At 64.8% G+C, this 57,074-nt stretch carries 55 protein-coding genes and 1 pseudogene (2 of these 56 running past the window's edge); 33 read left to right on the forward strand and 23 right to left on the reverse strand.

Translation table 11 applies throughout. The features are described from left to right. The 3 genes from ADIAG_RS17265 to ADIAG_RS22280 all read right to left on the reverse strand — a co-directional run. Positions 1 to 1,046, reverse strand: the 5' portion of a protein-coding gene (locus ADIAG_RS17265) for a class I SAM-dependent methyltransferase (RefSeq protein ID WP_007272716.1). It extends 94 nt beyond the left edge of the window; only the first 1,046 of its 1,140 coding nucleotides appear in the window; it begins with the start codon at positions 1,044 to 1,046; the stop codon falls past the left edge of the window. Next, positions 1,043 to 1,717 (reverse strand): YigZ family protein, encoded by a 675-nt coding sequence (locus ADIAG_RS17270; RefSeq protein ID WP_007272717.1) that lies wholly within the window; start codon positions 1,715 to 1,717, stop codon positions 1,043 to 1,045. Before ADIAG_RS17270 ends, ADIAG_RS17265 begins: the two co-directional genes overlap by 4 nt. A 195-nt stretch (positions 1,718 to 1,912) precedes the next feature. Next, a complete protein-coding gene (locus tag ADIAG_RS22280; RefSeq protein WP_007272718.1) occupies positions 1,913 to 2,080 on the reverse strand; it encodes a hypothetical protein in 168 nt (55 codons plus the stop codon). A gap of 34 nt (positions 2,081 to 2,114) precedes the next feature. On the opposite strand from ADIAG_RS22280, the pseudogene ADIAG_RS22705 reads away from it, so the two are divergent. The 10 genes and pseudogenes from ADIAG_RS22705 to ADIAG_RS17320 all read left to right on the forward strand — a co-directional run. Beyond that, positions 2,115 to 2,516: pseudogene (locus ADIAG_RS22705) on the forward strand (bacterial transcriptional activator domain-containing protein); the annotation flags it as partial. Between the two features lie 70 nt (positions 2,517 to 2,586). Further along, positions 2,587 to 3,255, forward strand: a complete 669-nt coding sequence (locus ADIAG_RS17280; RefSeq protein WP_007272720.1) for a BBE domain-containing protein — start codon at positions 2,587 to 2,589, stop codon at positions 3,253 to 3,255. A 4-nt stretch (positions 3,256 to 3,259) separates the two neighbouring features. Next, entirely contained in the window at positions 3,260 to 3,868 is a 609-nt protein-coding gene (gene coaE, locus ADIAG_RS17285; protein ID WP_007272721.1) for a dephospho-CoA kinase, read from the forward strand. Continuing rightward, entirely contained in the window at positions 3,858 to 4,184 is a 327-nt protein-coding gene (locus ADIAG_RS17290; RefSeq protein ID WP_007272722.1) for a hypothetical protein, read from the forward strand. Before coaE ends, ADIAG_RS17290 begins: the two co-directional genes overlap by 11 nt. Continuing rightward, complete coding sequence (locus ADIAG_RS17295; protein ID WP_007272723.1) at positions 4,181 to 4,654, forward strand: hypothetical protein; 474 nt, start codon at positions 4,181 to 4,183, stop codon at positions 4,652 to 4,654. The genes ADIAG_RS17290 and ADIAG_RS17295 overlap by 4 nt, the downstream gene beginning before the upstream one ends. A 47-nt stretch (positions 4,655 to 4,701) precedes the next feature. Further along, positions 4,702 to 6,804, forward strand: coding sequence for an excinuclease ABC subunit UvrB (gene uvrB, locus ADIAG_RS17300; RefSeq protein ID WP_007272724.1), 2,103 nt, complete (start codon positions 4,702 to 4,704; stop codon positions 6,802 to 6,804). Positions 6,805 to 7,017: 213 nt separating this feature from the next. Continuing rightward, the gene (locus ADIAG_RS17305) at positions 7,018 to 8,079 is read left to right on the forward strand and encodes a TerC family protein (RefSeq protein WP_235045953.1); all 1,062 of its coding nucleotides are present in this window, start codon (positions 7,018 to 7,020) and stop codon (positions 8,077 to 8,079) included. 98 nt (positions 8,080 to 8,177) lie between these two features. Continuing rightward, positions 8,178 to 9,488 (forward strand): MFS transporter, encoded by a 1,311-nt coding sequence (locus ADIAG_RS17310; RefSeq protein ID WP_007272726.1) that lies wholly within the window; start codon positions 8,178 to 8,180, stop codon positions 9,486 to 9,488. Beyond that, on the forward strand, positions 9,485 to 9,847 hold the full coding sequence (locus tag ADIAG_RS17315) for a DMT family transporter (protein ID WP_007272727.1): 363 nt from the start codon (positions 9,485 to 9,487) through the stop codon (positions 9,845 to 9,847). The genes ADIAG_RS17310 and ADIAG_RS17315 overlap by 4 nt, the downstream gene beginning before the upstream one ends. Beyond that, entirely contained in the window at positions 9,844 to 10,164 is a 321-nt protein-coding gene (locus ADIAG_RS17320) for a DMT family transporter (RefSeq protein WP_007272728.1), read from the forward strand. The genes ADIAG_RS17315 and ADIAG_RS17320 overlap by 4 nt, the downstream gene beginning before the upstream one ends. Here ADIAG_RS17320 and ADIAG_RS17325 read toward each other — a convergent pair. Beyond that, complete coding sequence (locus tag ADIAG_RS17325; RefSeq protein ID WP_007272729.1) at positions 10,161 to 11,444, reverse strand: alpha/beta fold hydrolase; 1,284 nt, start codon at positions 11,442 to 11,444, stop codon at positions 10,161 to 10,163. The genes ADIAG_RS17320 and ADIAG_RS17325 overlap by 4 nt on opposite strands. Next, on the reverse strand, positions 11,441 to 11,920 hold the full coding sequence (locus ADIAG_RS17330) for a GNAT family N-acetyltransferase (RefSeq protein WP_007272730.1): 480 nt from the start codon (positions 11,918 to 11,920) through the stop codon (positions 11,441 to 11,443). The genes ADIAG_RS17325 and ADIAG_RS17330 overlap by 4 nt, the downstream gene beginning before the upstream one ends. Positions 11,921 to 12,034: 114 nt before the next feature. On the opposite strand from ADIAG_RS17330, the gene ADIAG_RS17335 reads away from it, so the two are divergent. Continuing rightward, complete coding sequence (locus tag ADIAG_RS17335; RefSeq protein ID WP_007272731.1) at positions 12,035 to 12,889, forward strand: metal-dependent hydrolase; 855 nt, start codon at positions 12,035 to 12,037, stop codon at positions 12,887 to 12,889. A 92-nt stretch (positions 12,890 to 12,981) separates the two neighbouring features. On the opposite strand, the gene ADIAG_RS17340 is transcribed toward ADIAG_RS17335, so the two are convergent. Next, the gene (locus ADIAG_RS17340) at positions 12,982 to 15,513 is read right to left on the reverse strand and encodes a DEAD/DEAH box helicase (RefSeq protein WP_007272732.1); all 2,532 of its coding nucleotides are present in this window, start codon (positions 15,511 to 15,513) and stop codon (positions 12,982 to 12,984) included. A gap of 51 nt (positions 15,514 to 15,564) precedes the next feature. Here ADIAG_RS17340 and ADIAG_RS17345 point away from each other — a divergent pair, with 51 nt between their 5' ends. Both ADIAG_RS17345 and ADIAG_RS17350 read left to right on the forward strand, forming a co-directional pair. Then, a complete protein-coding gene (locus tag ADIAG_RS17345) occupies positions 15,565 to 16,353 on the forward strand; it encodes a trans-aconitate 2-methyltransferase (protein WP_007272733.1) in 789 nt (262 codons plus the stop codon). 467 nt (positions 16,354 to 16,820) lie between these two features. Then, the gene (locus ADIAG_RS17350; protein WP_161623976.1) at positions 16,821 to 18,179 is read left to right on the forward strand and encodes an HNH endonuclease; all 1,359 of its coding nucleotides are present in this window, start codon (positions 16,821 to 16,823) and stop codon (positions 18,177 to 18,179) included. Here the strand turns inward: ADIAG_RS17350 and ADIAG_RS17355 are convergent. After that, positions 18,166 to 18,828: an MBL fold metallo-hydrolase gene (locus ADIAG_RS17355; protein WP_007272735.1), complete on the reverse strand. Its 663-nt coding sequence runs from the start codon at positions 18,826 to 18,828 to the stop codon at positions 18,166 to 18,168. The two genes, ADIAG_RS17350 and ADIAG_RS17355, sit on opposite strands and share 14 nt — an antisense overlap. A gap of 86 nt (positions 18,829 to 18,914) precedes the next feature. On the opposite strand from ADIAG_RS17355, the gene ADIAG_RS17360 reads away from it, so the two are divergent. The 13 genes from ADIAG_RS17360 to secG all read left to right on the forward strand — a co-directional run bounded on the left by ADIAG_RS17360 (position 18,915) and on the right by secG (position 32,973). Further along, positions 18,915 to 19,298 (forward strand): GntR family transcriptional regulator, encoded by a 384-nt coding sequence (locus ADIAG_RS17360; protein ID WP_007272736.1) that lies wholly within the window; start codon positions 18,915 to 18,917, stop codon positions 19,296 to 19,298. Positions 19,299 to 19,360: 62 nt separating this feature from the next. Next, complete coding sequence (gene uvrA / locus ADIAG_RS17365) at positions 19,361 to 22,243, forward strand: excinuclease ABC subunit UvrA (protein WP_007272737.1); 2,883 nt, start codon at positions 19,361 to 19,363, stop codon at positions 22,241 to 22,243. 81 nt (positions 22,244 to 22,324) lie between these two features. Then, complete coding sequence (locus ADIAG_RS17370; RefSeq protein ID WP_007272738.1) at positions 22,325 to 23,032, forward strand: HAD hydrolase-like protein; 708 nt, start codon at positions 22,325 to 22,327, stop codon at positions 23,030 to 23,032. After that, positions 23,033 to 23,704 (forward strand): lysophospholipid acyltransferase family protein, encoded by a 672-nt coding sequence (locus tag ADIAG_RS17375; protein ID WP_043475742.1) that lies wholly within the window; start codon positions 23,033 to 23,035, stop codon positions 23,702 to 23,704. A 12-nt stretch (positions 23,705 to 23,716) separates the two neighbouring features. Then, positions 23,717 to 25,678: an excinuclease ABC subunit UvrC gene (gene uvrC, locus ADIAG_RS17380; RefSeq protein ID WP_007272740.1), complete on the forward strand. Its 1,962-nt coding sequence runs from the start codon at positions 23,717 to 23,719 to the stop codon at positions 25,676 to 25,678. 36 nt (positions 25,679 to 25,714) lie between these two features. Continuing rightward, positions 25,715 to 26,608: an RNase adapter RapZ gene (rapZ, locus tag ADIAG_RS17385; RefSeq protein ID WP_007272741.1), complete on the forward strand. Its 894-nt coding sequence runs from the start codon at positions 25,715 to 25,717 to the stop codon at positions 26,606 to 26,608. A gap of 6 nt (positions 26,609 to 26,614) precedes the next feature. Continuing rightward, positions 26,615 to 27,655 (forward strand): gluconeogenesis factor YvcK family protein, encoded by a 1,041-nt coding sequence (locus tag ADIAG_RS17390; RefSeq protein WP_007272742.1) that lies wholly within the window; start codon positions 26,615 to 26,617, stop codon positions 27,653 to 27,655. 10 nt (positions 27,656 to 27,665) lie between these two features. Continuing rightward, positions 27,666 to 28,646, forward strand: coding sequence for a DNA-binding protein WhiA (gene whiA / locus ADIAG_RS17395; protein ID WP_007272743.1), 981 nt, complete (start codon positions 27,666 to 27,668; stop codon positions 28,644 to 28,646). A gap of 92 nt (positions 28,647 to 28,738) precedes the next feature. Beyond that, entirely contained in the window at positions 28,739 to 29,368 is a 630-nt protein-coding gene (locus ADIAG_RS17400) for a superoxide dismutase (protein WP_007272744.1), read from the forward strand. A 239-nt stretch (positions 29,369 to 29,607) separates the two neighbouring features. Then, positions 29,608 to 30,621: a type I glyceraldehyde-3-phosphate dehydrogenase gene (gap, locus tag ADIAG_RS17405; RefSeq protein ID WP_007272745.1), complete on the forward strand. Its 1,014-nt coding sequence runs from the start codon at positions 29,608 to 29,610 to the stop codon at positions 30,619 to 30,621. Positions 30,622 to 30,648: 27 nt separating this feature from the next. Continuing rightward, positions 30,649 to 31,881, forward strand: coding sequence for a phosphoglycerate kinase (locus tag ADIAG_RS17410; protein WP_007272746.1), 1,233 nt, complete (start codon positions 30,649 to 30,651; stop codon positions 31,879 to 31,881). Continuing rightward, on the forward strand, positions 31,878 to 32,693 hold the full coding sequence (tpiA, locus tag ADIAG_RS17415; protein WP_007272747.1) for a triose-phosphate isomerase: 816 nt from the start codon (positions 31,878 to 31,880) through the stop codon (positions 32,691 to 32,693). Before ADIAG_RS17410 ends, tpiA begins: the two co-directional genes overlap by 4 nt. A gap of 28 nt (positions 32,694 to 32,721) precedes the next feature. Next, positions 32,722 to 32,973 carry a preprotein translocase subunit SecG gene (secG, locus tag ADIAG_RS17420; protein WP_007272748.1) on the forward strand — a complete coding sequence of 84 codons (252 nt, stop codon included), beginning with the start codon at positions 32,722 to 32,724 and terminating at the stop codon, positions 32,971 to 32,973. Positions 32,974 to 33,052: 79 nt separating this feature from the next. On the opposite strand, the gene pgl is transcribed toward secG, so the two are convergent. From pgl to tkt, 6 genes are all read right to left on the reverse strand, one after another. Next, positions 33,053 to 33,823 (reverse strand): 6-phosphogluconolactonase, encoded by a 771-nt coding sequence (pgl, locus tag ADIAG_RS17425; protein ID WP_007272749.1) that lies wholly within the window; start codon positions 33,821 to 33,823, stop codon positions 33,053 to 33,055. After that, a complete protein-coding gene (locus tag ADIAG_RS17430) occupies positions 33,807 to 34,748 on the reverse strand; it encodes a glucose-6-phosphate dehydrogenase assembly protein OpcA (protein ID WP_043475827.1) in 942 nt (313 codons plus the stop codon). Before ADIAG_RS17430 ends, pgl begins: the two co-directional genes overlap by 17 nt. After that, complete coding sequence (gene zwf / locus ADIAG_RS17435) at positions 34,745 to 36,307, reverse strand: glucose-6-phosphate dehydrogenase (protein WP_007272751.1); 1,563 nt, start codon at positions 36,305 to 36,307, stop codon at positions 34,745 to 34,747. Before zwf ends, ADIAG_RS17430 begins: the two co-directional genes overlap by 4 nt. A gap of 100 nt (positions 36,308 to 36,407) precedes the next feature. Then, a complete protein-coding gene (locus ADIAG_RS17440) occupies positions 36,408 to 38,036 on the reverse strand; it encodes a glucose-6-phosphate isomerase (protein WP_007272752.1) in 1,629 nt (542 codons plus the stop codon). Position 38,037: 1 nt separating this feature from the next. Then, the gene (gene tal / locus ADIAG_RS17445; RefSeq protein ID WP_007272753.1) at positions 38,038 to 39,150 is read right to left on the reverse strand and encodes a transaldolase; all 1,113 of its coding nucleotides are present in this window, start codon (positions 39,148 to 39,150) and stop codon (positions 38,038 to 38,040) included. Positions 39,151 to 39,181: 31 nt separating this feature from the next. Next, entirely contained in the window at positions 39,182 to 41,293 is a 2,112-nt protein-coding gene (gene tkt / locus ADIAG_RS17450) for a transketolase (protein WP_007272754.1), read from the reverse strand. Positions 41,294 to 41,611: 318 nt separating this feature from the next. Here tkt and ADIAG_RS17455 point away from each other — a divergent pair, with 318 nt between their 5' ends. Further along, positions 41,612 to 42,595: a heme o synthase gene (locus ADIAG_RS17455; RefSeq protein WP_007272755.1), complete on the forward strand. Its 984-nt coding sequence runs from the start codon at positions 41,612 to 41,614 to the stop codon at positions 42,593 to 42,595. Between the two features lie 102 nt (positions 42,596 to 42,697). Here ADIAG_RS17455 and ADIAG_RS17460 read toward each other — a convergent pair whose 3' ends face one another. After that, on the reverse strand, positions 42,698 to 43,186 hold the full coding sequence (locus tag ADIAG_RS17460; protein ID WP_007272756.1) for a GNAT family N-acetyltransferase: 489 nt from the start codon (positions 43,184 to 43,186) through the stop codon (positions 42,698 to 42,700). Between the two features lie 54 nt (positions 43,187 to 43,240). On the opposite strand from ADIAG_RS17460, the gene ADIAG_RS17465 reads away from it, so the two are divergent. Next, on the forward strand, positions 43,241 to 44,068 hold the full coding sequence (locus ADIAG_RS17465; protein WP_235045954.1) for a phosphotransferase: 828 nt from the start codon (positions 43,241 to 43,243) through the stop codon (positions 44,066 to 44,068). A 65-nt stretch (positions 44,069 to 44,133) separates the two neighbouring features. Here the strand turns inward: ADIAG_RS17465 and ADIAG_RS17470 are convergent, their stop codons facing one another. Genes ADIAG_RS17470 through ADIAG_RS17480 form a run of 3 tightly spaced genes read right to left on the reverse strand, consistent with a single transcriptional unit; the run spans position 44,134 to position 46,796 of the window. Continuing rightward, complete coding sequence (locus tag ADIAG_RS17470) at positions 44,134 to 45,066, reverse strand: COX15/CtaA family protein (RefSeq protein WP_007272758.1); 933 nt, start codon at positions 45,064 to 45,066, stop codon at positions 44,134 to 44,136. Positions 45,067 to 45,085: 19 nt separating this feature from the next. After that, positions 45,086 to 45,859, reverse strand: coding sequence for an ABC transporter permease (locus tag ADIAG_RS17475; protein WP_007272759.1), 774 nt, complete (start codon positions 45,857 to 45,859; stop codon positions 45,086 to 45,088). Further along, positions 45,849 to 46,796, reverse strand: coding sequence for an ABC transporter ATP-binding protein (locus ADIAG_RS17480; protein WP_007272760.1), 948 nt, complete (start codon positions 46,794 to 46,796; stop codon positions 45,849 to 45,851). Before ADIAG_RS17480 ends, ADIAG_RS17475 begins: the two co-directional genes overlap by 11 nt. 160 nt (positions 46,797 to 46,956) lie before the next feature. On the opposite strand from ADIAG_RS17480, the gene ADIAG_RS17485 reads away from it, so the two are divergent. From ADIAG_RS17485 to ADIAG_RS17505, 5 genes are all read left to right on the forward strand, one after another. Beyond that, complete coding sequence (locus tag ADIAG_RS17485; RefSeq protein WP_397387428.1) at positions 46,957 to 47,745, forward strand: helix-turn-helix transcriptional regulator; 789 nt, start codon at positions 46,957 to 46,959, stop codon at positions 47,743 to 47,745. Next, complete coding sequence (gene sufB, locus ADIAG_RS17490) at positions 47,742 to 49,202, forward strand: Fe-S cluster assembly protein SufB (RefSeq protein WP_007272762.1); 1,461 nt, start codon at positions 47,742 to 47,744, stop codon at positions 49,200 to 49,202. The genes ADIAG_RS17485 and sufB overlap by 4 nt, the downstream gene beginning before the upstream one ends. Positions 49,203 to 49,204: 2 nt before the next feature. Continuing rightward, positions 49,205 to 50,482 (forward strand): Fe-S cluster assembly protein SufD, encoded by a 1,278-nt coding sequence (gene sufD / locus ADIAG_RS17495; protein ID WP_007272763.1) that lies wholly within the window; start codon positions 49,205 to 49,207, stop codon positions 50,480 to 50,482. 70 nt (positions 50,483 to 50,552) lie between these two features. Then, positions 50,553 to 51,311 carry a Fe-S cluster assembly ATPase SufC gene (sufC, locus tag ADIAG_RS17500; RefSeq protein WP_007272764.1) on the forward strand — a complete coding sequence of 253 codons (759 nt, stop codon included), beginning with the start codon at positions 50,553 to 50,555 and terminating at the stop codon, positions 51,309 to 51,311. Positions 51,312 to 51,313: 2 nt separating this feature from the next. Next, entirely contained in the window at positions 51,314 to 51,658 is a 345-nt protein-coding gene (locus tag ADIAG_RS17505; protein WP_007272765.1) for a metal-sulfur cluster assembly factor, read from the forward strand. Between the two features lie 79 nt (positions 51,659 to 51,737). On the opposite strand, the gene ypfJ is transcribed toward ADIAG_RS17505, so the two are convergent. The 6 genes from ypfJ to ADIAG_RS17535 form a co-directional block, all read right to left on the reverse strand. Then, complete coding sequence (ypfJ, locus tag ADIAG_RS17510) at positions 51,738 to 52,652, reverse strand: KPN_02809 family neutral zinc metallopeptidase (protein ID WP_007272766.1); 915 nt, start codon at positions 52,650 to 52,652, stop codon at positions 51,738 to 51,740. A gap of 63 nt (positions 52,653 to 52,715) precedes the next feature. Continuing rightward, positions 52,716 to 53,342, reverse strand: a complete 627-nt coding sequence (locus tag ADIAG_RS17515) for an energy-coupling factor transporter transmembrane component T family protein (protein WP_007272767.1) — start codon at positions 53,340 to 53,342, stop codon at positions 52,716 to 52,718. After that, entirely contained in the window at positions 53,339 to 54,052 is a 714-nt protein-coding gene (locus ADIAG_RS17520) for an energy-coupling factor ABC transporter ATP-binding protein (RefSeq protein ID WP_007272768.1), read from the reverse strand. Before ADIAG_RS17520 ends, ADIAG_RS17515 begins: the two co-directional genes overlap by 4 nt. 59 nt (positions 54,053 to 54,111) lie before the next feature. Continuing rightward, positions 54,112 to 54,726, reverse strand: a complete 615-nt coding sequence (locus tag ADIAG_RS17525) for a biotin transporter BioY (RefSeq protein WP_007272769.1) — start codon at positions 54,724 to 54,726, stop codon at positions 54,112 to 54,114. A gap of 164 nt (positions 54,727 to 54,890) precedes the next feature. After that, a complete protein-coding gene (locus ADIAG_RS17530; RefSeq protein WP_007272770.1) occupies positions 54,891 to 56,345 on the reverse strand; it encodes a phospholipase D-like domain-containing protein in 1,455 nt (484 codons plus the stop codon). Between the two features lie 19 nt (positions 56,346 to 56,364). Continuing rightward, positions 56,365 to 57,074: the 3' portion of an AI-2E family transporter gene (locus tag ADIAG_RS17535; protein ID WP_043475834.1), read on the reverse strand. It continues 325 nt past the right edge of the window; 710 of the gene's 1,035 nt are visible here — the last part of the coding sequence; its start codon lies off the right edge, out of view; the stop codon is at positions 56,365 to 56,367.

A 57,074-nucleotide genomic window follows, 5' to 3' on the forward strand; every position in this document is an offset into this window, starting at 1 on the left:
AAATGCGAATTCCAGACGCACCAGAGTTCCCCACCGGGAGCCAACACGCGTGCGGCATCGGCGAAAAGCTTCAACGCGATCCCCGCATGCACCGTGTTGCCCATGTGGAACGGCGGGTTCAGCACCACCAGGGATTCGGAGCCACCGGGCAGCGAACCTAAGGCGTCGTCTTGGACGGCCGTGAGACGTTGTGCCACGGAGTTGGCCGCGGCGGTGGCCCGGGTGGAAGCCACAGCGGAGGCCGACTGATCGCAGGCATAGACCGAGAGTTGCGGGTATTTCACGGCCAGGAACGTGGCGATGGTCCCGTTGCCGCAGCCCAAATCCACGGCGCGCTCGACGCCTGCGGGAAGCTGCAGATACTCGAGCAGGAACCGGGTGCCGGGATCCAGTTTGGCCCCGCCAAAGGTCTGCGCGTAGGCGCGCAAGTGCAGCGGGGCCTGCAGCCCCAGCTCGTGGGAGGCATGCAATGGGAATCGGGAGACCGGCCGATCGGCGGGCTGGCGCAGCCGCCTCGCGGTGAGCACCCGGGACTTCTGCCGGCCCAGCGAAGCGGTGACGGTGCCGAAGTAGCGTCCCAGCACCTCATTCATGGTGTGGTTCATGTGCTTGATGCGCCCGGCGGCCAGCACCACCACCTGCTCGTCGGCATGCTCCGCCACGAATCCGAGCAGCTCCTCCAGGGCATCGAGCGACCTGGGGAGCGCCAGCAGCACCAGCTGCGCACCGGTGAGCAGTTCGGCGCCCAGCGGCAGCTGGCGGTAGTCCCCGGTGCGTTCGGGCAGCAGAGCCGCGGCGTTGGCATCGGTGGCACGGGCCCCGGAGAGTGCATCCTGGTGCACGCGCAGCCCGCGCAGGCCGGCATCGAGGGCACCGAGAGTCAGCGCGCCGTAGTGGTCGCCCAGGATGACCCCGCGTCCGGGTTCGGTGGGCCAGCCTGCCTCCGCCGCCAGCTCGAGCAGTAGCCGGTCCGCGGCATCGACGGCGTGCAGGTTCTCTGCTTCGACGTCGGGCCAACGGCGCAAATCATCAAAATTAAGGCTCATCGCACATCCACCCATTCGGTTCCCAAGTCTTCGGCATGCGAGGCCCCGGCCGTGAGCGTGGCCAACCGATCGTTAAAGCCCGTCAGGATCGTGGCATCATCGTTCAACGCCACTCGCAGCGTTGCTGCCGAGTCCCCGTAATCGGTGCCCAGCACCTGCACTCCGGCGGAGCGCAGATCATTTTCTAGCCGCCCTGCCGCGGCGTAGTCTGCCTCGACACCCAGGATTCGCAGGCGTTCGCGGCGCAGCAGCGGGGCCGCCTCCAGGGTGCTGGATACCGACTCGGAGTAGGCGCGCACCAGCCCTCCTGCACCCAGCAGGATCCCACCGAAATAGCGCACGACCACCGCGGCGATGTCGGAGAGATCGGCGGAGCCGGAGGCGGTCTCGCGTTTGGCCAGCGCGTCGAGCATCGGGATGCCGGCGGTGCCCGAGGGCTCACCGTCGTCGTTGCTGCGCATCGCGGTGCGGTCGGCTCCCAGGATGAAGGCGCTGCAGTGGTGCCGGGCGTCGAAGTGCTTCTTGCGCAGTTCGGCCACCAGGGCGCGGGCCTGCCCCTCGGACTCGACCCGTCGTAGGTAGGTGATGAAGCGCGAGCGCTTGATCTCCAGCTCGTGGACGTATTGGCCGTCCACCGTCGTATAGGCCGTCGCCACGGAATCGTTGTTCATTACCGATCCAGTCTAGTCAATGGGCGCCGGAGCATTGTCGGTGCCGGTGCGCGGTGGAAGAATCGGGGGCGGGGACACCTACGTGAAACGGGGCGGGGCAAGGGTGCTGCGACTGAGTTTGCTGGGGGAGCAACGACTGAGTCGCCGGGGCGCGGACCTGGCGGCGGGTGGGTCGCGCGTCGTGGAGCTGCTGGCCTACCTGGTGTTGCACCCGGGGATCAGGGTGCCGCGGGCCGTGCTGGCCGGGACCTTCTGGCCCGAGACCTCCCAGCCCCAGGCCATGACCAACCTGCGCCGCGAGCTGTACAACCTGCGCCGGCTGCTGGGCGATGTTGCGGTCTTGGAGGTGTCCGACGGTGCCATCGGGGCTATCCCGCGCGCCGGGTTAGGCGTGGACGTGCAACTTTTTAGCGCCGAGCGCACCGCGGCGCTGGAGGCCACCGCGGCAGATGACCCGGACGGTTTCCTGGTCCACGCACGGGCGGCACTGCATCAATACCGGGGGGAGCTGATGCCGGGGAACTACTCCGACTGGGTGCCGGGGCACCGCCAGCGGCTGCTGCGCGAATGCACGGACCTCTGCGACCAGCTCGCCTCCGTTTTGACCGCGCAGGGCCAGGGACAAGCAGCCTTGGAGGTGGCCGGACGCCGGGTAGCCATCGCGCCGCTGGAAGAACCGGGACACCGCTCCCTGATCCGCGCCCACCTGGCCCTGGGAGATCGGCCCGGCGCACTGCAGGCCTTCCATCGCTGCACCGAGCTGCTCGAACGCGAGCTGGGTGTGGCGTCCGCGGCCGAGACCGGACGGCTCGTGGGTTCGGGACCCGCGCCGCCGGCGGTGCGGTTTCCCACCGGGAACACCGGTCCCGATGGCGGACGCACGCCGATCGGACGGCGAAGAGAGATGGGGGTGCTGCGCCACTGCTGGCAGGAGGCACGCGCCGGCGGAAGCGGGCTACTGGTACTCACCGGAGGTCCGGGCGTGGGCAAAACGCACCTGGCCGCGGCGCTGGGGAGACCTGGTCGGATCCACCGGTGCGGTGGTCGCCCGGGCGGGGTGCGTGGATTTGGTCGGCAGCATCCCGCTGGCGCCGGTGGCCGCATGGTTACGCAGCCGGGAGATCGCCACCGAGATCTCCGATGCGGCCATCGAGGTGCACGCCAGGTTCGGGGCCACCCTGCCCACCGGGCACTCCTCCTTGCACCTGTATCCGATCGACGGGGCAGCGGCCCGGGTGCCCCCAGATGCCACGGCCTTCGCCTACCGGGACGGTGGCTGGGCGGGGGTGATTGTGGGTGTCGACCCGGATCCGGCCAATGCGGAACTGATCACCGATTGGACCAAGTCGTACCATGATCAGCTGCACCCCACCACGGCCGGCGGGGCGTACGTGAACTTCATGATGGATGAGGGAAACGATCGGATCCGCGCCTCCTACCTGCACAACTATGAGCGGCTGGCCCGCATCAAGGCGCAGTACGACCCGGCGAATCTGTTCAGTCACAACCAGAACATCGTGCCCGCGGCTGTAAGCTAGGCGCATGCTTAATGTTGGTCTGACAGGCGGAATTGCCGCAGGGAAATCCGCGGTTGCACGTTTATTGGTCGAACGCGGTGCGGTGCTCATTGACGCCGACGCGATCGCACGCGAGGTGGTGGAACCTTCAACCCCAGGGTTGGAGGCCATCACCGCCGCTTTCGGCCCCTCGGTGCTGGACGCCGACGGCGCCCTTGACCGTCCCGCGCTGGGCGCGCTGGTGTTCGCCGATGCGTCCTTGCGCGAGGAACTGAACTCCATCGTGCACCCGCTGGTGCGTGCCGAGGCTAACCGACGCCGTGCCGCGGCACCGGCAGACGCGGTGGTCGTCCAAGACATCCCGCTGCTGGTGGAGACCGGGCAGGTCAAGGACTTTGATCTGGTGCTGGTGGTCGCCGCACCCCTGGAGGAACGGTTGCGGCGCCTGGTGACGGACCGGTCGATGACCCTGGCCGATGCCCGGGCTCGGATTGCCGCGCAGGCCAGCGACAAGGAACGCGCGGCGGTCGCCGACGTGGTGATCAAGAATTTCGGCACGCTCGAAGAGCTGCGCCAGAGTGTCAACGAGATCTGGGAGGCGCACATTGCCCCAGCCATTAACCATGCCCACTGATCGCGAAGCGGCGAAGGCCGAACTTACCGCGCAGCTTCAAACCGAAACGGCCAAGGCCCGCCAAGAGATGCTCATCATCCGGCTGATCTGGGTGCTGGCGGGGGTAACGCTGCTGATCTCCGTGGTGCTCTGGGTCGGCTACGGCGGACGGGAGCAGTACATCTCGCGTTCCACCGGCTACGATTCCACGGTGCTGCTGCCGGCCTGGCTGGCACTGGCCGGACTCTTGTCCGCCACTGCCGCGACGGTGCTGTTCATGATCCGGTTGATGCGCGACGCGCTGGGCAATATCGTGCAGAAACAGGTCAGGAAGTGAATACCGCGCTGGTCGCCGAATCTTTCATCGCCCTGGACCCCGCAGATGGCACCGCGGCCCAGCTGGTCAGCATCCAACGCGATGCCCAACGTACCGCGACGCTGCCGGGCACCCGCGGCGCGGTCCAGCTGCGCTATCACTCCCTGCACCTGCTGCCCGTTGAGCTGGTCGATGACCTGCCCGGCATCTGGCACGCACTGCTCGAGGCCGTCGAAGGTTTCCTGGCCATGGGTAGTGCCACGGTTGCCTTCCCCACCCTCGAGACGGAAATCGTGCTTGAGAGCACCGGGAAGCTCACCAGGTTCACCGCCGGGAAGATCAAGCACCTGGTGGATCCAGCTGAGCTTATCGGAGGCATCCTGGACGGGGCGCAGGCGTACTTCGGCTTCGCGCCGGAGGTTGACGGTGCCGCGGCGACACGCATCGGGCGGTTGCGTGCCAGCGCACAGGCGGCAGGTCTTTTCGCCTGAGGCGAGCAGGACCCCAAAGCATCGGTGGCAGGGCGTAGCCTTGGTACATGAGTCTTGCGCAGCAAATCAACCGCGTCGTCGCCCCCTTCGAGGTCATCAGCGAGTTCAGTCCTGCCGGTGACCAACCCGCGGCCATCAAGGATCTGACCAGCCGTGTTAACGCGGGGGAAAAGGACGTGGTGCTGCTCGGCGCCACCGGCACCGGTAAGTCAGCGACCACCGCCTGGCTCATCGAGCAGGTGCAGCGCCCCACCCTGGTGATGGTGCAGAACAAGACCCTGGCCGCGCAGCTGGCCAACGAATTCCGCGAGCTGCTGCCCAACAACGCTGTCGAGTACTTCGTCTCCTACTACGACTACTACCAGCCCGAGGCCTACGTCCCGCAGACCGATACCTTCATCGAGAAGGACTCCTCCATCAACGAGGAGGTCGAGCGGCTGCGCCACTCCGCCACCAACGCGCTGCTGACCCGACGCGATGTCATCGTGGTCGCCACCGTCTCCTGCATCTACGGACTGGGCACCCCCGAGGAATACGTCGCGGGCATGGTCACCCTGGAAAAGGGCATGGAGCTGAACCGTGACGACCTGTTGCGCAAGTTCGTCTCCATGCAATACGCCCGCAACGACATGGACTTCCACCGCGGCACCTTCCGCGTGCGTGGGGACACCGTGGAGATCATCCCGATGTACGAAGAGCAGGCGCTGCGCATCGAGTTTTTCGGCGACGAGATCGAATCGCTGCACACCCTGCACCCGGTCACCGGCGAGGTCATCCGCGAGGAAAATGAGATGTATGTCTTCCCCGCCAGCCACTATGTGGCGAGTCCCGACCGGATGAACCGGGCCATCACCGACATCGAGGATGAGCTGCGCGATCGGCTGGCCGTGCTGGAGTCGCAGAACAAACTGGTGGAGGCCCAGCGGTTGCGCATGCGCACCACCTACGACCTGGAGATGATGGAGCAGATGGGGTTCTGCAACGGCATCGAGAACTACTCGCGGCATATGGACGGCCGCGAGTCGGGGACATCCCCGCACTGTCTGATCGACTACTTCCCCGACGATTTTCTGCTGGTCATCGACGAATCCCACGTCACGGTCCCGCAGATCGGCGCCATGTACGAGGGCGACATGTCCCGCAAGCGGACCCTGGTGGAGCATGGTTTCCGGCTGCCCAGTGCGATGGACAACCGGCCGCTGAAGTGGGACGAGTTCCTCGAGCGCATCGGCCAGACGGTGTACCTCTCGGCGACCCCGGGCAAGTACGAGCTGGGCAAGGCCGACGGGGTGGTGCAGCAGATCATCCGCCCCACGGGCCTGATCGACCCGGAAATCATCGTCAAGCCCACCAAGGGGCAGATCGATGACCTGCTCGACGAGATCCGGGTGCGGGTCGAGCGCAACGAGCGCATCTTGGTCACCACGCTGACCAAGCGCATGGCCGAGGACCTCACCGACTACTTCACCGAGCACGGGGTCAGGGTCCAATACCTGCACTCCGATGTTGACACGCTGCGTCGCGTCGAGCTGTTGCGAGAGTTGCGCATGGGCCTGTTCGATGTGCTGGTGGGCATCAACCTGCTCCGTGAGGGCCTGGACCTTCCCGAGGTCTCGCTGGTGGCGATCCTGGATGCGGACAAGCAAGGCTTCCTGCGTTCGGCGACCTCGCTGATTCAGACCATCGGCCGTGCCGCCCGCAACGTGGACGGGCAGGTGCACATGTACGGGGACAAGATCACCGATGCGATGGCCCAGGCCATCGACGAGACCAACCGGCGCCGCGAGGTGCAGCAGAAATATAACTCGGACCACGGGGTGGATCCGCAGCCGCTGCGCAAAAAGATCGCCGACATCACCGACTCGCTGGCCCGCGAGGACGCCGACACCCAGGAACTGCTGAACAACCAGCGGCTGGCTAAGGACGCCAAGCGTTCGAGCGCCGGCACTCGGAAGGCGCACGAATCGGTGCGGTCCGATGGTCTGGCCGCGGCCCCGGCCGAGAACCTGGTGGACATGATCAGCCAGATGACCGAGCAGATGCACGCGGCCGCCGCGGAGCTGCACTTCGAAGTGGCTGCACGATTGCGTGATGAGGTCTCGGAGCTGAAGAAGGAACTGCGGCAGATGAAGAACGCCGGCCACGCGTAGGCACCAGGCCAACTTTTTGCGGCGCGCACGAGGCCCGAGCTGTGTGCGGCGCCGGGCCGTGGGGTAGAATGAAGTCAGCGTAGGGGAGTATCCCGAAGTGCTGTGATCGTCAACACGCCAGGCATCGTTGCCTGGCCGGGCGCAGCGGCCGACCTTGATTCAAGGCGGCGGAGAGACTTGCGGAAATTCGCATACCCCTTGAAAGGTCCATCCTTGTCATCGTTGATCCTGCCTCTGCAGACAGGCGCACCGACACTGTCGCTGCAATTTGAAATCATTTCCTTCGCGGTCCTCGGAGCCATCCTGCTCTTCGACCTGCTCTACGTGGTCAAGCGCCCGCACGAACCCTCGATGAAGGAAGCCGGCCTCTGGGTCGGGTTCTACGTCACCCTGGCCATCGCCTTCGGCGGACTCCTCTTCTGGCAGGCCGGCCCCGAATATGGCCAGCAGTTCATGGCCGGTTGGATCACCGAATACTCGCTGAGCGTGGACAACTTGTTCGTGTTCATCATCATCATGGCCCGCTTTGCGGTTCCGCGTAAGTACCAGCAAGAAGTGCTGATGTTCGGCATCATTATCGCGTTGATCCTGCGCGGCATCTTCATCATGCTCGGCGCCGCGGTCATCGAGAACTACTCGTGGGTCTTTTACATCTTCGGCGCCTTCCTGCTCTACACCGCCTGGAAGCAGGCCTTCGAGAAGAACGACGAGGACGAAGGCCCGGACGCCAACAGCGGCTTCGTTTACAAGCTGACCAAGAACCTGCCGATCTCCAAGGAGTACGACGGGAACAAGCTTCGCACCACAGTTGATGGCAAGCGCCTGTTCACCCCGATGGTGCTGGTTTTCATCACCATCGGCATGACCGACCTGCTCTTCGCCGTTGACTCGATCCCGGCGATCTTCGGCCTGACGCAAAGCGCGTTCATCGTCTTCACCGCAAACATCTTTGCGCTGATGGGCCTGCGCCAGCTCTACTTCCTGCTCGGCGGGCTGATGAACCGTCTGGTGTTCTTGCAGCACGGTCTCTCGATCATCCTCGCATTCATCGGCGTCAAGCTGGTCTTCCACGCCATGCACGTGAACGAACTGCCGTTCCTCAACGGCGGCAAGCCGATCGAATGGGCCCCGGAAATCTCCACCAACCTCTCACTGTTCGTCATCCTGGGCACCATCGTGCTCACCACGGTGCTGAGCCTCTGGTCCCCGTGGGGCAAGAAGGCCGCGGCCGCTTCCGAGGCAGCGAAACAAGACAACACCACCGACACCGAGTAAAACTTCGTGTCCCCCGCATCGGGGTCCGACTTTTTCGCAGTTGCGGGAGGTCGGACCCCGACGCTCGTTAAGCGCCGAGGCATTGCTAGGCTGGAGCGGTGAATATCTCCCCGGCCGCCGGCTCTCTGTCCGTGCTGCCCGAACGTGCCCGGGCCCAACGCCGCACCGTGGCAACACTCTCGGCCGCCCAGCTGCTGAGCGGTGTGGGCAACGGTGCCGGGTTGGCCATCGGATCGCTGATGGCCGTGGAGCTCACCGGCTCCAACGCCTTCGCCGGGGCGGCGACCACAGCAATCTCCGTGGCCGGGGCACTGGCCGCGCTGCCGCTGGCCGCCCTGGCTGTCAAACGCGGGCGCCGCGCAGCGCTGTCCTTCGGCTACCTGCTAGCGGCATTCGGTGCCATCGGCATGATGCTGGCACCGGTATTTGAATCCTTTGCCGTGCTGCTGCTCGGTGCAGCACTGCTGGGCGTGGGAGCAGCTGCCAACCTGCAGGCCCGCTTCGCCGCCACCGACCTGGCCGCCGACGCCACACGCGGGCGCGACCTCGGCCTGGTGGTCTGGGCCATCACCATCGGGGCGGTCGCCGGACCAAACCTGATCGGCCCGGGCTCCGCGCTCGGGGAACAATTCGGCCTGCCACCGATGAGTGGCCCCTTCCTCTTCTCCCTGGCCGGCATGCTGCTGGCCATCCTGGTGCTGAACATCGGCCTGCGCCCGGACCCGATCACCCTGGCCCGCGCCTGGGATGCGGCCGACGGCGTGGCCCCGCACCCCGTCGCGACCGGCCGGCGCCGCGGCTCACTGGCCACCGGGCTATCGGCGGTGCGGGCCTCGAAAGGCGCAACCCTGGGCATCTCCACGATCGTCGTCGCCCACCTGGTGATGGTCGGGGTGATGTCGATGACCCCGGTGCACCTCAAGGATCTGGCCGCGACCCCCGGACATTCGATGCATGGTGGCAGCACCGACATCCTGATCATCGTCGGCTTCGTGATCTCGCTGCACATCGCCGGGATGTATGCGCTGTCCCCGTTCATCGGCTCGCTGGCGGACAAGATCGGGCAGCCACGGATGATGCTGGCCGGGATGCTGGTGCTGGTGGCAGCGGTGCTGGTGGCGGGCGTCGGAGCGCAGTCGCGCAGCGCCGTCACCGTGGGGCTGGTGCTGTTGGGCGCGGGCTGGTCGATGTCGACGGTTGCCGGCTCCGCGTTCCTGGCCGAACGCGTCGAACGTCGCCGCCGGGTGCTGGTCCAGGGGGTCTCGGACACCCTCATGGGTGCCGCCGGTGCGCTGGGCGCTGCCGGCTCCGGGGTGCTGCTGGCCTGGCTGGGTTTCGCCGGGCTGGGCTATCTGTGCCTGGTCTTCATCCTCATCGTCGCCTTCTTCTGCGCGCGTGAACTCAAGTGAAGAAGTGGTTCCTGCTCTCGATGGCCATCGTCACCGAGGTCGCCGCGACGCTCTCGCTGAAGGCGGCGCTTGAAGAACCCTGGTGGTACGTGGTGGTGGTGCTGGGCTATGCCGGCGCGTTCACCGGCCTGTCGCTGGCCATGCGTGCGGGCCTGGGACTCGGGGTCGCCTACGGGATCTGGGGTGCGCTCGGGGTGGCGCTGACCGCGGTGTTGGGGATGCTGATCTTTGCCGAACCACTCACCGGCGTGATGATCCTGGGCCTGGTGGTCATCATCGCCGGGGTCGTCCTGGTCGAATTCGGCTCGCAGCACGCCAAAAGGCGTCAAGAGATGGGGAAGCGGGAGCGGATCTCATGATGTGGTTTTTCCTCTCAACAGCGATCGTGGCCGAGGTCGGCGGGACGATGTCGCTGCGCGCGACGCTCACCGGCTCCCGACTTTGGTACCTCCTGGTGGCCGCCGGCTACCTGTTGGCCTTCACGATGCTGTCGATGGCGCTGAGCGCGGGCATGGGCATCGGGGTGGCGTACGGGATCTGGGCGGCCGCGGGAGTGGCGATCACCGCGGTGCTGGGCAAGTGGATCTTTAAGGAACCACTCACGTTGCTGATGACCGCCGGAATCCTGCTGATCGTCGGCGGGGTGCTGCTGGTCGAGCTCGGGTCCGGCGCCTAGCGCGTCTCGTAGCTCATTTTTAGCAGCCGGGCAAAGATCCCCGACCCGTCGTCGCCGATCCCATCGTGGTGGAACTCATCGGTTTCCCAGACTCGCATGTTGCCTACCGCTGCGGCGGTCTGGAGCGACAGCTCCTTATCCACATACACATCGTGCGCGTAGACTGCTGCCGCCACCGGTACCGTGTTGGCGGCCAGCACCGAGAGATCGTAGAGCTGGCCCCAGCCCTCGTGCTCGGCCAGGACGCGGGCGGTTTCCTCCAGTGGACGCAGCACCGCATCGTCTTCGAAGTACCAGCTGAACACCATTTCCCCGGTCAGCAGCGGGACCGCCGCATCGGGGGAGAACGCCGGGAACTCATCGAGCACACGCTGCGCGGACCAGTTGGTGGCGGCCCCCTGCGCGTAGATCGATTCGTGCAGCAGCGCGTAGAGCGGGTTGGTGGTGCGATCCGCCTGCTCGGCGATAGCGGACAGGAAGGTGTCCGAGAGCCGCTTGCCGCCCGGGGTGTTGATGAAAGCACCCTCAAAGACGTAGTGCAGCGCATGCACCCGGGTGTTGCCGCCCAGGAACATGCCCAGCATCTGCACCAGCGGCACGGTCAGGGCCCGGCCATCGGGAAGATGTTCCTGCGTGTGGGCCAGATGTGCGACGATTTCACCGAGGATCTCACGGTCACGCGGGTACCAGTCGAAATATTCGGTGTTGCGCTCGGCCATCCGCTCATAAGTCGCCCGGTACACGGTGTCGGCGTCAGCGGTGATGGAGGCCAGCCCACCGGTGACGAGGCAGCGATCCAGCGCCTGAGGGGCCAGTGAGAGATAGGTCAGCGTGCAGAAGCCGCCGTAGCTCTGTCCGAAGGTGGACCACGAGGTGATGCCCAGGGCCTCGCGGATGGCTTCGGCGTCGCGCACGATCGAGTCGGCGCGGAAATGCGTGAGGTAGGCGGCCTGCGCCGCACCGTCCCCGCGCACGGGCAACGACTGCCGGTTTGCCGGGGTGCTCAGCCCGGTCCCGCGCTGGTCCAGCAGCAGGATCCTAAAGGTCTTGGCGGCCTCGGCCAGCCAGCCGGTCAGCGAGGCCGGGCGTGGGGACTGGCCTCCGGGCCCGCCCTGCAGGTACAGCAACCAGGGCAGCGTCGAGGGATCCGCGTGTTCGGTGGAGGAGATCTCGCGGGCGAACACCGTGATGGCCTCGCCGTCCGGGATTTCGTGGTCCAGTGGCAGCTGAAAGTAATGCTCGGTGCTGCGCATCGACCGGAAAACATGGGTGGTGTTCATGCTGTGGCTCCCAATGCTGCTAGCGCCGAGCCTTCGAGTCGGCGCACGCTCCAACCGTCCATGGTTCCGGCGCCCAGGGAGTCGTAAAAGCCGATGGCCGGGGTATTCCAGTCCAGCACGCTCCACTCCACCCGCTTGTAGCCGCGTTCCACCGCGATCTGCGCCAGCGTGCTCAGCAGCGCCTTGCCGTGTCCGGCGCCGCGCGCGCTCTGACGCACGTAGAGGTCCTCGAGGTGGATCCCGTGGGTGCCCTCCCAGGTGGAATACGTCAGGAACCACAGGGCGAAACCGAGCACCTCACCGTCCTGCTCGAGAACGTGCGCGTGGACCCGCGGTTCGGGTCCGAAGAGGTGGGCGGAGAGCTCGGCCTCGGTGTTTTTCACCGCGTCGGGCTCGCGTTCGAAGAGCGCCAACTCGTGGATGAGCCGCAGGATCGCTGCGGCATCGTGGGGCTGTGCGGGGCGAATCAAAGACATGTGACCAAGCCTACCGGTGGGTGTTGTGTGCCGTGAATCCAACGCGTGGGCCCCTACCCCTAGGGTTGGTGGCGATCGAACTCGCTAGACAAAAGATTGAAGGGGGACACCCATATGATGGGCGGCCACCACGCGGCCACGGGCGCAGCAGCCTGGATCGCATTGACCACCAACTTCGCACTACCCACCGGGAACCTGCCCGAACGCTTGAGCTGGCTACCCGAGGCCATTCCGCTGGGCTTCGGCCTGTTGGAACAATCTCCCCTGGCCGGGGTGGCTGGGGCGATGGTCTGCGCCGGTGCGGCATTGCTGCCGGACGCCGACCACCGCCGGGCCACCATCGCGCATTCGCTGCCGCCGGTATCAAACGCGATCTGTGCCGGCATCGGAGAGGTCTCTGGCGGGCACCGCAACGGCACACATTCGCTGCTGGGCATCGCCGCGTTCACGGTCATGGCCTGGGTGCTGGGGCTCTGGACCTTGGAGAGCACGCGCTTCGGGCTGGTGTTCCCCGGGGCCGGGCTGCTGGCGGTGCTGCTGGTCTCCTTCGCGCTCAAGGCGCTGAAGTTCATTCCCGACACCATGGCCAAGCTGCCCTGGCTGGTCGCGGTGCCCGCCGGGATCTTTGTGGCGGTGTACTCTCCGGATGAACGGAACTGGTTGGTGCTGGCCGTGGCCGTGGGTTGCGCGGTGCACATCGCCGGGGACATGCTCACGGTCGGGGGATGCAACCTGCTCTGGCCCATCCGCATCCGATCCCCGCGCTTGATCCGCCGGATCCCGTTGCTCAAGGACATCTGGAAGCCCGGCGGGCGGATCGCCATCCCGGTGCTGGGTCGTGCGGGGTCGGTGCGTGAATGGTTGCTCTGCGTCCCGGTGTCCATCTACGCGGTGGCCGGGCTGGTGGTGCCGATCGTGGTGCTGGCCCGCAACCAGGTCCAACCGCTGACCAAGCTCCTGGGTTTCTAGACCCCGGGCCACCAAGGCCAACACCACAGTGCGCCCACCGGAGAATCTCCGGTGGGCGCACTGTTTTTTTGGAGCAGACTCAAACCGTTGGGCTAGTCCTGCCGGCCCACGGCGGTGACGGTGATGACCGGGTAGCCGGCCTCGTCGGAATCGGCCAGGTTGATGGTCGCGTCGATGCCCCAGTCGTGGTGCTCCGCCGGGTCGGCGAAGACCTGGCGCACCTTCCATGACTCCTTGGAGGTGGTGATCAGCAGCAGGTTGGGGCCGCGGCCGCCGGGACCATCATCGATGTCCTCGTGCTCCTCGAAGTACCCGTCCATGGCCTCTGCCCAGGCCTCGGCGTTGAAGCCGTTGTGCCCGTCCAGCTCGGCCAGCGCGGCGTCCTGTTCGTCGGCAAAAAGCTTGACGCGACGGAACATTTCATTGCGGACCATCACCCGGAAGGCTCGTTCGTTGGAGGTCAGGCGCTCGGGGGCCGGCGGGACGATCTCCGCGTCGGGCTCGTGCAGCACCCCGTTGGCCAGTTCTTCCCATTCGTCCAGCAACGAGGAGTCGATCTGCCGGATCAGTTCGCCGAGCCATTCGATCAGGTCCTCGAGGTCCTCGCGCAAGGCATCCTGCGGGACGGTTTGGCGCAGTGCCTTGAAGGCGTCGGTGAGGTAGCGCAGCAGCACGCCCTCGGAACGGGCCAGCGAGTAGAACGCGACGTATTCACTGAAGCTCATGGCCCGTTCGTACATGTCGCGGACCACGGACTTGGGTGCGACCTCGAAGTCGCCCAGCCACGGGGCGCCGGCACGGTATTGCTCAAACGCGTTACCCAGCACCTCGGCCAACGGCTGCGGGTAGCTGACCTCCTCGAGCGCCGCCATCCGGTCGCTGTACTCCATGCCCTCGGCCTTCATTGCGGCAATCGCCTCGCCGCGGGCCTTCTTCTGCTGGGCAGCGAGCACCTGGCGGGGTTTTTCCAGCGTGGCTTCGATGACGGAGACCACGTCCAGTGCATAGGACGGGGACTCGTTGTCGAAGAGCTCCAGGGCCGCCAGAGCGAAGGGGGACAGCGGCTGGTTCAGCGCGAAGTTCTCCTGCAGGTCGACCGTGAGCGCCAGGGTGTTGCCGTGTTTGTCGGGGTGTTCGAGGCGTTCGACGACGCCGGTGGCCAACAGCTCGCGCAGGATGCCTAGGGCCTTGCGCTGCAGGGCGCGCTGGCGGATCGGGGGCTCATGGTTCTCGGTGAGCAGCCGGCGGGCCGCGGCGAAGGAATCGCCCTCACGGGCCAGCAGGTTCAGCAGGATCGAGTGGGTCACCGCAAAGGAGGAGTTCAGCGTCTCGGGGGTGGCGGCAATGATCCGGTCGTAGGTCTTCTCACCCCAGGACACGAATCCTTGGGGCGGCTTTTTCTTGGTCACCTGGCGTATTTTCTTGGAGTCTTCGCCGAACTTCGCCAGCGCCTTTTCCATGTTCTTCTTGTTTTCGATGGAATGCTCCGGCGCCTGCACCACCACGGTCCCGGCGGTGTCGAAGCCTGCGCGGCCCGCGCGTCCGGCGATCTGGTGGAATTCGCGGGCATTGAGGATGCGCGTGCGCACCCCGTCGTATTTGGACAGCGCGGTGATCAGCACCGTGCGGATGGGCACGTTGATGCCCACGCCCAGGGTGTCGGTGCCGCAAATGACCTTGAGCAGGCCGGCCTGGGCCAGCTGTTCGACCAACCGGCGGTACTTGGGCAGCATCCCGGCGTGGTGCACGCCGATGCCGTGGCGCACCAGTCGGTTCAAGGTCTTGCCGAAGCCCGGGGCGAACCTGAATCCGGCGACCAGCTCTCCGATCCGATCCTTTTCCTCGCGGGTACACACATTGATGCTCATCAGCCCGCTGGCCCTGTCGATGGCCTCGAGCTGGCTGAAGTGCACCACATAGATCGGCACCTGCTTGGTGGAGAGCAGTTCCTCGATGGTTTCCTGCACCGGGTCCTGCGAGTAGTAGTAGTGCAGCGGGATGGGGCGTTCGGCGTGCGCCACGGTGGTGGTTTCGCGTCCGGTACGCAGCGTGAGCTCATCTTCGAACCTGTCCACCTCGCCCAAGGTGGCGCTCATGATCAAGAACTGGGCCTGTGGAAGCTCCAGCAGCGGAACCTGCCAGGCCCAGCCGCGTTGCGGGTCCGAGTAGAAGTGGAACTCGTCCATCACCACGGGGCCCAGATCCGCGTTCTTGCCCTCGCGCAGGGCGATGTTGGCCAGGATCTCGGCGGTGCAGCAAATAATAGGAGCATCCTGGTTCACCGAGGAATCCCCGGTGACCATGCCGACGTTCTCCGCACCGAAGATCTTGCACAGGTCGAAAAACTTCTCCGAGACCAGTGCCTTGATCGGTGCGGTGTAGTAGCTGCGTTCCCCACGGGCCAGCGCGTGGAAGTGCGCGGCCACGGCCACCAGCGACTTGCCCGAGCCGGTGGGGGTAGCCAAGATGACGTTGTTCCCTCCCACGAATTCCATCACGGCTTCGTCCTGTGCCGGGTAGAGCCCGATGCCGCGGTCCTCCACCCATTTGACGAAGGCTTCGTAGGTCGATTCGGCGGTGGCTCCGCGCGGAGGGGTATTGGGCAGCAACTCGGTAAGTTTCATGATGTGTCCAGCCTATCGTTTGGCACACGGCTTTCCGTTTACGATGGGTTGATGAAATGGGACCCCAGCAAGTACGTGCAGTTTGCCGACCACCGAGACCGTCCATTTTACGAACTCACGGCTCGTATCACCGCTGCAGCGCCGCGGCTGGTCGTTGACCTTGGCTGTGGTCCCGGCCCTTTGGCCCACTCGCTGGCGGAGCGCTGGCCCGACGCACGGGTGATCGGCCTAGATTCCTCGCAAGAGATGATCGAGCAGGCTCGCAGCACACAACAATCACCGAACCTTTCCTTCCAGAGTGCCGACGCGACCCAGTGGATGCCGGAGGCGGACACCGACGTCCTAGTTTCCAACGCGATGTTGCAGTGGATCCCGGAGCACCGCGAACTCTTGGCCACGTGGCTTGAAGCGTTGACGCCCGGGGCCTGGTTTGCCGCGCAGGTGCCGGGGAACTTCGGCTCGCCCTCGCACGCGTTGATGCGCCAGCTGGCAGCCTCTGCACGCTGGGCGCCGCAGCTTGCCGGGGTCTTGCGTCACGATGATGCTGTGGGGGAGCCGGCCGACTACCTGAAGATCATGGTGGATGCTGGGTTCGAACCAGATGTCTGGGAAACCACTTACGGGCAGGTCCTCACGGGGGAGCATCCGGTCCTCGAGTGGGTGCGCGGCACTGCGCTGCGCCCGATCCTGTCGAAGCTCTCCGCCGCCGATGCCCTGGAATTCGAAGAGGAATACTCAGGATTGGTCGCGCAGGCCTACCCGGCCTTTGCCGATGCCCGTGGAGAGCGCCAGACGCTGTTCCCGTTCCGCCGCATATTCATGGTTGGACGCAAGCGCTAGGTGTGCTGAAACAGGAAGAGATGTTCCCGCATCCGGGGGTGTGAAGATACCCTGCCATGCCCCCTGCTGTGACGGCGTTGGCGTGCACGGCCTGCGCCGCACCATCTGCCGAGGACTTCCGAAAGAAATAAGACATGGGCAACACCGTGTGTCTTCACTTCGGCAGCGGGTACACAGCAGCCGGATGTGTCGGCGGGGCCCGTGTCGCCACGGACGGACTCGTGCGAAAGGCACGGCATCAAGTCCAAGTAACCATCGTGTTTCTACGAGTGATTCGAAAGTATTTTCTTGTCCTTGTCTGACTAGTAGTTTTGCGTGCTCCTGCGCTCGCCGAACCCTTCCCAGGGAGGGGCGGGACGCGTATAATAGTAAATATGTTCGAAGGTTCGCAGGGGCGTGAATTAACCTCGAGACCCCTCACTGTTGAGGAAGCCGGGGAAATGCTCCTTGGCCATCGACATATCCCCATGGATCTTGCTCGGCCCTCCGAGGAACGCTCAGCGGCCGAAGGCCCCGGTGACGGTTTCGTAGACTTCCTCGACACCATGTCGGTGGCAGTTGCCCAACTGCCCCAAACCGTGGGCGAGCAAGTTCGGGCAGCACGGATTTCGGCCATGGAACGCGTCAAGGCAGCGATCTGCGCGGCACAGGCGAAGGAAGCCTATGCGATGGAGCAGGACATCATTGCCCGGCATCGCGCCGAAGGGATCTATAAAGACAATCCGGCCCGTGGGGCTGGCGCCGAAGTGGCGTTGGCCCGCAAGGAGGCCCAACACCGGGGCCCGCGCTTCATTAATTATTCTCGGGGACTGATTGAACAGATGCCATATACTTTCGATGCGCTGGCGCGCGGTGAACTCACCGAGGAACGCGCAATGCTCATGGTGAACAAAACCCACGACGTGCACATCGACATCCGCAGACAAATAGACCGGCATATGGCTGGAGAACGCGGGGCCCTGGAAGGCGTGGGCACCAAGCAACTCGCGGCGCGGATGGACAAAGAGGTGTTGGCCTACGACAGCCGGCCCGAATTGAACAAACACGCCGATGCCATGAACAAGCGCCGCGTGACCTTGTCCCCTACGGCGGACGGGATGATGCGACTCACCGCATGGCTGACCGTGCCGCAGGGCATCGCGATGAAGCAGGCGCTGCGTACGGCGGCATCCAAGCGCCGCGCCGCCGATGACCCACGCACCGATGACCACGTCATGGCTGACACGCTTGTGCAGCGGATCACCGGGCAAAAAAACGCGCTACGACCACCCCTACTGGTGAACCTCACCATGACGGACCGGACCCTGCTGGTCGGGGACAGTGAACCCGCGCAGCTTAAGGGCTACGGAACCATCTCCGCAGCCCTCGCCAGATGGCTCATCGTGGGGGACCAGCACTCGTGGGAAGAAGACAACGAGGTGGAAACATGGGTTCGCCGCGTCTATACGGCGCCAACGAGCGGCGAGCTTATCGCCATGGACTCGGAAGCGCGCATCGTTCCCGGGAAGCTCAAGGAACTCATCGAAGTGCGCGACCAATTCTGCCGAACCCCCTACTGCGACGCCCCCATCCGCCATATCGACCACGTTTACCAAGCGGCCAAGGGCGGAGAAACCACAGAGGTTAACCTTGACGGACGTTGTGCCTGGTGCAACCAGACCAAGGAAACCTCCGGCTGGGAGGAAACCGTTATACAGGGGATGAGACATTCCATATTGATCACCACTCCGGGCGGTCAGATGTATCGAGGCACAGCTCCGCCCCTGCCAGGGACCCCGGAATCGCCGCCGGGACCCACTGAAGGCAGCGAGCTCACCAGCCCCTGAGCCGCCATCCAGCCAAACTGGGGCGCTCAGTACCCAACGTTGTGTTGGTTCCATGGCCCGGAAGTACCAAGGCATCCTCCGGATACCCGTCGAACAGTCGTTCCGTGACGTCATCGATCAACGAGCTGAAACGCTGGGGATCATCGCCAGTGTTGCCAACGCCCCCGGGGAACAAAGAGTCGCCACTGAAAATCACGGTGGCACCCGAGCTGTCACGCAGCACGTAGGCCATAGAGCCGGGGGTGTGGCCACGCAGATGCACACACTCCAAGACGACCTCGCCCACCGGCACCGAGTCCCCATGTTGCAAGGGAACGTCGATTGCTACATCGGCTCCCGAGGCAATACCCGCAACGTCATCTGCACCGGCATACGTCCTGACACCGGTCTTGTGCACATATTCATTCAGTGCCCTGATGTGGTCCCAGTGCTGATGGGTCGTGGCAATGCCCGCCAGTTTCGTAGGGGCCCCCGCATCGGCGGATGCCGAGGCAACCAGCTCGTCAATCGCAGGAGCATCGTCGGCGGCGTCGATCAACAACTGTGCGCCGTCCTTCTTGGAGGTCACCAGATAGACGTTGTTGGACATATCGGAAACGCTGATGGAACGGATGGTCGCATCCGTGAGATCAAGGAAGAATTCGCTCATAGCAACACCTTACGTGGACGGGCGACGTGCACGCGCTAGGCTAAAACATTGGCTCTGCACCGAGTACCCACGAAGGACGGCACACATTGGACAGCAACCCACTGTCATTCATTTCCCTCGATAGCACCGGCAAGACCGCTCCCTACCAGCAGGTCAGACAACAGATCCTTGAGGCCATTTCCAAGGGGCGGCTCAAAGCAGGAACCAAGCTGCCCTCAGTCCGAGCGCTCGCCGACCAGTTGGGACTCGCCGTCAACACCGCGGCCAAGGTATACAAGGAACTGGAAGCCAACGGCGTCGTCGTGACCCGGGGCCGCCACGGAACCATCGTCCAGGCCACCGGGGACGAAGGCTCTGTAGCCGTCGCAGATGCAGCGTCCGAGCTTGCCGCGGTCGCGACACGGTGGGGAATCTCCGAAAAAGCCGCAGTCGGTTACCTGAAAGCGGCATTCAGTTCACAAGTTGGCTAGGGCCGGGTCTTGTTGCTCACAACTACGCACCATTCGAACCAGTTTTCGATTAGCATGTTCTGGTGGCTACTTCTCGCTCCCTTGAAACCCCCCGTCCGCACGATCTGACCCGTTTGGTGGTCAAGGGCGCGCGCGAGCACAACCTGCGCAACGTCGACCTTGATCTGCCCCGTGACGCGATGATCGTGTTCACCGGCCTGTCCGGCTCCGGAAAATCGTCGCTGGCCTTCGATACGATCTTTGCCGAGGGGCAACGACGCTACGTCGAATCCCTCTCCGCTTATGCCCGCCAGTTCCTGGGCCAGGTCGACAAACCCGATGTCGACTTCATTGAGGGGCTCTCGCCGGCGGTGTCGATCGACCAGAAGTCGACCTCGAAAAACCCCCGCTCCACGGTGGGTACGATCACCGAGATCTACGACTACATGCGCCTGCTTTGGGCCCGCGTCGGCCGACCCTTCTGCCCGGTCTGCGGCGAGGCTGTCGTCAAACAGACCCCACAGCAGATCGTGGACCAACTCCTTGAACTCGCCCCCAAAACCCGATTCCAGGTCCTGGCCCCGGTCGTGCGCGGCCGCAAGGGCGAATTCGTTGACCTGTTCAAGGAACTGGGAGCCAAAGGCTACTCCCGTGCCCGCGTCGACGGCGAAACGATCCAGCTCAGCGATCCGCCGAAGCTAGGCAAACAGTTCAAGCACACCATCGAGGTCGTCGTGGACCGCCTGGCCATCAACGACACCGTGCGCCAACGCCTCACCGATTCCATCGAGACGGCGTTGAATCTGGCCGAGGGGCGGGTGCTGATCGACTTCGTGGACCTCGACCCGGAAGACGACGGACGTGTCCGGGCGTTCTCCGAGCACCTGTCTTGCCCGAATGAACACCCTCTGGCCATCGATGAAATCGAACCGCGGTCTTTCTCTTTCAACAACCCCTTCGGCGCCTGCCCCGCCTGCAGTGGCATCGGCACCCGACTTGAGGTCGACGAGGACCTGATCATCCCCGACGTGGACATGCCGCTGGGACAGGGCGCCATCGCACCGTGGTCCCTTGGCGTAGCCACCTCTGAATACTGGAACAGGTTGCTCGGGGGACTGGGGGATGAACTCGGGTTCACACTTGAGACCCCCTGGGCCAAGCTGCCCGCCGTGGCCCGCCAGGCGATCCTGCATGGCAAAGACCACAAGGTCGTGGTGCAGTACAAGAACCGCTTCGGCCGCGAGCGCAAGTACTCCACCGGTTTCGAGGGCGTGGTGCAGTACATCCACCGCAAGCACCTGGAAACCGAATCCGACCACGCCCGCGACAGGTACGAAGAGTACATGCGGCAAATCCCCTGCCCGGAGTGCGGCGGCGCACGGCTGAACTCCGCTTCACTCTCGGTGCTGATCAACGGAAAATCCATTGCAGCTGTCTCCGCCATGCCGATGCGTGAATGCTCCGCTTTCCTGGAGAACCTGGTTCTCACCGGCCGCGAGGCGCAGATCGCCAACCAGGTACTTAAGGAAATTCAGGCACGCCTGCGCTTCCTGCTGGACGTCGGACTGGAATACCTGAACCTGGAACGTCCGGCAGGCTCGCTCTCCGGCGGCGAGGCCCAACGCATCCGTCTGGCCACGCAGATCGGCTCCGGCCTGGTCGGGGTGCTCTACGTGCTTGACGAGCCCTCGATCGGCCTGCACCAGCGCGACAATCGCCGGCTCATCGAGACCCTGACCCGGCTGCGCTCCCTGGGCAACACGCTGATCGTCGTCGAACATGACGAGGACACCATTGCCGAGGCCGACTGGATCGTGGACATCGGCCCCGGCGCCGGCGAACACGGCGGCGAGGTCGTGCACTCCGGCTCCCTGGAAGGACTGAAAGCCAACACCCGATCCATCACCGGCGACTACCTCTCCGGACGCAGGAGGATCGAGGTGCCTGCCAAACGCCGCAAAATCGACAAGAAGCGCGAAGTCAAGGTCATCGGTGCCCGCGAGAACAACCTCGCGGATGTCACCGCGCGCTTCCCGCTGGGCGTGCTGACCGCAATCACGGGAGTCTCCGGTTCGGGCAAATCGACATTAGTCAACGACGTGCTCTACAAGGTGCTGGCCAACAGACTCAACGGTGCCAAGCAGGTCCCCGGACGCCACACGCGCGTCGAGGGGCTCGAACACCTGGACAAGGTCATCCACGTGGACCAGTCGCCCATTGGCCGCACCCCGCGCTCCAACCCAGCGACCTACACTGGGGTCTTCGACCACGTGCGCAAGCTCTTCGCAGAGACCAACGAAGCCAAGGTCCGGGGCTACCTGCCGGGACGTTTCTCCTTCAACGTCAAGGGCGGGCGCTGCGAATCCTGCTCGGGCGACGGCACGCTGAAGATCGAAATGAACTTCCTGCCCGACGTCTACGTTCCGTGTGAGGTTTGCCATGGTGCGCGGTACAACCGCGAGACCCTGGAGGTCCAGTACAAAGGCAAATCCATCGCCGATGTGCTGAACATGCCCATCGAGGAGGGCGCGGAATTCTTTGCCGCGTTCACCCCGATCGCCCGCCACCTGCGCACGCTGGTGGATGTAGGACTGGGCTACGTCCGACTGGGTCAGGCCTCCACCACGCTCTCCGGCGGAGAGGCGCAACGCGTGAAGCTGGCCGCGGAACTGCAGAAACGCTCCAACGGCCGCTCCGTCTACGTGCTCGACGAACCCACCACCGGCTTGCACTTCGAAGACATCCGCAAGCTCCTGCTGGTCCTGCAGGGACTTGTGGACAAGGGCAACACCGTGATCACCATCGAGCACAACCTCGACGTGATCAAGTCCGCGGACTGGGTCATCGACATGGGCCCCGAGGGCGGCTCCGGCGGCGGCGAGATCATCGCCGTCGGTACCCCCGAACAAGTTGCCAAGGTGCCCGGCAGCTACACCGGAAAGTTCCTCGCCCCGGTGCTGAGCTAGACGCCCAACACCGTACATGCATGCCGGCAGCGGCATGCATGTACGGCACAAGTCCCCAGTCCATGCGAGAATACGACAGTGATGATTGCTCCCTCCGCCGTGCTTCTTGACCTCGATGGAACCCTCGTGGATCCTGCCGGGGCCATAACCTCGGGTATCCGACATGCGCTGCTCAGCGCACAGATCGCCGACCCCGGGGAGGAAAAACTCCGCTCCCTCATTGGGCCCCCGCTCGCCATCGGGCTGGCAACGATCGACGGGGTGACCCCCGGGATCATCGATACCTTGATCGCTTCCTATCGGGCAGAATATGCGCAATCGGGAATGGCGGCCTCCCGCCCCTACCCCGGTGTGGCTGCACTTCTTAAGGCGCTGCGCGAGGTCGGCACCGCGGTGTTGGTTGCCACGGCCAAGCCCACGCCTATCGCTCGGGCGCTGCTCGAGGTCCAGGGCCTCACGCCCCTAGTGGACGGAGTCTTCGGAAACGAGGACGAGGGCGACGGACAGTCCTCGTCCAAAACCCATATTCTGGCCGAAGCCATCCGCGAACACTCCCTGGACCCGGCACGTTGTGTCATGGTCGGCGACCGGCTCTACGACATCGAAGCCGCGCACGAGAACAACATGGGCTCCATCGGCGTCGGCTGGGGCTTCGCCGAGGAAGGCGAACTGGCGGCCGCCGGGGCCGGGGCACACGCCGCAGATGTGCCCGAACTTGCCGGGCTGCTGCTGGGCGAAACGGCCGAAGAATCCCTGCCCGCTGCCATTTTGATGGGGGCCGACGCCTAAATGAGTCTGTACACCATGACACGCTCCTCGATCCGCGGGCTGTTAAAAGGGATGTGCCGCCCCACCGTCACCGGGTTGGAAAACGTGCCGCGCACGGGGCCGGTCATCATCGCCTCCAACCACCTCTCCTTCCTGGATTCGATCATCATCCAGGCGCTGACGCCCCGCGACGTGGCCTTCTTCGCCAAGGCCGAGTACTTCACCACCCCCGGGCTCAAGGGGAAGGCGATGAAGACCTTCTTCGAATCCGTCGGATCCATCCCCGTCCAACGCGGGGAACAGGCAGCTTCTGTCGCGGCACTGGAATCCCTGGTGGACATCTTGGAAGCAAAGGGCGGCATTGGCATCTATCCCGAGGGCACCCGCTCACGCGATGGCAAGCTCTACCGCGGGCGTACCGGAGTGGGCTGGCTGGCCCTCTCCACCGGGGCACCGGTAGTCCCGGTGGGACTGGTGGGCACCGAAAATCTGCAGCCGGCCGGGCGGAACGCGATCAAACCGCACCACTTCACCCTGGCCTTCGGTAAACCGCTGCAATTTGAACATCTGGGGCGCAAACACCCGTTGCCGCAGCGCCGCGCCGCCACCGACACGATCGTCGACGCCATCGCGGAGCTGACCGGGCAGGAACGCGTGAACGCGTACAACCAGTCACCGGCCATCGAAGAGTAGACGGAGCACGAAGTGGCAGATCCGAAGAGCTACCGCCCTGCGAGCGGGGACATCCCGGTCAATCCGGGGGTCTATAGGTTCCGCGATGAAGTCGGGCGGGTCATCTATGTCGGCAAGGCCAAGGTGCTGCGCCAGCGGCTAAATTCCTACTTCGCCAACCCCGCGGGACTGACCCCCAAAACCCATGCCATGGTGCATACCGCCGTGTCGGTGGAGTGGACGGTCGTGGGCTCCGAACTCGAGGCCCTGCAGTTGGAGTACACCTGGATCAAGGAGTACAACCCGCGCTTCAACATCGTCTTTCGCGACGACAAGTCCTACCCGTACCTCGCGGTGACCCTGGGGGAGAAGTACCCACGGGCCCAGGTGATGCGCGGGGACAAGCGCAAGGGCACCAAATACTTCGGCCCGTTCTATCCGGCCAAAGCCATCCGCGAAACCCTCGACACCTTGCTGCGCGTCTTCCCGGTGCGCAGCTGCTCGGCCGGGGTGTTCAACCGCGCCCAATCCTCCGGCCGGCCCTGCCTGCTGGGCTACATCGACAAATGCGCGGCCCCGTGCGTGGGACGGATCAGCCCGGAAGACCACAAAAAACTGGCCATGGACCTGTGCCAATTCATGGGCGGGGAAAGCACCAAGTTCATCAAGGAACTCGAAGGGAAGATGGCCGAATCGGTCTCCACCCTCGAATACGAGCAGGCGGCCCGCTACCGCGATGACATCGCCGCGCTGCGTCGGGTCTTCGAGCGCAATGCGGTGGTATTGGCCGAAAACACCGAGGCGGATATCTTCGCCGTGCACGAGGATGAACTCGAGGCTGCCGTGCAGGTCTTCCACGTGCGCAATGGGCGCATCCGCGGCCAGCGCGGCTGGGTCGTGGAAAAGGTCGAGGATTCCACCCCCGAGCAATTCATCGAGCACCTGCTCACCCAGGTCTACGGTGAGGCGGCCGGGGACGATAGGATCCCGCGCGAGGTGCTGGTCCCGGTGCTCCCCGAGAACACCGCAGATGTCACCGCCTGGCTGCACGAGCGCCGCGGTTCGGCGGTTTCGCTGCGCGTGGCCATGCGCGGGGACAAGGCCACGCTGGCCGAGACGGTGCGGGAAAACGCCGAACAATCGCTGCGCCTGCACAAGTCACGCCGTGCCGGGGACCTGACCACGCGTTCGGCCTCGCTGCTGGAGCTGCAGGAGTCCCTCGGGCTGCCCTCCCCGCTGCTGCGCATCGAATGTTACGACGCCTCGCACACCCAGGGCACCAACGTGGTCGCATCCATGGTGGTGTTCGAGGACGGGCTGCCCAAGAAATCCGACTACCGCAAGTTCTCCATCACCGGGGACGCCGCACGCGATGACACCGCCTCGATGTACGACGTGATCTCCCGCCGCTTCAAGAACTACCTGGAGGAATCGGAGAACATGGTCCCGATGGTCTCCGGGGAGATCGATATCTCCGACGCCGCGGCCAAGGCGCCTGCCCGTCGTTTCGCCTACCCACCCTCGCTGGTGATCGTCGACGGCGGCCCGCCGCAGGTCGCCGCCGCCAGCCGTGCGCTGGCGGATCTGGGCATCGACGACATCTATGTGGTCGGGCTCGCCAAGCGGCTGGAGGAGCTCTGGCTGCCGGACGACGAGTTCCCGGTGATCCTGCCGCGAGCCTCCCACGCGCTGTACCTGGTCCAACGGGTCCGCGACGAGGCCCACCGTTTTGCCATCACCTTCCACCGCAAGAAACGCTCCGCTTCGATGACGCTCTCGGTGCTCGATTCGGTCCCCGGATTGGGTCCGGCCAAGCGTGAGGCGCTGCACAAGCATTTCGGGTCGGTCAAGAAGATGCGCGCGGCCAGCACCGAGGAGCTCTTAGCCGTCCCGGGGATCGGCCCGGCACTGGCCCAGAACCTCGCCACGGCACTGGCAGCCAGCGGTTCAGGTGCGCCAGCAGTGAACATGACCACCGGCGAAGTGCTGGACTGACCCGGAGGTTGGCTCCGGGCGACTAGGCTAGGGAACATGACTTCCGAGCTTGCCCCCGTGAAACCACCAGAGTCCGAACTGCTAGTGATTACCGGCATGTCGGGCGCCGGACGCACCACCGCCGCCCATGCCCTGGAAGACCACGGCTGGTACGTGGTAGAAAACCTTCCCCCCACACTGCTGGGCATGCTCACCGAGATCGTCGCCCACTCCGGCGGATCGATCCCGAAGCTTGCAGTGGTCATGGACGTGCGCTCCAAATCGCTCTTCCCGCAGCTGCGCGAGAACCTACACGCGCTGACTAGCGCCGGAATCGCCTACCGGGTGCTCTTCCTGGACGCCGCCGACGATCTTTTGGTGCGCCGCTTCGAACAGGGCCGCAGGCCACACCCGTTGCAGGAAGACGACCGGATCAGCGACGGCATCAACCGCGAACGCGATGTGCTCCATGAGCTGAAGGAATCCGCGGAAATCGTCGTGGACACCACCGAGATGTCGGTGCACGACCTGGCCCGCACCATCACCGAACTATTCTCCGAGTCCGGTCCGATCGTGCTGCGCTTGACCGTGATGAGCTTCGGATTCAAATACGGGGTCCCCACCGACGCCAACTACGTTGCAGACGTCCGCTTCATCCCCAACCCGCACTGGGTCCCGGAGCTGCGCCCGCACACCGGTAAGGACCAACAGGTCTCCGACTACGTGCTCGCTGCCAAGGGCGCTGCCGAGTTCATCGAACGTTACATCTCCGCCTTGGAGCCGGTGTTCGAAGGCTACCGCCGCGAAAATAAGCACTACGCCACCATTGCCATCGGTTGCACCGGCGGCAAGCACCGCTCCGTGGCCACGGCCGAGGAGATCGGCCGCAGGCTGGCGCAGCTGCCCAGCGTGCGCGTGAATGTTTCCCACCGCGATTTGGGACGCGAGTAGTCCCCGATGGCCTTCTTCACCGGCCCCATCCCCATCCAGCCTCCCTCACGAGCGGCCGACGACAGCTCCTCGGTGCGCGTCGTTGCCCTCGGCGGCGGCCATGGGTTATCCGCCTCGCTCTCGGCGCTGCGGCGGCTTACGACCGACCTGACGGCGATTGTCACGGTGGCCGACGACGGTGGCTCCTCGGGACGACTGCGCGCGGAACTCGACGTGCTGCCCCCCGGAGACCTGCGCATGGCCCTGGCAGCGCTCTGTGACGACACCGATTGGGGGAGGACCTGGCGCGATGTGATGCAGCACCGGTTCACCTCGAAACCCGGTTCCAGCGCCGCCTTGGACCAGCATGCGGTGGGCAACCTGCTGATCGTCGCCCTCTGGGAGCTGCTCAAGGATCCCGTCGCGGGCTTGCGCTGGGCAGGTGCCCTGCTGGGCGCCCGCGGCCAGGTGCTGCCCATGAGCATCACTCCGCTGACCATCACCGGAGATGTGCTCCAGGAAGATCCCAGCACCGGGTTGGTCCGCCGCCGCATTTGGGGCCAGGCGAAGCTCGCCGAGGCGGGGGAGAGTGCACTGGTCTCCAACGTGCGCCTGGAACCGGCCGACGCTACGGCCTGCACCGAGGCCTTGGACGCCATCGAATTGGCCGACTGGGTCGTGCTGGGCCCCGGCTCCTGGTACACCTCCGTGCTCCCGCACCTGTTGCTGCCCGAAATGCGCGAGGGACTCCAGCAAACGCCGGCCCGCCGGCTGCTGACCATGAACCTGTCCACGGACACCGCCGAGACCGGCGGGATGGACGCGGCTGCGCACCTCGAGGTCATCGCACGCTACGCACCGGACCTGCGATTGGATGCGGTTTTGGCTGATCCGACGACGATCGCGGACCATGAAGCATTCACCCACGCGGCCGCCCGGCTAGGCGCCCGCACCTTTTTCGGTAAAGTAGGGGTTGGTGCCGGACGAGCAGTCCACGACCCCTTGAGACTTGCCGCCGCATACCACGACGTCTTCACCACGTTCAGCACAGACGAGCCCAGCAGTTAGGAAACAATCCATGGCACTGACGGCTTCCGTCAAGGACGAGCTGTCCCGGCTTGAAATCCGTAGGTCCTCCGAGCGCAAGGCAGAAGTTTCGACCATGCTGCGCTTTTGCGGCGGCCTACACATCATCTCCGGACGCATTGTCATCGAGGCAGAGGTAGATCTCGCCTCCACCGCCCGGCGGCTCCGCGCCGCCATCGCCGAGGTCTACGGCCACGCCTCCGAGATCGTGGTGGTTTCCGGTGGAGGATTGCGCCGCGGCAACCGCTACGTGGTCCGCGTGGTTCGAGACGGCGAAGCGCTGGCCCGACAGACGGGCCTGCTTGACGGGCGCGGACGACCGGTCCGCGGGCTGCCCTCGGTCATCGTCAACGGCTCCACCGCCGATGCCGAGGCCGTGTGGCGCGGGGCTTTCCTCTCCCACGGCTCGCTGACCGAGCCCGGGCGGTCCTCCGCCTTGGAAATCACCTGCCCCGGCCCCGAATCGGCGCTCGCACTGGTTGGCGCCGCCCGGCGCCTGGGACTGGTGGCCAAGGCCCGCGAAGTCCGCGGCGTGGACCGTGTGGTCATCCGCGACGGCGAGGCCATCGCACAACTGCTCACCCGCATGGGCGCCCACGACGCACTGATGGTCTGGGAAGAGCGCAGGATGCGCAAGGAAGTACGGGCCACTGCCAACCGCCTGGCGAACTTCGACGACGCGAACCTGCGCCGTTCGGCCCAGGCTGCCGTTGCCGCAGGTGCCCGCGTGGAACGCGCCCTAGAAATCCTGGGCGAAGAGGTCCCCGAGCACCTTAAGTACGCCGGCGAGCTGCGCGTGGCGCACAAACAAGCGTCCCTGGACGAGCTCGGCCGCATGGCCGAACCGCCGATGACCAAGGATGCGATCGCCGGTCGGATCCGCCGTTTGCTGGCCATGGCCGACAAACGTGCCTCTGAGCTGGGAATACCTGGCACCGAGGAAAGCGTTCCACTAGATGTGCTCGAAAACTGAGCACACCCCAAGTTTTTCCGCGCATTGGCGGAGATGCAGTAACGAAGAAGAGGGCATCCACTCACAGATGCCCACGAGAATGAGGAGTCATTTTGGCTATTTATACCTTGCCTGAGCTGCAGTACGATTACGCGGCCCTGGAGCCGCACATTTCGGCGCGGATCATGGAGTTGCACCACTCCAAGCACCACGCCACGTATGTTGCTGGCGCGAATTCGGCGTTGGAGCAGTTGGCGGAGGCCCGCGAGAAGGGCGAGTTCGGCAATGTGCCGAAGCTTTCCAAGGATCTGGCGTTCCACCTGGGTGGTCACACCAACCACTCGATCTTCTGGAACAACCTGTCGCCGGAAGGTGGAGACAAGCCAGAGGGTGAATTGGCTGCCGCGATTGATGATGCGTTTGGTTCGTTCGACGCTTTCCGTGCGCACTTCACCGCTGCAGCGATGAGCTTGCAGGGTTCGGGCTGGGCGTTGCTCGGCTTCGAGGGTCTGGGTTCCCAGTTGGTCATCGAGCAGCTTTACGATCAGCAGGGCAACGTGCCGGTGGCAACGACTCCGTTGTTGATGCTGGACATGTGGGAGCACGCTTTCTACCTGGATTACGTGAATGTTAAGGCCGATTACGTGAAGGCTTTCTGGAACATCGTGAACTGGGCTGATGTGTCGGCTCGCTTCGAGGCTGCCCGTGCTGGTGCGGCGCAGTTGATCGTCCCGGGCAAGTAACACACCCGAAATGGTGGCGTAAGCCTCCTCACATTCGACGCCCAAGTGGCGTAGAATGAAAACATCGTGTGTTGTGTGTCTTGCGGTTCAACCGCAAGACACACAATTACCGGTCAGCAATCCAGCTGACGACACAACGGAGTGTCCAATCTTTTCCAAGCCACTCCGTTTCTGTGTCCCAATCTCGGGGCCCTTTCTTCGCGGCAGTGGCAACACCACTCTGTCAAGGAGAAATACACGTGACTACCCGTGTTGGCATTAACGGTTTCGGACGCATCGGACGCAACTTCCTGCGAGCAGCCCTGGAAAACGGCGCAGACATCGAAGTTGTAGCAGTAAACGACCTCGGATCAATCAACGATTTGGCCATGCTGGTCAAGTACGACTCGATCATGGGCCGACTGGCCGAAGACGTAAGCGTTGACGGCGCCTACATCGTCATCGGTGAAAAGCGCATCAAGGTCCTCTCGCAGAAGGATCCCGCCCACCTCGGCTGGGGCGAATTGGGTGTGGACGTTGTCATCGAATCCACCGGACTGTTCACCAAGGCAGCAGACGCCGAGAAGCACCTGCAGGCCGGCGCCAAGAAGGTCATCATCTCCGCCCCCGCCTCCAAGGAAGACATCACCATCGTCATGGGTGTCAACCACGAGAAGTACGAGGCCAACAAGCACCACATCATTTCCAACGCCTCCTGCACCACCAACTGCTTGGGCCCGGTCGCCAAGGTCCTCAACGACCAGTTCGGCATCGTTGACGGCTTGATGACCACCATCCACGCGTACACCGCCGACCAGCACCTGCAGGATTCCCCGCACAAGAAGGACCCGCGCCGTGCCCGCGCCGCAGCACTGAACATGATCCCGACCTCCACCGGTGCTGCCAAGGCTATTGGCCTGGTCCTCCCGGAGCTCAAGGGCAAGCTCAACGGCTACGCCATGCGCGTGCCGGTTCCCACCGGATCCGCCACCGACCTGACCGTGAACCTGGCCCGCGAGGCCTCCGTCGAGGAGATCAACGCGGCATTCAAGAAGGCTGCCGAAGAGGGCCCGCTCAAGGGCTTCCTGAAGTACTCCGAGGATCCGTTGGTGTCCACCGACATCGTCCACGATCCGCACTCCGCGGTCTTCGACGCAGGCCTCACCTCCGTCATTGGCACCACCGCGAAGGTTGTGGCCTGGTACGACAACGAATGGGCTTACTCCACCCGCCTCGTTGACCTGACCGAATACGTCGGCGTCCGGCTCGGATAGTCCCTCGGACTCCGATAGCCTAGACACATGACTTTCCACACTCTCGACGAACTGATCGCCGATGGTGTCCTTGGGCGGCACGTTCTGGTCCGCAGCGACCTGAACGTGCCGCTTGATGGCTTCACCGTCACCGACGATGGGCGTATACGCGCCTCCATTCCCGTGGTGCAGAAGCTGGCCGATGCCGGCGCCCGCGTCATTGTCATGGCTCACCTCGGCCGCCCCCAGGGCGAGCCCGACCCCCAATACTCCATCTCCCCGGCGGCAACCCGCCTCGCCGAGCTCTCCGGACTCGATGTGCGCACGGCCTCTGACGTCACCGGGCCCTCGGCCGTTGCGTTGGCCGCCGAACTCACCGACGGCGCCGTGCTGATCTTGGAAAACGTGCGTTTCGACGCACGAGAGACCTCCAAAGACGACGCCGAACGTGCCGCATTCGCCGCCGAACTGGCCGCGTTGACCGGGCAGAACGGCGCCTACGTGAACGATGCCTTCGGCGCCGTACACCGCAAGCACGCCTCCGTGTTCGACATCGCCGCACTGCTTCCGGCCTACCAGGGCGACCTGGTCGCCACCGAGATGCGGGTCCTCAAGACCCTCACCGAGGCTCCCAAGCGACCCTACGTGGTGGTGCTGGGCGGTTCGAAGGTCTCGGACAAGCTGGCCGTCATCGACAACCTGCTGGGCCGCGCCGACCACCTGCTGATCGGCGGCGGCATGGCCTTCACCTTCCTCAAGGCCCAGGGCCACGAAGTTGGCGGCTCACTGCTGGAAGTTGACCAGCTCGAGACCTGCCGCGGCTACCTGAAGCGCGCCAAGGAACTGGGCTGCGACATCGTGCTGCCCACCGACGTGGTGGTTGCCTCCAAGTTCGGGGCCGACGCCGAGCACGAGGTGCGCACCGCCAGCGACATTGAAGGTGGCTCGTTCGGTGCCACCGGCCTGGGCCTGGACATCGGCCCGGACTCCGGGGAGAAGTTCGCCAGCTACATCCGCAGCGCCAATACCGTGTTCTGGAACGGCCCGATGGGCGTCTTCGAGATCCCGGCGTTTGCCGAGGGAACCCGTGCTGTTGCCGGGGCTCTGGCCGAGTCCGAGGCGTTCAGCGTCGTCGGCGGTGGCGACTCCGCCGCCGCGGTGCGCACACTGGGCTTCCATGACGACGAATTTGGACATATTTCCACCGGCGGCGGTGCCTCTCTCGAATACCTCGAGGGCAAGGAACTGCCCGGCCTGACTGCCTTGGAGGCACGCAAGTGACCACATCCACGAATGGGAAATTCGACAGGAAGCCGCTGATTGCCGGCAACTGGAAGATGAACATGGACCACGTCCAGGGCATCACGCTGCTGCAGAAGCTGGCCTGGACGCTGGCCGACGCGGAGCATGACTTTTCCCGGGTCGAGGTCGCGGTCTTCCCACCGTTCACCGACCTGCGCGGCGTGCAGACGCTGACCATGGGAGATGACCTGCCGGTGCACTACGGTGCCCAGGACCTCTCCGCCCAGGACTCGGGGGCGTACACCGGAGAAATTTCCGGGCAGTTCCTCTCCCGCCTGGGCTGCAGCTACGTGCTGGTAGGCCACAGCGAACGCCGTGCCCTGCATCATGAGTCCGATGCGCTGCTGGCCACCAAGGTTGCCGCGGCGTTCCGCCACTCGATCACCCCGGTGCTCTGCGTCGGCGAAGGCCTGGAAATCCGCCAGGCCGGCACCCACGTGGAATACACCCTCGAGCAGCTTCGCGGCTCCCTGGAGGGAATCACCGCCGAGCAGGCGGCGACGTTGGTCGTGGCCTATGAGCCGGTCTGGGCCATCGGCACCGGTGAAGTCGCCGGTCCCGAGGATGCTCAGGAACTCTGTGCGGCCATCCGCACCGAGCTGGCTCAGCTCTTCGGTGACGAGACTGCGGCCAAGGTCCGGATCCTGTACGGTGGCTCGGTGAAGGCCGCAAATGCTGCCTCTATCCTGGCCCAGCGCGACGTTGACGGCGTGTTGGTGGGCGGGGCTTCGTTGGACGCGGCGGAATTTGCTAACATTGTTAGGTTCGAGCACCATTTGGTGACCGACTAATCGCCATTGAGCAGATTGAAGGGCAATAGTGGACGTCATCAAGTTGGTACTGCAGATTTTGCTGGGCATCACGAGCCTGTTGCTCACGATGCTGATCCTGCTGCACAAGGGTCGCGGCGGAGGCATGTCCGACATGTTCGGCGGTGGCATGACCACCTCGCTGGGCTCCTCGGGTGTTGCCGAGCGCAACCTCAACCGTGTGACCGTCGTGCTGGGCCTCATCTGGGCAGCGGTCATCATCGGTCTGGGCCTGGTCATGCGCTTCAGCATCGAGTCCTAGCCTAGAGACGCAAAAGCGCGGCCCGTCCCTGAAAAGGGACGGGCCGCGCTTTGATATCCCGGTGAGGCGTCGGGGAACCTTAGATCAATTCCGCGGCGGCGGCATCCATAAGCCACCAGGTGCCACCGGTTCCCGAGACTCCTGATGCCGGGACGCGTTCGCGGGTGACGGGGTCGGCGCCCAGCACGATCCCGGCTGCAGGTGCCTTGTCGGCCCCGGCGACCACTAGCCACAGAGCGCGTGCGGTGTTGATGGCCTCGAAGCTCAACGACACGCGCAACGGCGGTGGCTTCGGAGAGTCATGCACACCGATGACCGTGGCCCCGGTGGTTGCGGCGCCAGCATGGTCGGGGAAGAGAGAGGCCACGTGTGAATCGGGGCCCATGCCCAACATCAGCACGTCGAAGATCGGCAGTGCGCCCTCGGTGCCCTCGGCATCCGCTTCGTCGACCAAGACCTGGGCATAGGCGGCTGCCGCATCCTCGGGGGTGGCGAAGCCGTCGGCCGAGCCCATCGGGTGCACGCGGCCGCGATCCAGCCCATGGGCATCGAGCACGCCCAACAGCACCTCGGCGGCCACCGCGTTGCGGTCAGCGGAGTCGGCGGCGACAAAGCGCTCGTCGCCCCAGTAGATGTTGACTCGTGACCAGTCCACGGCGCCCACTGCGGGGGAGTCGGCCACGGCCTTGAGCGAAGCGATACCCAGGGTGCCGCCGGTAAGCACGATGGTCGCTTCGCCGCGTGCTGCCTGCGCGTCGAGCACCGCGGTGAGCAGCCGGGCGGCGATGGCCGCGGCTGTGGCCGGAAGGTCGGGGTGGATCACAAGGTGGCGTTTAGCGTTGGCTGGCACGGATGCTCCTGAGGTTGGTGAGTTTCAGGCCCTCGCGCACGACCTCGCCGAAGACTTCGTCCGGGTCGAGCCGGCGCATCTCCTCGGACAGGCAATCGGACACGGGGCGCTGCGGCAATGAAATCCGCTGGGCCTTCTGGCCCGGCTGGTACAGCTCGGCGACGTCCCCGCTGGGGCGGGACAGCTCGACGTCTCCTTCGTCACGGGAAAAACGTACCGAACGCACCCCGGTGCCCTCCGGGGAGGAGGCCAGGGTGACGGGGATCTTCAGGCACAGTCGCAACCATGCGGCCAGCAGCACCGTGGAGGGCGAATCCACCGCACCGGTGACGGTGACAGCGCGCAGGCCGGCCGGATCGAGCTGGTCCAGCACCGAGGCCAGTTGCGCACGCCAGAGCGTGAGCCGGGTCCAGGCCAGGTCGGTGTCCCCGGCCCGGTAGGAATCCGCCAGGACAAACAGGGCCGCCCGCGGGTCGGCCTCGGCACCGGAATCGGTGATGCGGCGGTGCGCGATGCGCCCCAGCGGGGTCTCGGCGGCGTTCTTCGGGACCCCGTGCGGCCACCAGGCCACGATCGGGGCGTCTGGCAGCAACAGCCCGGAGACCAGGGATTCATCCACGTGCGCGTCGGGGCCGAAGGTGCGTAGCACGATGACCTCCGCGGCGCCGGCGTCCCCGCCCAGGCGGATCTGCGCGTCCAGCCGAGTCTCCCCGGTCAGCGCGCCCTTGACCACGACCACGATGCGGCAGGGGTGTTCGCGGCTGGACAGGGAGGCCGCGGCGATCGCGTCCTCCTCGTATCCGGCACTGGTGATCACCAGCAGCGTCAGCACCCGGGAGAGCGCGGCGGAGCCGCCGGCCCGGCGCATGGTGACCAGTTCCTTGGAGATCTTCGAGGTGGTGGTGTCCTGCAGTTCGACAATCATGGGCGGCGCCATGTCCTTCCGTCGCGGGCCATCAATTCATCGGCGGCAGTTGGTCCCCAGGAGCCCGGGGCGTAGGGTTCCGGCTGCTCGGGCAGTGCCGCCCAGTGCTCCTCGAACGGGTCCAGGATGCGCCAGGACTGCTCGACCTCCTCATGCCGGGGGAACAAGGGCGGTTCGCCCAGCAGCACGTCGAGGATCAGCCGTTCGTAGGCCTCGGGGGAGGACTCGGTGAACGCGTGCCCGTAGCCGAAGTCCATGGTCACATCGCGCACCTCCATCTGTGTGCCCGGGACCTTGGATCCGAAGCGGATGGTCACGCCCTCGTCGGGCTGGACCCGGATGACGATGGCGTTCTGCCCGAACTCGTCGTCCTGGTGGTCGGTGAACAGCAGGTTGGGAGCGCGCTTGAAAACCACCGCGATCTCGGTGACCCGGCGGCCCAGGCGTTTGCCGGCGCGCAGGTAGAATGGTGCTCCGGCCCAGCGACGGGTGTTGATTTCCAGCTTGATCGCCGCATAGGTCTCGGTCTTGGAGGCCGGGTTGAAGCCCTCCTCGTCGAGGAAACCGGTGACCTTCTCCCCGCCCTGCCACCCGGAGGTGTACTGGCCGCGGGCGCTGGCGGCTGCCAGGTCCTCGGGCAGGCGCACGGCGGTGAGGACCTTCTCCTTTTCGGCCCGCAGGTGCTCGGCGTCGAAGCTGATCGGCTCCTCCATCGCGGTCAGGGCCAGCAGCTGCAACAGGTGGTTCTGGATGACGTCGCGTGCGGCACCGACCCCGTCGTAGTAGCCGGCGCGTCCGCCGATGCCGATGTCCTCGGCCATGGTGATCTGCACATGGTCCACGTATTTGGCGTTCCACAGCGGTTCAAAGAGCTGGTTGGCGAAGCGTAGCGCCAGCAGGTTCTGCACCGTCTCCTTGCCCAGATAGTGGTCGATGCGGAAGACCGCGTCCTGCGGGAAAACCGATTCGACGATTTCGTTCAGCTCGCGGGCACTGGCCAGGTCGTGGCCGAACGGTTTTTCGATGACCACCCGTGACCACCCGGCATCGGGGGAGTCGTCGTTGGCCAGCCCGTGCTTGGAGAGCTGCTCGCAGACCGTTTCGAAGGAGTTCGGCGGGATCGAGAGGTAAAACGCGTGGTTCTTCGAGGTTCCGCGGCGGGCCGCCAGATCATCGAGGGTCTCACGCAGGTTCACGAAGGCCGCGTCGTCGTCGAAGCCGCCGGAGATGAACCTGAAGCCGCTGGCCAGCTGGTCCCAGACCGTCTGGTTGAAGGGGGTGCGAGCGTGGTCCTGCACCCAGGTTTTGGCTTCGTCAGCGAATTGTTCGGCGCTCCAGGGCCGGCGACCGAAGCCGACGACGGCGAAATTCGGCGGCAGCAGGCCGCGGTTGGCCAGGTCGTAGACGGCCGGCATGAGCTTCTTGCGGGCCAGGTCCCCGGTGATACCGAAAAACACCAGGGCCGAGGGGCCGGCGATCTTCTCCAGCCGGCGGTCCCGGCGGTCGCGCAGGGGATTGGGGGTGCCGGGCGCGGGGCGCCGGGTCGAATCGTGCATCATGCGGCAGTGGGCCTTCAACTGTTGGGTCGAACCGGTGGAAGGTGTACCGGGCGTCGGGGTGGACGCCCGGTACACCGAAGGGGTGGAAGCGGCTCTCGGGTCAGGCCTGGGCCAGATCCCGGATGAGCTGATCCAATTGGGCCAGGCCCGCTTCCTTGTCCCGCAGATGCAGGCGCAGCACCGGGCGACCCAGATCGGCCAGCACCACCGCATCTCCGGAGGCCTGCGCGGCGATCAGTTCACCGAAGGTGAACGGGCGGGTCGGGATCGAAAGATCCATCGCCGAATCCGCGCTGACCTGCAGGTAGGCGCCCACCCGGGGGCCGCCCTTGTGGAACTGTCCGGTGGAGTGCAGGAACCGTGGTCCCCAACCGAAGGTCACCGGGCGGCCGGTGGCCGCGGCGAGCACGGGGCGCAGGGCCTCGAGCTGCCCATCGGCATGCCGGTCCAGGTAGGCCTGGACCGAGAGGTACCCGTTGGATGGCAGGGCGGCCAGCAATGCCGCCAGCGCACCGGCGAGGGTGTCGACGCCCTCGAGCAGGCCCGCGGAGGCCCGCACTTCGATGGCACCCTCGCTCAGCTGTGCCTGAACCGGCTCCGGGGTGGAGTCGAGCAGCGAGCGGGCGGCGACCTTGGCGGCCTCCACATCGGGCTGGTCAAAGGGGTCGATGCCCAGCAGGCGTCCGGCGATGACCGTGGCGTACTCCCAGAGCAGCATCTGCGCGCCCAGGGTTCCGGAGAGCGCCACCGAGGCGGCGTCCACGTCCACATCGGCATCGGTGAGCAGCCCGGTGTCGGCCACCAGACGGACCTGCAGGTAGTCAGGCGCTCCGGAAGTTTCCGGGGCCCCGTCCTCCACGACGACCGGAAGCAGTCCGGTTTCCTGCTTGCCGGTGGATTCGGCGATGAGCTGTTCGGCCCAGTCGGCGAAGCCGGCCAGTCCCGAGCCCTCGTCGGCGAAGATGAGCTTGTCGCGCAAGGGCAGAGTGCCGGCGATCGCCGCACCCAGGGCCAGGGCGATGTTGTCCTCGTCGTCCTCGGCCAGGAACTCGATGGTGGCCTCGGCCTCGGCCAGGAACGCTTCGATGTCCACCCCGGCCAAACCGGAGGGAACCAGTCCGAAGGCGGTCAGCGCGGAGTAGCGCCCGCCGACGGTCGGATCGGCGTTGAACACCGCACGGTAGCCGGCCTTCCGGCTGGCCTCATCCATCGGGGACCCGGGATCGGTGACCACGATGATGCGCGATGGCGCATCAAGCCCGGCGTCGTTGAACGCCTGCTCGAAGACGCGGCGCTGCGAGTCGGTTTCCACGGTGGAACCTGATTTGGAGGAGACCACCAGGGCGGTGGTCGCCAACCTGTCGGTCAGCACCCCGGCGACCATTTCCGGGTCGGTGGAATCGCAGACGACCAATTCGACGTCGTTGGTGGCACAGATGACCTCGGGGGCCAGCGAGGAGCCGCCCATGCCGGCGAGCACAATGCGGTCCACGCCTTCGGCGCGCAGTTCATCGCGCAGGGCCAAGATCTGGGGCACCAGGGGCAGCGAGGTGGTCATCGCGTCCACCCAGCCGAGGCGGACTTCTGCCTCGGCGCGCGCTGATTCGACCCAGACGCTGGGATCCTTGGCCGCGATGCGGCTGGCGACCCGATCGGCCACCAGGGCTGGAACATGCGCTTCGATGGCCGCTTGCGCGGCTCCGGTGGCGATGAAACCCAGGGAGCCCATGTTACTTGCCTGCCTTCTGCAGTGAGGCGGCCAGGTCGGTGAGCAACTCGTTCCAGGCTGCCTCGAACTTCTGAAGGCCCTCGACCTCGAGCTTGTCCACGACCTCGTTGTAGCTCACGCCCAGGGCTGCGAGCGTATCGAGCACGGCGTTGGCGTCCTCGTAGGTGCCCGAGACCGTGTCGCCGGTGATTTGTGCGTGGTCGGCGGTGGCCTCGAGGGTTTTCTCCGGCATGGTGTTCACGGTGTTCGGTGCGCACAATTCGGTGACGTACAAGGTGTCCGGCAGGGCCGGGTCCTTCACGCCGGTCGAGGCCCACAGCGGGCGCTGTGCGTGGGCGCCGGCTGATGCCAACAGGTTCCAGCGTTCCGAGGTGAAGGACTCCTCGTAGACCTGGTAGGCCAGGGCGGCGTTGGCGACCCCTGCCTTGCCGCGGGCGGCGAGGGCGGCCTCGGTGCCGATGGCGTTGAGGCGCGCGTCGATCTCGGTGTCCACGCGGGAGACGAAGAAGGAAGCCACCGAGTGGATCTTGGTCAGGTCGTGGCCGTTGGCCTTGGCTGCCTCCAAACCGGTGAGGAACGCGTTGATGACCGCACGGTAGCGCTCGAGCGAGAAGATCAGGGTGACGTTCACCGAGATGCCAGCGGCCAGGGTTTCGGCGATAGCCTCAAGGCCTTCGACGGTGGCAGGAATCTTGATCAGCACGTTCTCGCGGGCGACCAACTCATGCAGGACCTTGGCCTCGGCGATGGTCTCGGCGGTATTGCGGGCCAGCCGTGGATCGACCTCGATGGAGACCCGTCCGTCGGCGCCGTTGGATGCGGCGTAGATCGGTGCGAACAGGTCGCAGGCGGCAGCGACGTCGTCGGAAGTGATCTTGAAGACCGCTTCCTCGGCGTCCATGCCCGCCGCGGCGAGCTCGGCGACCTGAGAGGCGTAGGACTGCCCGTTGGACAGCGCGGCGTGGAAGATCGAGGGGTTGGTGGTGACCCCGACGACGTTCTTCTCGTTGATCAGCTTCACCAGCGAGCGGGAGGTCAACCGTTCGCGGGAGAGGTCATCAAGCCAGATCGAGACGCCGGCATCGGAAAGGGCCTGGGTGTTTTTGTTGCTCACGATGAAAGTCCTTTGGGTAGTGGGAAGCGGGTTACTTGGCGGCCGCGAGGGACTCGAGTGCCGCGGCGGCGACGGCCTCGGCGGTGATCCCGAACTCGGTGAACAGGCGCTTGTAGTCAGCCGACGCCCCGTAGTGGTCCAGGGAGATGATCCGTCCGGCATCTCCGACCAGCTCGCGCCAGCCCATGGCCACGCCGGCTTCGACCGAGACACGGGCCTTCACAGCTGCCGGCAGCACCGATTCGCGGTAGGCGGCGTCCTGCTGATTGAACCATTCCAGGCAGGGGATGGACACGACGCGGGCTGCTACGCCCTGTGCTGCCAATGCCTCGCGGGCCTCGATGGCCAAGGAGACCTCGGAGCCGGTGCCCAGTAGCAGTACCTGCGGGGTGACGACCTGGCCGTTGGCGGTGGCGTCGGCCAGCACGTAGGCGCCCTTGGCCACGCCTTCGGCCGAGCCGAAGCCTAGCTGGCTGCGGTCGTAGACCGGCAGGTTCTGCCGCGACAGGACGATGCCGGCCGGGTTCGAGGTGGTTTCCAGAATCTTCTTCCACGCGTAGGAGACCTCGTTGGCATCCGCCGGGCGGACCACATCAAGGTTCGGGATGGCGCGCAAGGAGGCGAGCTGCTCAACGGGCTGGTGCGTCGGCCCATCTTCGCCCAGGCCGATGGAGTCGTGCGTCCACACGTAGATCGAGGGCACGCCCATCAACGCCGAAAGGCGGATGGCCGGGCGCTGGTAGTCGGAGAAGATCAGGAAGGTACCCGAGAAAGCGCGCGTCGGGGAGGCCAGGGTGATGCCGTTGACGATGGCTGCAGCTGCGTGCTCGCGGATGCCGAAGTGCAGCACCCGTCCGTACGGGTTGCCGGTCCAGGAATCGGTGGAGCGTGATTCCGGGATGAACGAAGGAGCGCCCTCGATGGTGGTGTTGTTCGAGCCGGCCAGGTCGGCCGAGCCGCCCCAGAGCTCGGGCAGCACGGAGGCGACGGCGTTGATGACCTTGCCGGAGGCCGAGCGGGTGGCGACGTCCTTGCCGGGTTCGAAGACCGGGAGGTTCTCATCCCAGCCGGCCGGCAGTTCTCCGGATTCCAGACGGTTCAGCAGTGCGGCGTTTTCCGGGTTCGCGGCGGACCAGGCATCGAAGCCTTCCTGCCAGCTGGCGCGGGCCGCGCTGCCGCGGGTCTGGACCTCGCGGGCGTGCTGCAGTACCTCGGAGTCGATGGCGAAGGACTGCTCCGGGTCGAAGCCCAAAGCTTTTTTCAGTCCTGCGACCTCGTCGGTACCCAGCTTGGAGCCGTGGATGGACCCGGTGTCGGACTTGGTCGGGGACGGGAAGCCGATGACGGTGCGCAACGAAATGATCGAGGGGCGGGAGGTCTCGGCCTTGGCGGCGCGCAGAGCGGCGTCCAGTTCCGCGAGGTCCTCAACGTAGTTCCCGGTCTTGGTCCAGTCCACGCGCTGGGTGTGCCAGCCGTAGGCGTCGTAACGGCCCAGCACGTTCTCGGTGAACGCGACGTCTGTGTCGTCTTCGATGGAGATGTGGTTCTCATCGTAAATGACGACAAGATTGCCCAGTTCCTGGTGACCGGCCAGCGAGGAAGCCTCGGAGGTGATGCCCTCCTGCAGATCTCCATCGGAGGCGATGACCCACACGGTGTGGTCGAACGGGGACGTATCGGGCGCTGCGGTCGGGTCCATCATGCCGCGCATCCGGCGCTGGCCGTAGGCGAAGCCCACGGCCGAGGCCAGGCCCTGGCCCAGCGGACCGGTGGTGATTTCCACACCGGCGGTGTGACCGTGTTCCGGGTGGCCGGGGGTCTTGGCACCCCAGGTGCGCAGCGCCTGAAGGTCTTCCATTTCCAAGCCGTAGCCGGAGAGGAAAAGCTGCAGGTAGAGGGTCAACGAGGTGTGGCCCGGTGAGAGCACAAACCTGTCGCGTCCGATCCACGTCGGGTCGGACGGATCGTGGCGCAGGTGCTGCTGGAAGAGCATGTATGCGGCCGGGGCCAGCGAGATCGCGGTGCCGGGGTGGCCGTTGCCGACCTTCTCGACGGCGTCTGCGGCTAACACGCGGGCGGTGTCGACGGCTTTCTGGTCAAGATCGGTCCAAGAGAATTCGCTGTTGTCTGCTACTGGCGCCACGGTGTGGGTCCTCCCTGTACGGTGTGCATGTAAAAGTCAGTTGGTTGCGTCGGCGTTAGGCCCTGCAAGCACAACGCCGCCATCATCCATCCAATGGTTCACTAGACGGTTTCGGCGGCGGCGCAACACTCCCAGCTTAGCGCCATTGGCCGCCGTTTCATCCTTTTGCGACCACTTGTTGAGGCATGGCGAAAACTATCGACCGGGCGCACACATCTACGGGCGGATAGCGCGCTAGGAACACCGCCTATTTCTACGTGTCGTAAAAAGGGTATGATGGACGGTGATTGTCCTTATTGCCCCCGTAGAACTGAGTAGATGTCTGTGAAGACCGTGTCCGTTGACTCCGCAACCAGGGCTCGCGCAGCTCGGCAGCTGAACGAATCGGCCGGCGAATTCGTCTCGCGAAAGACCAAGGCCTACGTGGCGTTGACCAAACCGCGTGTGATCGAACTGCTGCTGGTGACCACGTTGCCGACCATGATGTTTGCCGAACGCGGGTTCCCCTCGATTTCCCTGGTGGTTGCCACCTTGCTGGGCGGCGCCATGGCCGCCGGCGCTTCGGGCGCCTTCAACTGTTACATCGATCGGGACATGGACCGGGTCATGAAGCGAACCAAGGGCCGTCCGCTGGTCACCGGTGAGGTCACCGAGCGCGAGGCGCTGATCTTCTCCTGGGTGCTGGCCATTGCCTCGCTGGCCGTGTTGTGGTTCGGCACCAATCCGCTGACCACCGCGCTGGGGCTGGCGGCGATCCTCTTCTACGTGGTGCTGTACACGCTGATCCTTAAGCGCCGCACCTCGCAGAACATCGTCTGGGGCGGGATCGCCGGTTGCATGCCGGTGCTGATCGCTTGGGCCGCGGTGACCAACAAGGTCGAGTGGCCGGCGATCATCTTGTTCCTGATCATCTTCTTGTGGACCCCGCCGCACTACTGGCCGCTGTCCATGAAGTATGCCGATGACTACAACGCCGCACACGTGCCGATGTTCGGTGCCATCTCCTCCGCACGCCGCGTCTCGGTACAGGTAGTGCTCTACGCCTGGGCGACGCTGGCATGCTCGCTGCTGCTGGTGCCGATGGGCTACGCAGGCATCGTCTACACCGTCGTCACCGGTGTCTCGGGCCTCTGGTTCGTCTACGAGTGCCACGTGCTCTACCGCGAGGCACAGCGCGACCACGAGCCGGCCGAGATGAACAAGAAGGCCATGAAGGTCTTCCACATCTCCATCACCTACCTGACGCTGATCTTCGTGGCGCTGGCCATCGACCCGTTCGTGGGCGGCCCGCTCTTCGGCTAGGTCCCCTCGTCAGCTTTTGCACTCGGCTCCCGGATTTTCCGGGGGCCGCTTTGTTGTCGGTCATCAGCTTCCCCCGAGGCTGAGCGCCGCGGAAGAAACGACTCAGCGCACCATGCGGATCTCGTCGCCCGCACCCTCATACGCGCAGGGGCGCCGGGTCCCGTCGGGAACAAATCCATTGCGGGAGTAGAAAGCCATGGCCCGGGAGCTGGTGCCGAGCACCCACAGGCTCGCCGGGCCCTGGCTGAGTACCGCATCGGCCAATTCCTGGCCCGCGCCGGTTCCGTGCTCTGAGGCCAGCACGTAGATGAAGAACAATTGTTTCTCCCGCGGGGCAGGGCTGTCCTGGCTGGCACCGGCCCCGGCCAGACCGATGAGCCTGCCATCGCGTTCGGCCACCGCAAAGCAATCACCGGGGCGCGGCGCCGAACAGATCGAACTCCACATCCGAATTCGACCGCGTCGTGCCTCCTGGCCCCAGGCGGAATCGGGGAACACCCCGCAGTAGGTCTCGGCCCACGTTTCCAGATGGAGTTCGGCCAGGGCCTCGGCGTCTTGCGGACGCGGGGCGCGGATCCGGGTGGCTGTCATGAAACCAACCATACTCACCGAGCGCCGGTGGGTCCGCTGGAAGTCTCTGGAACCATGGCGAGACGGGACAGCAGGCTGCTTTCGGTCAGGCAATCGGGGCTCGTTCGGAGGTGGCTCGGGGACCCGGTGCTGTTGGCGGATCTCTCATGGGGCCAGCTGGACACCAAAGTTCTGCATGTGCGGGCAGGAAACCGCGAGTTCATCGTCAAGGGTGCCGGGGGAGCGAACCACCACATCGGACGCGAGCTCACCGCGCACCGGGGGCACACCGGGAAGCTGATCGCCGCCGGATTGGTCGGGAGACTGCTGCACTGGCGCCGAGAGGCGAGCCTGTTGCTCCTGGAATACCAACCCGGAGCGTTGGTCGAGGGCACCGCAGGCGAGTACTGCGCGGACATCCACGCGCAGGCCGGTGCGGCGCTCTTGCTGCTGCACCGCACCGAGGGGCGCCGGGACACCGAGCACGAGGCCGCCGCCACGGCGCGTGCCCTGCGTTGGCTCGACGCGTCGCATCGGATTGATGCGGCCAGCGAGGCAGCAGCCCGCCAACGGCTTGCCGAACACGGTGCGCACCCTGTCACCGTGGTGCCCACGCACGGAGACTGGCAGCCGCGGAACTGGCTCAGCAACCACGGCACATTGCGCGTGATCGACTTCGGCCGTTTCGGCTTCCGCCCCGCCGCTACCGACCTCTGCCGACTGACCGTGCAGCAGTGGGACACGCATCCGGAACTGGAAGCAGGTTTCCTCACCGGTTACGGGGCCGATCCCGGGATCCGGGATGCTGGGCCGTCGAGCTGCTGCGCGAGGCCATCGGCACCTCGGTGTGGGCACACGCGGTGGGCGATGCGCCTTTCGAAGCGCAGGGCCACCGGATGCTGAAAGAGGCCCTGACACGCTTTTAGCGCGGCAGGGCCTCTGTCAAAAGTACTGGTGTTACGACAGGCCTAGAACGGGAACTTCGCGGTGGCCCGGTCCCAGAGGTTCACCGCTGCGGCGGCCAGCAGCGAGGACCCGAGCATGTGCAGCAAGACCAGGGGGACCGGCAGGCCGGTGAAGTGCTGGACGTAGCCGATGACACCCTGGAGCACCACTACTGCCGCCAGCAGCCATAACGGGGTGCGCAGCTTCGCATCGGTCGTGTGGCGCAGCGCCAACACCAGGGCCACGACGGTGGCAAAAACCAGCAGGTACACCGGAACCACATGGATGCGGGTCACGATGTAGGGATCGAACAGGTGCCGCGGGGCATCGGCGTCCCCGGCGTGCGGGCCGGTGCCCGTGACGATGGTGCCCAGCACCAAGGCCAGCGCCGAGGTGATCAGGATGGTCCAGCCCAGGAAGCGTTGGGTCGCACCGGCCGGTGCGCCCAACGAGTCCTGGCCGCGCAGCAGCGCCCCGGTGCGGTTCACCAGCAGCGCAGCGGCCATGACCAGGGCGGCTGAGACCAGGAAGTGCAGGGAGACGACCCACGGGTTCAAGCGGGTCCACACCGTGATGCCGCCGATCAGTGCCTGCGCCGGAATGACGGCAAGCAGGGCGACCGAGAGCCGGAAGACGGTCTTGTGCTCGGCGCGCATCTTCCAGATGGACACGATCATGGCCACCGCGATGGCTGCCAGGATGAAGGTGAGCAGGCGGTTGCCGAATTCGATCAGCCCATGGATGCCCGCCTCCGCAACAGGGGTCATGGAACCGGGTACGCAGTTCGGCCACTGCGAGCAACCCAGACCCGACTTGGTCAGGCGCACTGCACCACCGGTGATGATGATGCCGATCTGCGAGGCGAGGGAAGCGATGGCCAAGCGGTGGACCGTGGTGTTCACGGCCGTCGGCAACTTGTCCGTCCAGCTGTGGGTGGCGGGGGTGGCGGTGCTCATGGTGTTGTGCTCCAGGATGCTAGTTCCATTTGAACCAGCGGGTTGCGGCGAAACCGGCAATGATTGTCCATGCCAGCAGAATCAGGATCCCGGAGACCGAGGTGCTCCCGGAAATAAGTGCCGACCTGAGGGAATCACCCAAGGCGGCCGAGGGCAGCAGGTCGACGAAGGGCTGCAGGTAGTCCGGCGCTCGGTTGCTCGGGAACAAGATGCCGCCGACGGCCGCCAGCAGCACCCAGGCGAGGTTGGTGATGGCCAAGGTGGCCTCGGGGCGCACGGTGCCCGCCACCAGGAGACCCAGGGCGGTGAATGCCGCCGCCCCCAGGACCAGCAGCGCGATGCCCGCCGGGATTCCTGCCACGGCAGGCCGCCAGCCCATCAGCAGGGAAATCCCGCCGATGACGATGACCTGCAGCACCAACACCGTCAAGACGGCCACGACCTTGCCGTAGATCAGCCCGGCGCGTCCCAGCGGCGTGGTGGACAAGAAGCGCAGGACCCCGTACCGGCGATCGAAGCCCGTGGCGATTCCCTGCCCGGTGAAGGCCGTAGATATCACGCACAGGGCCAGCACGCCGGGGGCCGCGGCATCGATGGGCGATTCGGCCACGTCGTCGAGCAGGCCGGTGAAGACCAGTCCGATCAGGGCCAGCAGCGGCAACACCGCGGCAACGATGAGCTGCTCGCCGTTGCCGAGCATGGCCAGAGTCTCATAGCGGCCCTGCAACATGATGCGTTTGAGTGTTCCGTGCGCATTGGAGGCAACGGGGGCGCTCTGCGTGCTAATTGGCATGGTTACCCTTCTCGGCAATCTCCAGGAACACGTCTTCAAGTGTTCGAGGCTGCATGGTCAGCGCGTGGGGCAGGATGTCTTCGCGGCTCCACCAACCGGTCAGCGCAGCGAGGTCGGCGGCGGTGCGCACACCATCCAAGCGGTAATGCCCGGGTGTCGACTCGGCCAGGTGCAGGTGTTCGGGCAATGCTGGCAGCACCAGCGACGTTGCGGCGTTGAAGGTCACCGCCTGAACCGGTGTCTCGGTCGCTGCGTGTGCGGTCAGTTCGGCGACGGTGCCCTGGGCGATGTTGTGTCCGTCGTTGATGATGTACACGTAATCCGAGAGCCTTTGCGCATCTTCCATCAGATGCGTGGTGAGCACGATGCACAACCCCGCATCACGCAATTCGTTGATCAAATCGAAGACCACCTGGCGCGACTGCGGATCGAGTCCGGCGCTGGGTTCGTCGAGGAAGACGACCTCGGGGTTCCCGGCAAGCGCTGCGGCAAGCGCCACACGCTGCTTCTGACCCCCGGAAAGCCGGCGGATGGAGGTGGTGGCAAATTCGTTGATGCCCAAGCGTTCGATGAGTCCATCGATGTCACCGGGGCGCTGGAAGAAGGAAGCGACGTGCCGTAGTAGTGGAATGGGGCGCATCGAGGGCGGCAGGCCGCCGTCTTGCAGCATGACACCTACACGGGAACGCAGGGCCGGGCTGGCTCCGTAGGGATCCTCACCCAGCAAGCGGACGGTGCCGCCGTTGGCCGGGACCAGGCCCTGGGCGCAGGCCAGCGTCGTGGACTTTCCGGCGCCGTTTGCGCCGAGCAGGGTCGTGACGTTTCCGGGCTCGGCCTTGAGACTGATGCCGTGGAGTACACGCACCATCCGGCCGTCGAGGGCTGGCACGGGGCCGAAATCTTTAAGCAAGTCCTCGATCACGAGGCTTGGAGACACATTGGACACTCAGCTATTCTAGGACACGTAGAACTTGGACAGGCGCTGTTGTGGCGTCGGTCTCCTTTGGCCCGTCCCCCAAAGCCCGCGCGGTTCCACCGGTGGCGAAGTAAGTAATGCCTTACTAGACGCGGCGCGGGGATTAGCGCATGCTTGTGTTGTGTATTCACCGAAACAGACCGTGCAGGCCGGCGACGCGCCAGCACGCAACGCTCCCGCTACAGGGGAAGCCGAGGAACGCACCCGCGACCGGGTTTTACATGCAGTATTGGAAGATGGCCCGGTCAGTGCCGCCGAAATGGGCGAGCGCCTGGGTTTCACCCCTGCAGCTGTCCGTCGCCACCTTGATGCGCTCTCCAAGCAAGGGCTCGTCGAGGTCAAACTCGTGGCCAACCAGCGCAGCGGCGCCGGTCGGCCCTCACGCCGCTACGTGCTTTCGCACCGCGGCCAAACCCGGATGGGCAACGACTACCTTGATATTGCCGCCGATGCGCTGACCGAACTCGGTCGCGCCGCGGGACCCGCCGCCGTCGAAGCCTTCGCCGCCCGGCGATTTGCCGAGATGGAACGGCGCTACCGCCCCTTGATGGATGGCCTCGACGAACTCGAAGAACGGGCCGACGCATTGAGCGAGGCACTCACCGAGGACGGTTTTGTCGGATCCACCCGGAAGGTCGGCGCAGGTTCGCCGACAGCAACCATGGCCAGCGTCCAGCTGTGCCAGGGGCACTGCCCCATCCAAGAATTGGCCAGGGAATTTCCCGTCTTTTGCGAGATGGAAACCCAGACCTTTTCCCGTCTGCTGGGTGTCGATGTGCGAAGGCTCTCGACACTTGCCAGCGGCGGGCATGTGTGTACGACCCACGTCCCCGTGGGTCGGAACCAAACTCCTCAGCCAGCTGAGAAGAGAACTCGAATCAAGATGACGAAGCAAGAGAGGCCGCGATGACGGATCAGATTGCACAGGACTCCACTGACGCCGGTGTGATTACCGAGATTCTGGAGAAGAACCCCGAACTCCAAGGAATCGGTAATTACGAGTACGGCTGGAGCGACAAGAACGATGCCGGTGCCAATGCGCGCCGCGGCATCAACGAGGACGTTGTCCGCAACATCTCTGAGCTCAAGAGTGAGCCGCAGTGGATGCTGGACATGCGTCTGAAGGGCCTGAAGTACTTCGATCGCAAGCCCATGCCAACCTGGGGTGCAGACCTCTCGGGCATCGACTTCGACAACATCAAGTACTTCGTGCGTTCCACCGAGAAGCAGGCCACCAGCTGGGAGGACCTGCCGGACGACATCAAGAACACATACGACAAGCTCGGCATCCCCGAGGCCGAAAAGCAGCGCCTGGTTTCCGGTGTCGCCGCTCAGTACGAGTCCGAGGTCGTCTACCACCAGCTGCGTGAAGACCTTGAGAAGCAGGGTGTCATCTTCCTCGACACGGATACCGCGTTGAAGGAACACGAAGACATCTTCAAGGAGTACTTCGGCACCATCATCCCGGTGGGCGACAACAAGTTCGCCTCACTGAACACCGCGACCTGGTCCGGCGGTTCCTTCGTATACGTCCCCAAGGGCGTCCACGTGGACATCCCGCTGCAGGCTTACTTCCGCATCAACACGGAAAATATGGGCCAGTTCGAGCGCACCCTCATCATTGCCGATGAGGATTCCTACGTGCACTACATCGAGGGTTGCACCGCCCCGATCTACACCTCGGATTCGCTGCACTCGGCAGTTGTGGAAATCATTGTGAAGAAGGGCGCCCGCGTCCGCTACACCACGATCCAGAACTGGTCGAACAACGTGTACAACTTGGTGACCAAGCGCGCCGTCTGTGAAGAGGGCGCCACCATGGAGTGGGTCGATGGCAACATCGGTTCCAAGGTCACCATGAAGTACCCGGCCGTGTACCTGGTCGGCGAGCACGCCAAGGGTGAGACCCTGTCGATCGCTTTCGCCGGTGCCGGACAGCACCAGGACACCGGGTCGAAGATGGTCCACATCGCCCCGAACACCTCCTCGAAGATCGTCTCGAAGTCGGTGGCTCGCAACGGCGGGCGCTCGGCCTACCGTGGCCTGGTCCAGGTCCGCGAAGGCGCCAAGGGTGCACGCAACTCGGTCGAGTGTGACGCGCTGCTGGTTGACCAGATCTCGCGCTCGGACACCTACCCGTACATCGACGTCCGCGAGGACGACGTGACCATGGGCCACGAGGCAACCGTTTCGCGTGTCTCCGAGGAGCAGCTGTTCTACCTGATGAGCCGCGGCATGACCGAAGAAGAAGCCATGGGCATGATCGTGCGCGGCTTCGTCGAGCCGATTGCCCGCGAGCTTCCGATGGAGTACGCCATGGAACTCAACCGCCTCATTGAACTGCAGATGGAAGGATCCGTCGGTTAATCATGACTGATACCGCAACTCACACAACGGGCGAAAAGGCCCGCATCGGTGCCCCGAGCATTTCGGGGTTCACCGAGGAAGGCGAAAACCTTTCGCCAATGAACGAAGCAGCATCACCGATCGGCGGTGCGGCCTCCAAGGCGCACAGCCACGGTGGCGGAGCCGGCATCCCTGATTCCTCGCGTGCTGGTCGTCTGACCAGCTACAACGTCGATGATTTCCCGGTGCTGACCGGTCGTGAAGAGGACTTCCGTTTCACCCCGCTTAAGCGCATGGGTGGCCTGCACAAGAATGAGCTGGTCGGGGTCGCCCCCGAGCTGGTCGTCACTGACGCCAACGTCTCCACCTTGGAAACCGTGGCCATGACCGACGCCCGCGTCGGTTCGGCAGGTACCCCGGAGGACCGCATCTCGGCTAACGCCTGGAAGCATGCAGCCGAGGCCAAGGTCGTCACCATCCCGGCGAACTCCACCGGCGAACAGGTCACCTTGACCTACACCGGCACCTCCACCGAGGCTGCCGCTAGCCACTTGGTCTTGATTGCCGAAGCCAACTCCGAGTCAGTCGTGGTCATTGACCACGTCGGATCCGCGGTGCTGGCCCAGAACATCGAAATCGATGTCCGCGAAGGCGCCAAGCTGACAGTGATCTCGTTGCAGGCCTGGGACGAGCATGCCATCCACGCAGCCTCCCACCTGGCCAAGGTCGGCAAGGCCGCGCACCTGAAGCACATCGCCGTGACCTACGGCGGTGACCTCGTGCGCTTGACTCCCTCGGCTCACTTTGAGGGCGAGGGTGGAGAAGTAGAGCTCTTCGGGCTGTACTTCGCCGATGCCGGACAGCACCTGGAACACCGCTTGTTCGTTGACCACGCCACCGAGAACTGCAAGTCCAACGTCCTGTACAAGGGCGCACTGCAGGGCAAGGACGCGCACACCGTGTGGGTCGGCGACGTGCTGATTCGCAAGGAAGCCAAGGGGACCAACTCCTACGAGGCCAACCGCAACCTGGTACTGACCGAGGGCGCACGCGCCGACTCGGTACCGAACCTGGAGATCGAGACCGGCCTGATCGACGGTGCCGGACACGCATCGACGACCGGACGCTTTGACGATGAGCACCTCTTCTACCTGATGAGCCGCGGCATCGACGAGAAGACCGCACGCCGTCTGGTGGTGCGCGGCTTCCTGAACGAGATCGTCCAGCAGATCCGGGTTCCGGAGATCGAAGAACGCCTGGCCGAGACGATCGAGCGCGAGCTCGCCGCCACGGACAGCTAAGTCTTCCCCCAACAACACAAACTTCGTCGATCAACGTATCGACATCACGGAAAGAGAACGGACTCAAGGCATGTCTACTCTGGAAATTAAGGACCTGCACGTCTCCATCGAGACCGAGCAGGGCGACAAGGAAATCCTCAAGGGTGTTTCCCTCACCATCAAGACCGGTGAAACCCACGCCATTATGGGCCCCAACGGTTCGGGCAAGTCCACCTTGGCCTCGACCATTGCCGGACACCCGCGCTACAAAGTCACCTCCGGCACGATCACCCTTGATGGTGAAGACGTGCTGGCGATGAGTGTTGACGAGCGTGCCCGCGCAGGCCTGTTCTTGGCCATGCAGTACCCGGTCGAGGTGCCGGGTGTTTCGATGACCAACTTCTTGCGTACCGCCAAGACGGCCATCGATGGCACCGCTCCGAAGCTGCGCACCTGGACCAAGGACGTCAAGACGGCCATGGAAGCCCTCAAGATCGATGCCGAGTTCGCCTCGCGCAACGTCAACGAGGGCTTCTCCGGCGGCGAGAAGAAGCGCGTGGAGATCCTGCAGCTGGAACTCTTCAAGCCGAAGTTCGCCATCTTGGACGAGACCGACTCGGGTTTGGACGTCGATGCACTGAAGGTCGTCTCCGAGGGTGTTAACCGCGCTCAGGACGAAAACGAGATGGGCACCTTGCTCATCACGCACTACACCCGCATCCTGCGCTACATCAAGCCCGACTTCGTGCACGTCTTCGTTGACGGCAAGATCGCCGAACAGGGTGGCGCGGAGCTTGCAGACCGCCTTGAAGACGAGGGCTACGACCGCTTCCAGAACGTACCGGCCTAGTCATGAGCGTATCCAACGAAACGGCAAGCGGATCGGCCGAGACCGCACTTGAGGACGTCGAAGAGGCGCTCAAGGATGTCATTGACCCCGAGCTGGGTGTCAACATCGTCGACCTGGGGCTGCTCTACGGGCTCAAGTACGCCGACGATGGCGCACTGCTGATCGATATGACCCTGACCACCGCGGCCTGCCCGCTCACCGATGTTATCGAGGAGCAGGTCGGACAGGCCATGGAATCAGTTGTTGATTCCTACCGGTTGAACTGGGTCTGGATGCCGCCATGGGGTCCGGAACGGATCACCGACGACGGTCGCGACCAGATGCGGGCCTTGGGCTTCAACATCTAGTTCGTACGGACAGTAAAAAGCGAGGTGCGATTTCTCCTTGGTCGGGGAGATCGCGCCTCGCTTTTTCGTGTTCGGCGGTTCACGCGCCGGGCTTGTCCAGGTTTCCTGCCGAGAGCGTATCGCAGGTGTTGATGTCCCCGGTGGAGTAGCCCTGCATAAACCAGGCCTGGCGTTGGGCCGAGGACCCATGAGTCCAGCCCTCGGGATTCACCTGCCCGGTGGCAGCTTCCTGGATCCTGTCGTCGCCCACCGCGGAGGCTGCCGAAAGTGCCGAGGCCAGATCCCTCTTGCTGAACGGTTCCATGAACGTGGTGCCGGAGGCGTCCTTGGTGTTGGCTGCATGCGCCGCCCACATGCCCGCAAAGCAGTCGGCCTGCAGTTCCACACGCACCGAACCGGAGGTGGCCCCGGTGCCGCCCTGCTGGGAGGCCGACAGGGTGCCGATGGTGTTCTGGATATGGTGCCCGTACTCGTGGGCGACGACGTACTCTTCGGCCAGCGCCCCGCCGTCGGCCCCGTAATTGGTATGCAGGTCGGCGAAGAATCCGGTGTCAAAGTAGGCGACCTGGTCCGCGGGGCAGTAGAACGGCCCCACCGCGCTGGAAGCCGCGCCACAGGCGGTGTCGACCTGTCCGCCGAAGATCTCCACCCCGGGCTTTTGGACCGCGACATCGTACTGGGGCAGGTAGTCGAGCCAGAAGCCGTCCAGCGATTCGGTGGTGGCCAGGATCCGACAGTCGGTGCGCTCATTGGCATCGGATCCGGTCTTGCACTCGCTGATGGCCGGTGCCGCACCATCCCCGGGCCCCTGTTCGACGCCCGGCTGCGAGCCGAGGCCCAGCCCGGAGAGCATCTCGGGGTTGATGCCTAGGACGGCGGCCAATAGCACCACGATGATCCCGCCGCCACCGGCGGCGATCTTGCCGCCGCGGCCGCGGCCACGGGAATCCCGGATGCGTGAGGAATCAAGTTTTGCGTCGTCGTTGAAGCTCATGATTCATACAATACGACGGTCTAGCGGTTTTTGGCGGCAGCTTGCGCCCCGCCGCAGAAAATTTCAGCTGCGTTCCATGATGCCGCGAGCCGCCAGCGCGTCGGAGGTCCGCTGGGCGTAGGCCACGGTGTTGATTACTACCGGGGCCGCCAGGGTGGCGGGATTGCGTTGGATCCCGCGGGCCTTGGCCGCATCGGAGACCTCTTGTACCGAGGTTGCGATCGCCGGGATGCTGCGCAACATCAGCGCCACGGCCAGGGCGATGGTCGCCGGATTGCCGCCCACCAGACGCACCGGCGACGCGGCGCGCTCCAGCCCGTCCAGCAGCGCGGCCTGGGTGGTGGTCAGCAGCACCAGCCGCCCGCATTGGACCGCCGCCAGCATGCCGCTGACCAGGGTCACGGCGAACAGTGGGGTGTTCAGGATCGACTGGTATATCCCCAGGATCACGAAGACCCACCACAAATGACGTAGCGGTGCCGCCCAGGCGCGCAGCACCCGCGGACCGGCCAGCGCAAACAGCCCCACGCTCAGGGCCAAGGCTCCCAGACCGACCGCGGGGATGCGCCACAGCAGCACCGCGGCGCCGACCAGCAGCACGATCAGGTACTTGAGGGCTAATGGCGTGCGGTGCACCACGCTGTTTCCAGACAGGTAGTGGCCCAACAGCATCTGGTGCGAGGCGCTCATGCCGTAACGCTCCCGTATTTGACCAGCCGGCGGTAAGCGGCAACGGCCTCGGCAGCCGGCCCGTCGAAAACAATGTGGCCACCGGAGACCAGCAGCGCACGGTCGGCGCGTGCGGCGAAGTCCAGATCGTGCGTGGCGTAGATGACCTGCTGGTCCAGGGCATCGAGCGTGTCTTGCAGCAGTTCGTTGTTGGCCAGATCCAGCAGTGTGGTGGGTTCATCGGCGACGAGGATGTCTTGACCGGCGGCCAGCACGCTGCACAGTGCCACCAACTGCCGTTCACCTCCGGAGAGATCGTAGATGCTGCGCTCCGCTAGGTGTTCCAGGCCAAGCCGAGCCAAGGCTGCAAGCGCCGCGGCTGAGCGTGCGTCGCGGTTCTTGTGGCTGGTCTTCAAGGACAGTTCGATGTCCTCGCAGACCACCGGCATCACCAGTTGGGAGAGCGGGTCGGTGAACAGGAAGCCGACGCGACTGCGGACCTCTTTGGCTTGGCGCGCGGTGTCGAATCCGTGCACCTGAACGGTGCCCGTCGAGGGCGAGACCAGCCCGTTGATCATACGCAGCAGTGTCGATTTGCCCGAGCCGTTGGCGCCGATCACGGCGATACGTCTCTCGCCGAGGGCTAGGGTACAGGGGGCCAGGACGGTACGAGGTTCCTGCTCGGGGGTTTCGGCGGGCAGAACCAGCCCGGCGCTATTGAATCGGATCACGCTTAACGGTATTCCCTGCTGCTGGTGTGGAGCGAATGACTGGGGGAATCGGCCGCGACTCAGCCTTGAAAACGGCGGCGGGCGAAACCGGGGAAGGCTTTGAAAACGCTGACGGCGATGGCGGCAGCCAGCAAGTTTTTCACCACGTCGCCGGGCCAGTAGGCCATGTCCAGGATGAAAGCCTGACTCAGCGGGATCTGGGCGTTCAAGCTCATACCCAGGATGCCCAGCGGGTGGGTCACGAAGATCGAGCCGGCCATGGCGGCCAAGAACAGCCAGAGGAAGCGGCGGCGTCGTGCCACTTTGCGCAGTACCAGAGTGGCCAAAGCGCCGGTGAGCAGTGCAGCGATGGGGAAGGCCAACAGGTAGCCGGCGCTGGGGGCGGCGAGCGAACCCAGCCCGCCGGAGAACTTGGCGAAAATCGGTACACCGGCCAATCCGACCAGCACGTATAGGCCCACAGCGGAGCCGCCGCGCAACGAACCCAGGGTGAGCGCGGCGATTCCGATCCCCATGGTCTGCAAGGTGATGGGGACACCCAATGCACCTACCGGGACCGCCGGGACCAGGGTCAGTACTGCGATAAGTGCGGCGAAGACGGAGACCAAGGCGAGGTCGCGGGCGCCGATCTTGGTGGGGGTGTGTCCCTCGAGATGATGGCTGGTGGTGCTCATGGCTTGGTGTTCCTGTCGGTTCGTCTATGGTGCGGGCGGCGCCGTTAAATGGTCGGGCAGATGCGCTACCGAAAACAATACTTGAACGCCGTTCAAAAGTCTTGATCACTGTTCAATAAGTGACTTTTGCCACATGCGGGTGCAGCCTTGGCGCACCCGAGGGCTCATTGCAACATCGAGGTCAGTCGCGCCAAATTATCCAGCGCACGCTCGCGCAGCGGGCGGGCCAGCCACTGGTCAAGCTTTAGCTCGCGCGAGTTTCCACGGTACAGGTCCTCGACCGCCAACAGATCCGCAAGCAGTGCCGGGCCGTGCAGCAGCACCGAGATCTCCATGTTCAAGGAGAACGAACGCATGTCCATGTTCGAGGAACCAATGACGGCAACCTCATTGTCGATGGAGAAATGCTTGGCGTGAAGCACCCGCGGAGCCCGATACAGGTAGATCCGCACCCCGGCCCGCAACAGGACCTCGTAGTAGGAGCGCTGCGCGTGGTGGACCATGGCCTGGTCTCCGATTTCCGAGACGAATAGCTCCACCGGGACCCCGCGTGCGGCGGTGGTGAGGATTGCCAGCAGGATCGATTCATCGGGCACGAAGTAGGGGCTGGTGATCGAGACCCGCGTGGTGGCCTGGTGGATCATCATGGTGAAGAGCTTGAGGCTGTTGTCGTTCTCGAAGCTTGGCCCGCTGGGCAGCACCTGCGCGTCGATGTCCCCGTTGACGGCCTCCAGCTCGATGGGGGAGGTGTCCAGGGCCAACCGTTCACCCGTTTCGCTGTACCAATCGGTGATGAATACCGCGTCGAGTTCGCGCACTGCCGGGCCTTGGACGCGGATCATCAGTTCGTGCCACGACAGGCCCCGCTTGATGTTCTTGGCCTTGTGATAGCGCGGTTCGATGAGATTCATCGAACCGGTGAAGCCCACCGAGGAGTCGATGATCAGCAGCTTGCGGTGGTTGCGCAGATCGGGGCGCTGCCATTGTCCGCGCCAGGGCCGCAGCGGGAGCATATGGTGAAGATGCGCCCCGATCGATTCCAGGAACGCTGCGGTCTCGCGGCGCCGCGGGTACATCTGCGCCGCAACATGGTCCAGCAGCACCCGGACGTTGACTCCGCGAGCGGTGGCCCTGGCGAGGGCTTGGAAGAATGGTTCGGTGGCCTGATCGAGCACCCCGATGTAGAACTGCACGTGCACCCTGTGTTGTGCAGCATCGATGGCGTCTGCCATTTGCGCGATCGTTCCCAGATAGTCGTCGTTGAGCGTGATGTCGTTCCCGCCGACCATGGGTAGCGCCCCGAGGTTCCTGTTCAATTCGGTGGCCGGGCCCAGCCAACGTGGCCAGTCCGGTTCGTGGCTGGTGCGCCAGGGGCCGGCCGTGCGCTCGAGCATCAGCGTGTTGACCTCGCGTTGCTTGGCGCGGCGGTGTGCGGGAAGGCGGCCGAAGCCGATCAGCAGGAAGGTCAAGGCACCCAGGAACGGGATGAATACGATGGCCATGACCCAGGCGATGGCCTCGGCGGGCTTGCGATTGCGCGAGACCAGGATCGTGGCCAGCAGTCCAAGGGCCACATGCCCGGCGCCCAAGGCCAGAGCCCACCAGTCGAAATCGCTCATGCTCTCAGTCCCTCGCGGCTCATCGCGCGGCCTGCGCCGGGACAACGACCTTCTTGAGGATCAGCAGGATCGCCGCCGAGGTCGGGCAGGCCACCAGCGCGCCGAGCAGACCGGCCAGGGTGCCGCCTGCAAGCGCCCCGATCAACACCATCGAGGCGGGGATGCGGATGGCCTTGCCGACCACTTTCGGAGTGAGCACGTAGGCCTCGATCTGCATGTAGGCGACCATGACCACGAGCACTACCAGCGCGGTGCCGGGGGAGTGGAAGAGCGCCACGACGGTGACGATGCTGGTGCTGATGACCGACCCGATCAGCGGGATCATGGTGAGCGGCAGGGCCAGGACTCCAAGTACCGCGGCGAAGGGTACCTGCAGCACGGTCAGGAGGATGAAGGTGAAGGTCGCGTTGATGGCTGCAAGGATGGCCATTCCGCTGAGGTAGCTGCCGACCGAGGCTGCGATCTCCTCGCCCAGCTCGCGCACCCGCACCCGTTTCGAGGCCGGGACCAGATCGTAGAAGCCGTTTTTCATCGATTCCAGACCAATGACAAAGTACATGGTCAGCATCGTCACGAAGAGCACCGCAAAGACGCCGTTGGCGAACCCGAAGCCGGCCTTTAAGGCACCGTTGCCCACGGTGAGCCACACCGACGGGTCAGCAACGGTGCGCTGCAGCCATTCAAGGCCCGGCACCAGGGCGCCGCCTAGGGTTTCATTGAGTTCGCTGA

It is taken from the genome of Paeniglutamicibacter gangotriensis Lz1y (assembly GCF_000348945.1).
Classification (GTDB): Bacteria; Actinomycetota; Actinomycetes; order Actinomycetales; family Micrococcaceae; genus Paeniglutamicibacter; species Paeniglutamicibacter gangotriensis.

Bases quoted from the DNA above. Each gene is read 5' to 3' on its own strand.
- ADIAG_RS17270 (WP_007272717.1), bottom strand. From the start codon at position 1,717: ATGAACAACGATTCCGTGGCGACGGCCTATACGACGGTGGACGGCCAA.
- ADIAG_RS22280 (WP_007272718.1), bottom strand. From the start codon at position 2,080: ATGGCACCGTCGGACACCTCCAAGACCGCAACATCGCCCAGCAGCCGG.
- ADIAG_RS17280 (WP_007272720.1), top strand. From the start codon at position 2,587: ATGGCGGACGCACGCCGATCGGACGGCGAAGAGAGATGGGGGTGCTGC.
- coaE (WP_007272721.1), top strand. From the start codon at position 3,260: ATGCTTAATGTTGGTCTGACAGGCGGAATTGCCGCAGGGAAATCCGCG.
- ADIAG_RS17290 (WP_007272722.1), top strand. From the start codon at position 3,858: ATGCCCACTGATCGCGAAGCGGCGAAGGCCGAACTTACCGCGCAGCTT.
- uvrB (WP_007272724.1), top strand. From the start codon at position 4,702: ATGAGTCTTGCGCAGCAAATCAACCGCGTCGTCGCCCCCTTCGAGGTC.
- ADIAG_RS17320 (WP_007272728.1), top strand. From the start codon at position 9,844: ATGATGTGGTTTTTCCTCTCAACAGCGATCGTGGCCGAGGTCGGCGGG.
- ADIAG_RS17325 (WP_007272729.1), bottom strand. From the start codon at position 11,444: ATGAACACCACCCATGTTTTCCGGTCGATGCGCAGCACCGAGCATTAC.
- ADIAG_RS17330 (WP_007272730.1), bottom strand. From the start codon at position 11,920: ATGTCTTTGATTCGCCCCGCACAGCCCCACGATGCCGCAGCGATCCTG.
- ADIAG_RS17335 (WP_007272731.1), top strand. From the start codon at position 12,035: ATGATGGGCGGCCACCACGCGGCCACGGGCGCAGCAGCCTGGATCGCA.
- ADIAG_RS17340 (WP_007272732.1), bottom strand. From the start codon at position 15,513: ATGAAACTTACCGAGTTGCTGCCCAATACCCCTCCGCGCGGAGCCACC.
- ADIAG_RS17345 (WP_007272733.1), top strand. From the start codon at position 15,565: ATGAAATGGGACCCCAGCAAGTACGTGCAGTTTGCCGACCACCGAGAC.
- ADIAG_RS17350 (WP_161623976.1), top strand. From the start codon at position 16,821: ATGGATCTTGCTCGGCCCTCCGAGGAACGCTCAGCGGCCGAAGGCCCC.
- ADIAG_RS17355 (WP_007272735.1), bottom strand. From the start codon at position 18,828: ATGAGCGAATTCTTCCTTGATCTCACGGATGCGACCATCCGTTCCATC.
- ADIAG_RS17370 (WP_007272738.1), top strand. From the start codon at position 22,325: ATGATTGCTCCCTCCGCCGTGCTTCTTGACCTCGATGGAACCCTCGTG.
- ADIAG_RS17375 (WP_043475742.1), top strand. From the start codon at position 23,033: ATGAGTCTGTACACCATGACACGCTCCTCGATCCGCGGGCTGTTAAAA.
- rapZ (WP_007272741.1), top strand. From the start codon at position 25,715: ATGACTTCCGAGCTTGCCCCCGTGAAACCACCAGAGTCCGAACTGCTA.
- ADIAG_RS17390 (WP_007272742.1), top strand. From the start codon at position 26,615: ATGGCCTTCTTCACCGGCCCCATCCCCATCCAGCCTCCCTCACGAGCG.
- whiA (WP_007272743.1), top strand. From the start codon at position 27,666: ATGGCACTGACGGCTTCCGTCAAGGACGAGCTGTCCCGGCTTGAAATC.
- ADIAG_RS17410 (WP_007272746.1), top strand. From the start codon at position 30,649: ATGACTTTCCACACTCTCGACGAACTGATCGCCGATGGTGTCCTTGGG.
- ADIAG_RS17430 (WP_043475827.1), bottom strand. From the start codon at position 34,748: ATGATTGTCGAACTGCAGGACACCACCACCTCGAAGATCTCCAAGGAA.
- zwf (WP_007272751.1), bottom strand. From the start codon at position 36,307: ATGATGCACGATTCGACCCGGCGCCCCGCGCCCGGCACCCCCAATCCC.
- ADIAG_RS17440 (WP_007272752.1), bottom strand. From the start codon at position 38,036: ATGGGCTCCCTGGGTTTCATCGCCACCGGAGCCGCGCAAGCGGCCATC.
- ADIAG_RS17455 (WP_007272755.1), top strand. From the start codon at position 41,612: ATGTCTGTGAAGACCGTGTCCGTTGACTCCGCAACCAGGGCTCGCGCA.
- ADIAG_RS17460 (WP_007272756.1), bottom strand. From the start codon at position 43,186: ATGACAGCCACCCGGATCCGCGCCCCGCGTCCGCAAGACGCCGAGGCC.
- ADIAG_RS17465 (WP_235045954.1), top strand. From the start codon at position 43,241: ATGGCGAGACGGGACAGCAGGCTGCTTTCGGTCAGGCAATCGGGGCTC.
- ADIAG_RS17470 (WP_007272758.1), bottom strand. From the start codon at position 45,066: ATGAGCACCGCCACCCCCGCCACCCACAGCTGGACGGACAAGTTGCCG.
- ADIAG_RS17475 (WP_007272759.1), bottom strand. From the start codon at position 45,859: ATGCCAATTAGCACGCAGAGCGCCCCCGTTGCCTCCAATGCGCACGGA.
- sufB (WP_007272762.1), top strand. From the start codon at position 47,742: ATGACGGATCAGATTGCACAGGACTCCACTGACGCCGGTGTGATTACC.
- sufD (WP_007272763.1), top strand. From the start codon at position 49,205: ATGACTGATACCGCAACTCACACAACGGGCGAAAAGGCCCGCATCGGT.
- sufC (WP_007272764.1), top strand. From the start codon at position 50,553: ATGTCTACTCTGGAAATTAAGGACCTGCACGTCTCCATCGAGACCGAG.
- ADIAG_RS17505 (WP_007272765.1), top strand. From the start codon at position 51,314: ATGAGCGTATCCAACGAAACGGCAAGCGGATCGGCCGAGACCGCACTT.
- ypfJ (WP_007272766.1), bottom strand. From the start codon at position 52,652: ATGAGCTTCAACGACGACGCAAAACTTGATTCCTCACGCATCCGGGAT.
- ADIAG_RS17515 (WP_007272767.1), bottom strand. From the start codon at position 53,342: ATGAGCGCCTCGCACCAGATGCTGTTGGGCCACTACCTGTCTGGAAAC.
- ADIAG_RS17525 (WP_007272769.1), bottom strand. From the start codon at position 54,726: ATGAGCACCACCAGCCATCATCTCGAGGGACACACCCCCACCAAGATC.
- ADIAG_RS17530 (WP_007272770.1), bottom strand. From the start codon at position 56,345: ATGAGCGATTTCGACTGGTGGGCTCTGGCCTTGGGCGCCGGGCATGTG.